We start from the raw sequence: 44,911 nt of genomic DNA on the forward strand, positions 1-44,911 counted from the left end.
TCAATTTATTGAGAAGATTCATTAAAGAATTGCTGGTTTATTCAAAAATAAGTTATCTTATCTTCACTCTGTTTAATTTTCAAGGATCATGTCGATTTAACTCGACTGCTTGTATATCTTATCATTTTCATCTTGCTTTGTCAATAAGATTTTTAATTTTTTTTATTTTCAATCTTTCTTGACAGCTTTTATATAGTATCACAAATATTTTTTAGTGTCAACAACACTTTTTTAAACATAACTAAACATTTGTAATACTTATTTGCCGCTCACCAAGCGACGAATGTTATTGTATCAGCTTTAGTTTCTTCAAATCTAGCCCCAATACCACTTCAACCTAAATTAAGTTGCTTTTTCTTTACTTTTCTTTATATTTCTTTATATTTTATATAGCGGTACGCCAGGACTAGTTTCTTATACTTTAGTTGTATTTCACCATATGAAGCAAGTTTAATATTGAAGTATTTAAATAATACACCAAAATGCCAATATCTTTTACAAAAATGAAACAGTGGCACTTTCATTACTCTAATTGCCTCAACTATAAACCTTACCCTACATTGTGTCGTTAAGGTTTTTCTCCTTAATATACTCTGCATAACTTATAATAGCTTTTCTTTCAATCTCAGTATATTCAGTAAGATCTAGAACAAACTCTTTTTCTAGCATTTTGTTCTTATTCTTTTGAAAGCTTTTAGTAATAAAATATGTGGAAATAGTACTTGTAAGAATACCTAAAAAACCAATTCCTGAAAACATTAGTAAGCAAGCAATAACCCTTCCAATTACAGTGGTTGGACTGATGTCCCCATACCCAACTGTAGTCACCGTAACAAAACTCCACCATAGAGCATCCCCAAAGCTATCAATAGACTGGCTAATACCTTTTTCTGCAAAGTATATCCCCACCGAACCTATCAGAGTTATCAAAATTGTAGCACATAATGAATAGATGAACCCATTAGTAAACAGGATGTCCTTTAGGTTATCAAATACTCTTAAGAAATAGGCAATAACTTTCAATAATTTAAAAATACTTCCTGATGGAGATGCTGTAAATAAATCAAAGGGAATAACTGCAATTAGATCAAAAATATTATATTTCCAATAATTTTTCTTTTCTTTAGATAACAAAAAACGAACAACTGAATCCGCTAGGAAGATAAAATAGATAACTTTATCAATAATATTTAGGTAATATCGTTGAGTTGTATCAATAGAATTGGTAAACTGAAGTAACACTACTACCATTGCTATAATAGCCATAATACCAGCACTTATATCATATGCTAACTCTATGTTTTTATTATTTGTAAATTCTAAATGCTTTATTTTTAACGCCCCCTTTTCGAGCATAAACCTTGCAAAAAGAAATTATGTATGTTGGACAAAGTCAATAATGAACAAATGCTTCCTATTAGCGCTAAAAACATATCCCACTGCGTATCCCACACATCCCCTTGTGTTCCTAAAAAAGCTTCTGCAGCAGTACCTGTAGCTTTTGCTACCCACCATTCTAATAATTCATAAGAAGCACTGATTGCTAAGCAAACAGATATAATTAAAAAGTTTAGCAGTTTTCCTTGTCTTAGGGGTGATTTACGTAATAGTATTTCTCTAATAATGATTGCAGGTATAAACCCCTGTACAAAATGGCCCAACCGATCATAGTAATTTCTAGAAAGGTGAAAAGTATCTCTTAACCAATTGAAGATAGGCATCTCTGCATAGGTGTAATGTCCACCAATAATTAAGATAATAGAATGTATCAATATGAGAATATAAGCTAGGTTGGTTAACCTAAACCTATTGTATGTTAGTAGTATTGTCACTAAACCTATAATTGCAGGGAGTACTTCTAAAAACCAAGTGAACAAGTCCTTAGGGTTAATTATTGACCAAACAAATACTGCAATAAAAATAAATAGCATTAGCATATGAAGCTTATCTACTTCATTTTTAGCTCCATCTAATTTCATTGTAATTCTCCTTACTATCATTAATTCTATTTCACATTCTATTATACTGCTTATAAATGGAGAGCATGTATATATTTCACAAACTAATTATACATACTCTCTCAAAGCTTTTACTCTTCTCTAACTAAATATAAAAGATTGTCCTCTACATTGTACATAAGTGGAGCTACTAAAACTTTAGGATATTTCATCCTTAGACGTACTGCTTCACTTAGTAAAAAATCAACTTCATCATCAATCTCAAACATAGGAGCAAAATTCATAAAATGTTCTTCTGCTCTCTTTTCATCCCATCCTGCATTTTCTACTAGACCGTTAACAAACTTATTTTTTTTGGACATCAAATTTACCATTCCACAGTTATTATGTCCTATCAACGCTATTGCCTTAACTCCACCAACTGAAACAGCATAAGATACTTTAAATTCACTAAAACGTAAGTTTCCACCACCAGTACGAAGAATATAAGCAAAATTACTTGGTATATTTAACTGTTTGCGGTTATCCATGCACATTCCTATTAATAATTCTGCAGAAGAATACTGACCATCTAACTGTCCTAAGTTGTGACTAAGCAGAAGTTTTTCTACAGGAGTGCCTATGTACTTTGAAAATATATCTTCTCTAGATGTAACCTTTATTAATTCCTTCATAATTTTTTACCAAAGTTAATAGACCTTGGTATACCTCCTTTGAATTTATTTTACATAATATTAGTTATTAATTATAACTTAAGAAAATTCTAAACACAATATTATCTTTTAAAGAATTTCCACTTTGTCTCCTCAGTAATAATTCCTAAGAAAATTATAATAGCCCCTACTATCATTCTTGTTGACATTTCTTCTCCTAAAAAGGATACTGCAAATATTCCTCCGAAGGCAGACTCTAAAGTAAAAATTAGTGCTGTGCTTGTAGATGAGATATACTGTTGAGCTATATTCTGAACTAAAAAGGGTATTACCGTAGTCATGATTACAAGATAAGTGGTTGCTTTTATCATCTTCCCATCTAATTTTATGCTATAAGACTCAAAAATTCCTGTAAGTAGAATAAAAAACACTGCCGTAATAGCAAACTGTATTATAGTTGAGATTATAGGATCAGACTCTTTACTAAAATACTCTATAGTAATCATGTGACAAGCAAAGGATATGGAACAAAGTATAGATATTCCGTCTCCTTTATTAATGCTAAAGCTGTTATCTAATGTAAGCAACCCAATCCCAATAGTCGCCACTGCCGCTCCAGTAAGTTCATATCTATCTAAAGGTCTTTTGTTTATAACCCACGCTAAAAATGGTACTAATATTACGTAAGCTCCAACTATAAAAGATTGCTTTGAAGCAGTTGTATATAATATTCCTATTACTAAAAATAGAAAAGCAAAAAATAAAAAAATCCCAATTATAGAACCTTGGCATATGTCTTTCTTGGTTATCTTCTTAAGTTTTTTAAAAAATATACAGCTCAATATCAATGTTGAAAACCCAAATCTTAAAGTCATCAGTTGAAAAGGCTTTATATCATTTAGCACATCCTTTACAATAGCATAACTTGTGCCCCAAAACATTGCCACTACTGCTAATGTTAAAGAAGCAACAAGTGCTTTTTTATTTTCTATCCTCATTTATATCCCCCTTCGATTTATAATTTGAAAATATGACGGCGTAACTTAGTAAGTATTTTCCTAAGTTACGTCGTCTTTTACTTATACTATAAACCTAGCTTTACTTCCTTCCTTAGCAGGAGTTATCTCCAACCGCACATCTATTCTTTCTTTTAACTCCTGAACATGTGATATGATCCCTACAAGTCTTCCCCCTTTTTGAAGATCTATAAGACACTGAATTGCATTATCTAAGGATTCGTTATCTAGTGTCCCAAAGCCTTCATCTACAAACATAGTATCTAAGCTTATTCCTCCAGCATAGGATTGAACTACATCTGCTAATCCGAGAGCTAAAGCTAGAGATGCTTTGAAGCTCTCTCCTCCAGACAATGTTCTAACATGGCGTGCCTTTCCAGTATAGTTATCAAATATCTCAAGCTCTAGACCTTCCTGCTTCTTTCCTTTCCCCTTTTCTTCCTTTCTGGCTAATATAAATCTTCCTGAACTCATCTTCCTTAGTCTTATGTTAGCAGCACTTATTATCTCATCAAAGTAGGCTGCTAGCACATATCTTTCAAAGGTTATTCTCTCGCTATTAAAACCATTAGCCATACTGGATAGTTCTCCAATAATCCTATACTCTTCTTCCTCTGCTGCTATAGTCTTGCTTATGTCCTCAATTTCCTTAAGAGACTTTTTGTTATTATTTATTCTGGCAAAAATCTTTTTTTCCTGCTCTTCTAACTGTTCCTGGTGGACTTTAATTCCATTTAAAGCCTCTTTCAAGGTCTCAATGACAACTTCCCTTAATTCTCCCGTTTCCTTCTTAGCTTTTTCAAGCATACCCTTTAAAGAATTTAAACTTTTATGATATTCTATTATATCCTTCTCTAAAAGCTTAATTTCTTCTTCAGTCATTCTAAATAAAACATATTGACTGTAATCTTCAAAACCAGAATCCTTAATCTTATTTCCTAACAATATTCTTTGTGTTTTAATTTCTGCAGTTTCTTCCTCTATATTCTTTCCCCTAGCTTCCTTATCTGCCTGTAAAGCAGCGTGTGCATTCTTAGAATCATTATAGTTATCTTGTGCCTTTTTATAAGAGTCTTCCAGCTCCTTTAAGCAGCTTTTGAGCTTATTAACTCTATCCGAAAGCTTAGCATAGGTTCTTATATCCTCAGGAATTTCCTCTTCGATATTCTTAATTAGCTCCTCTTCACCTTTTACCTGACCGTATAGTTCTGTTCGCTCCTTCTCTAAAACATCTGCTTCCTCTTCTAATTTCTTTATATCAGTTTCTAGGGCTTTTATTTTCACTTCTATAGTTTCCTTGTTTTTCACAAGTTCTGCTACTTTATCCTGCTTCTCTTTTAACTTAGTTAACTCTGCTGCAAGGATTTTTCCTTTTTCCGATAAGAAATTAAGTACTTTACTTTCTTCAATGTCTTTTATATTTTCATTTAAGGATTCTTCTATCTTAATTGTTAATTCTGATAAGCTTTCCTTTTGACTCTTTATCCTTTGTTTTAAAGAAATAAGCTCTTCGTACCTTTTTTCTCTATCTTTAACTTTTTCATCATATAATGCCTTCTCTCTTTTCAGTTCTTCTTCTGTAGGGACTCCATCAATATGTTCTGCTGGTGATGGATGTTCTATAGAACCACACACAGGACAAGGCTCTCCTTCTCTTAAACTTTTTGCTAAAAGTCCTGCTTGCCCTCTCCTAAAGTTATCTTCCATGAGCTCATATTTTGCTTTTATCTTTTGAAACTCTATCTCAAATTCATTAAATTCATCACTTTCCTTTTTATGAGAAAGCTGAAGAGTAAAATATTCCTTCCATTTACTATAAATAAACCTCATTTCCTTAATAAGATTCTCATTATTCTCAACTTCCTTATTAAGTTTTACCTCCTCTGCCTTCGCTTCCTGTGCTAGCCTTAGTGCCTCATTGGATTTTTGGAGACTAAATTTTTCACTGCCTATCTTTTCTCTACAGTTCTTTAATCCCTTTTCTTTATCTATAAGCTTTTTCTTAAGCTGTTCTTTTCTTATATTTTTTTCTTCATAACCTCTAACCTTTTCCTCATAATTATTTAAAGTAGTTATACTATCAGCAAGCTTCTTTCTTTCTGTATCCTTAGCCTCCTCTCTTTTCAGAGTTTCTCCCAATGATTTAACCTTCTCTTCTAGTTCTTTTACCTTTTCTTCTATATCCTTATGCTGGATAACTTTCTCTTTAATCTTATTTTCTCTTTCTACTAATAAATCCTCTACTAATTTTACCTCTAGGGCTTTTCTCCCCTTTTCTAAATTGTTTTGCTTTTTGTCATATTCTTCTTTCTTTAATAAAAGTTCATTATATTTATCATTAACTTCTTTCTTATCCTTGAGCTTTTTATTTATTTCTTCTCCTTTAACTATATCCTTTTGAAGCTTTTCCTGTTGTTCTTTTAAACTTTTTATCTCTTCAAAGAGCTTATCTTTCTTCTCTCTGTCCTTTTCTATAAGTTCCTTTGTAACCTGAATTATTTCAATTATATTTAAATTTTCCCCATTTATAAGCTTTAGCAAAGTTTCCTCTTCACTAGCATCAATATGCTTTACATGAGTATCTCTTTGAGTTTTAATACTTTCAATTTTTTTATATAGCTCTTTACTTTGTTTATCTAATTTGGACTGAATAAATGCAAAAGCTTCAGTTCCAAATATTTTTCTAAATATTAGTTCCCTCTCCTTACTTTCCGCATCTAGAAGCTTTCTAAATTCTCCCTGAGGTAGCATTACAATTTGTCTAAACTGATTTTTATTTATTCCTAGTAGTTCACTTATTTTAGCATCAACATTGCTGACTTTGGTTATAACTTCATTGTTGGGCATTACTAATTCTGCATCTGCATTTTTTATTAGGAAGCCTTCTCCTCTTGACTTTTTTCTTTCCTGTTGAGGATAGCGAGTTACCTTATACTCCTTGCCTCTAAGTAAAAATTTCAATTCTACAAAGGTAGAAGTTTCTGGTGAAGCAAAGTCACTTCTTAAACTATCTTTTTCTCTGGTTGTACCTGATGCTTCTCCAAAAAGAGCATAGCTTATACCATCGAAAATAGTAGTCTTTCCAGCTCCCGTAGGACCGGTTATTAAGAATATGCTTTTATCCTTCAGCTTTGTAAAATCGATTATTTCTACTGATGCATAAGGACCAAAGGCACTCATAGTTAACTTAAGTGGTTTCACCTTATTTCCCCTCTTTCTCTACCTCTTCTATAATCTTTTTCATGATATTTAACTTGTCTTCTGTCAGCTCTTTTCCTCCTATAGCTTTATAGAATTCTCCAAAGAGCTGAAGCTTAGCTTTCTCTCTGTATCCTTTGGATGCAGAAGTTCTACTTTCCTCTAGTTGTCCCAGTTCTTCTCTTCTTAATCCCATTATATTTGGATAAACTGCTCTTAATTTAGATATAGGATCTACTAATTCTCCCTCATCTGTAAGAATTGCATACACGTAATCTTCTACATTGCCTTGTTTATAAACTTCTGGATTTATCAGTTCATTTATTGGTCCCTTTATAATTCTCATATCCCTTCTAGGAGTTAATTCCCTTAGTTCTACAAAAACTTCTCCCTTTCCATTAATATTAACTACAGTTACACCTTTTTTGTGATCTCTTTCTGAAAAAGAGTACTTTAGCAAAGAACCGGAGTACCTAATTCTGTCACTTCCAACCTTCTGAGGTCTATGAAGGTGTCCAAGGGCTGTGTAGTTAAAGCAGTTAAAATATTCACCTCTTATTAAATCTGTACCACCAATACTCAGCGGTCTTTCTGACTCACTGGTCTGAAGTCCTGCTTTTTTATGTACATCTTCATTTTCGCTATCTAAAGCCTCGTCTTTCATGAAAGTAACATAGCCATGAGCTATCATTACACTTCTCTCATTTTCACTCATACTTTTCTTAACATTCTCTATAATCTTCTTCATGGAGTCATCATGGGTAGATATCTCTTCTTCCTGAAGAATGTACTTTATCTCTCTTGGATCTCCATAGGGAACTAAGTAGAAATTAACAGGACCTTCTTCATCCTCAATAACCACCTTTCTCACTTCCCTATCAACAACTCCAGCGATATGTAATCCATTTTTGGTTAAAATTTTACTTCCAAAGGATAACCTTTCTGCACTATCATGATTACCTGCTATAGCTAATATAGGCACTTTTAATTCCAGTAGAATTCTGCTGAATACTTTGTCTAAAAGTTTCACAGCTTCCACTGGCGGCATACTTCTATCGTACAAGTCTCCTGCTATAATCAAAGCACTAGGCTTTTCCTCCTGAATAACCTTTATAAGCTGCTCTAAAATAAACTGTTGTTCCTCTATCATACTAAATTCACTTACAATCTTTCCTATATGCCAATCACCGGTATGAATTATTTTCATATGGACATCACCTCAATTAATATAGTTTAAATAATAATGTAATCGTCATTACAATAATATGACTAAAGTTAATTATAAAGAAATTCTTAACAGATACAACAAAGGTCTCTTTTTTGCTAGGATTATTAATAAATAACTTTATATTTTTATTTACTGGAATTAAAGTAGTTAATACCAGTAGGCTAGCTACCGGAGCTATTTTCAATAACACCAATATAACAATATCTGCATACCCAACATAATACAATATTTTAAATAGCTTTAATGCATTCTCTCTTCCAATGTAGTATGGCAGAGTAAATCTTTTAATCTTTATATCCTCTTCCACATCACAAATATTGTTGGCAAGCATTATGTTTGCAATGCCAGTTACTAAAGGAATTGAAACTAAAAATATAAAAAGTATTTCTACTACATTAAGGCTTAGACTTAAAATATTATTTGTATACATTAAAGTAACTAATGCTGAATCATATATATGAATATAAATTGACAAAAATAGAATTATAAATCCCATAAAGAACCCTGAAAACACTTCTCCTAAGGGCATTCGTGAAATCGGAATAGGGCCAAAGGTGTATAGGATTCCTACTATAAAACAGATGACTCCAATTATCAAAAGTATTATATCTGTTTTCAGTGTCAGTAAAACTCCAAATATTACTGCAATAGTAAGCAGTGCGAATATTACAAAGCTAGCTGTTTTTTCCGGTATCCTCGCATTTATGATAATATTTTCACTTTTACAATTCTCTCTGATAAGTTCCTTTTCCTTTTTATAGTCAAAATAATTATTAATAGCTGTTGTTGCCATATCAAAGGTTAAAAGGGATATGAACATTATTATAAAGTTTTCAAACTTAAAGCTATTATAACGGTATAAAGCAAAAAGTGTTCCCAGAACAAAAGGAATTACACTTGCAAGTTTTGTTTGAATTTCAACTAGTTTTAGAAAGCTGCTTAATGTCATTTGTATTCCTCCAGTACAATTAGAATAATATTCTAGAAAACATACCTTTAATTTTAGTTCTTTAAAAGATAGATAAATTAAAACTAAAATAATCGTATTTTCACATACATTATACCCTTTCGTCATTTTTTTGCAAAGTTAAGACCGCTTGTATGACATTTAAAGGTATAACTAAACCTCCATAATTTAGCAAACTCATAACATATCTCTAAACTTTTATTGCCAAATTTATGATACCTCTTTTTATTATAATAAAAAGAGAAAATTGTTCTAAATAGTAATGTGATTAATACTCTAGTAAAAGGAAATTAATATTTTTGGAGAGAAAGATGAGTAGAAAAAAAGTAATAATAATAGGTGCTGGGATTGCTGGACTTTCAGCAGGCTGCTATCTTCAGATGAACGGTTATGAAACAGAAATCTTTGAGCTTCACGGCTCTCCTGGTGGTCTTTGTACTGGTTGGAGGCGACAGGGATATACCTTTGACGGATGCATTCATTGGCTTTGCGGCTCAAGTCCTAAAAATGAACTTCATACCATATGGGAAGAACTTCATGCTATTGATGAGAAAAATATAGTTAACCATGAAATCTTTATTCACACCGAACTAGAAAAAGGAAAAAGTTTTTCAGTTTACACCAACGTGGACAAATTACAGGAAGAAATGTTGAAGAATGCTCCTGAGGACAAAGAACTAATAGAAGAATTTATAGATGCAATTAACCTTTGCAAAAAATTTGATATGCCTGTTCTAAAGCCTCAAAATTTATTTACCTTATTCCACAATATGAAATTTTTGTTTAAGGATTTTCCACTAGTAAAACTTCTAAATAAGTGGATGAAAGTGTCCATAGGAGAATTCCAGAAAAAATTTAAAAGTCCTCTTCTAAATAAAAACTTCTGTAAATTATTTGGTATGTACGAAGAAATGCCAATTCTAGCTCTAGTTTATACCCTGGCGCTTTTTGATATTAATTCTGCTGGCTACCCTATAGGTGGGTCAATAGAATTTATAAAATCTATTAAAAACAGGTATTTAAGCCTAGGCGGCAAAATAAATTACAATTCAAAGGTTGAAAAGATACTTATTTCAAATAATTCTGCTAAGGGGGTTAGGCTAAATAGTGGTAAGGAAGCTTATTCAGATCTTGTAATTTCAGCAGCAGATGGTCACTATACCCTCTATAATATGCTTGATGACAAGTTTATAGATGAAGATATTGAAGGTTACTATAAAAGCTTTAAAACTTTCCCTTCTCTTCTTCAGGTATCTTTAGGTGTTGATAGACTATTTAAGGGAATACCTGATGCAGTTACTTATAATTTTAATTTTAGTGCTCCTATATACATTGATAATAAGAATACCATTAGTAGTCTAGGTCTGGTGATTTATAACTTTGACCCTACCATGGCACCTAAAGGCAAGACCTCTATAACTACTTTTATTGAAGCAGACTATAATTATTGGACTGAGCTAAGAAACTCTGATTTGGAAAAATATAAGGCTGAAAAAGAAAGAATTGCAGAAGAAGTAATTGATAGGATAGATAAACTATTTGGAGAAGTAAAGTCCAAAGTAGAAGTTTATGATGTAGCTACTCCTTATACCTACAAAAACCACACCAATAACTGGAAGGGAAGCTTTGAAGGTTGGATACCTACTATAGATAATCTAGATAAAACTCTTAAAAAGACTCTTCCAGGACTTAAAGATTTTTATATGATAGGTCAATGGGTCCAACCTGGAGGTGGTCTCCCTACTGGCGGTATGCACGGCAGACATATTGCACAGCAAATATGTAAAGAAGATAGACGAAGATTTAAAACATTAAGATAATAAAAATATCGGTGGAGAATTATCTTCCACCGATATTTTTATTTATTATAAATTTGTTAAAATACTTTTTCTCAAACTACTTATTAATATCAAAATCTACATCCATTAAGTCTATTACCTTTGTCTTATGCTTCATCTTATACCCTAGCCATAAAGCCAAGAATAGAGGTAGTCCTATATAGGAAGAAATTACTCCACTCCAATCTATCTTATCTGCTTGGAAGTAGCTAACACCCTGTCCCAAAATAACCACTGTACATAGTACTAATGCTATAATTGGGCCTAATGGGAATAGTTTTGCTGTATATTTTAATTTACCTAAATCACGGCCTTGAGCAACATATGCCTTACGGAAACGATAGTGACATAACGCTATACCTAACCATGCAACAAAGCCAGCAAGTCCTGAAGCTGCCACAAGCCATACATAAACTGTAGTCTCAGCATAAAGTCCTGTTAAGAAGCAAAGGGATGCTACAATTGTAGTTAATATCAATGAGTTTATTGGAACTCCTCTTGAGTTAACTTTTCCAAGCCATGCTGGTGCTTTACCATCCTTAGCCATTGCATACAACATTCTGCTTGAAGCGTACATTCCTGAATTTCCAGCAGATAAAACTGAAGTCAAGATAACTGCATTCATTAGTGATGCTGCTGCTGCGATACCAGCCTTTTGGAATACCATTGTGAAAGGACTTGTATCAACGCCCGCATCTGTGTAAGCTATTAATGCTCCTACAACAAAAATTGTTCCTAAATAAAATATTAAAATTCTCCAGAATATGGTATTTATGGCTTTAGGTATATTCTTCTCAGGATCTTCACTTTCTCCAGCAGCTATACCAACAAGTTCCGTTCCTTGGAATGAAAAACCTGCAATTAAGAATACCATAAATATTGATTTAGCACCTCCAACAAATGGTGCTTCTCCAACAGTAAAGTTTTTAAATCCTACTGCTTCACCACCAACTATTCCAAGAATTGTTGCGACTCCAACTATTAAAAATATAATAACAGTAATTACTTTAATACCAGCAAACCAGTATTCTGACTCTCCATATGCTCTTGCAGATAAAAGATTAAGTCCAACTATTAATACAAGGAATAAAACACTCCAGACCAAAGCTGGCACACCAGGTAACCAGTACTTCATAAGCAGCGCACCTGCCACCATCTCTGCTGCAACGGTAATCGCCCAGTTATACCAATAATTCCATCCCATAGCAAATCCAAAAGCTGGATCAACAAATCTTGAAGCATAAATTCCAAAAGAACCTGAGTCAGGCATGAAAGTTGCCATTTCTCCTAAACTAGTCATTAAGAAGTAAACCATAGCTCCTATACAAATATACGCCACCATAGCGCCCCCTGGACCAGCCTGGTTAATTGTAGCACCTAATGCTAAAAATATACCTGTTCCAATGGCTCCTCCCATGGCAATCATGTTAAGATGTCTTGCCTTTAAACTTCTTTTAAGTTCTTGTGAACCTATATTGTTTTGTTCTGCAACATTTTGCATTTTTCTTCCCCCTTATCGGTTTTATTTTTTCCGATAAGTGAATTAACTAAGATAAGCAATAAAAAATACCCCGAGCATTCACTCAGGGTATAAAAATGTGCATTTCTATGCAACACCTATTAATTCCACATTGAATGATAGCTCACCACAATTTACCTTGTGACAGTCTTGCATATGTTATATGCAAACCCAGCTATACAGCAGTAAAGCATATGCTGTATGCTTCGGCAAAGTTCCCTTTCAAACTGCTTCATCGTGCTTACCTCTACAGTTTTACTCTTAAACTCTGCGCCTCTACCTCAGTTATTCACTTATTATACTAATTATTATACATGAGAACTTATAATTAGTAAACAACTTTTTTATGTTTTTCAACTTCCAATAGTCTACATTTTTCCCTATTGATACTCAAACATTATATTACAGCTTATTTCCGCTAGTTGAGCTTCATATTCACATTCCTCATATAAAGCTTCTGCATCACCATATCCATTAAGAATATTCTCAAAATATAATATTATAACTTTTTTTATGTACTCAGCGTAGTGATATTCCTTCGACTCCTCACCTTTTTCTATAGCTTCAAAATAAAGATTTTTAAATCTCTTTGCCATCTTGCCCATCTCATCGGCTTTGTCATTGTTAAATGCTTGCTCTACTACTTCCTTCGCTTTACTTAATCTGTCTACCATCTTCCAATATCCTCCTATTTAAAATAAATTTATACTTCAAATGTATTTACATTTTGTCCATAGTGTATTAATATTATATCTGGTTTGTCCATAAAAGTTAATGTTTGCATTTACTTTTATATTACTATTAGATTATACTTTATATATGGAATTTAGGCCAACATACTCCAGTATAGGAGCCATATTATAAGTTTAAAATACTATTATCTCACTAATAAAGGAGTGCTACAAATGAAGACATTTCAAGCTCTTATTAATGAAACTTTACAAGTTACAGATTTAGAAGAATTAGAAGCAGCAGCAGATTTATTTCAATTTGGTATCGAAAAAGGTCATTATAATAAAAGGCAGGCAGATGAATTTAATAATACCTATTGGAAGATGAAAAATATATGTTTAGCTTATGAAGTAGGCAAGGAAATAAAAGCTAATAAATTAGATATTATTACTATTGTAACTAATGCTCCATCTGAAATAAAAGACAATAAAAATGAACTTGTTAACTATGTAAATGGCCGTATAAAAGCCCTTAAGGGTAAAATTAAAGGAATCAAATAATTTTTCTGTTGTTGTTCCTTGAAAAAGAGTGGCTAACCTGCTAAATTTAGTAGGTTAACCACTCTTTTTTAAGTACATGGCCTTTGTGTCTTATATAAACTCCACCTTTTGTTTCTTCAATTACATTTCACTTTGTAACACTACAGCAAAAAAAAGCATATAAGATAATATACCCCAAGTTTATAATTGTGGAGTGATTATAATTGAATGAGGAAATGGAATACTTTAATTATCTAAATTCCTTAAAAAGAAAGGAAATTAAAAATAAATTTAGTTTTCTTGGAGAAGGGATAAGCAGAAGAGTCTATGATTTAAATAATGGACTAGTTTTAAAATTAGCAAAAGGCAGGGAAGGACATTATCAAAATCAAGTTGAGCATTTCGTTTATACTCATGCAGATTTAAACCAAAAAAAGTATTTATGTCCGATTTTATTCTTTACACCAAGAATGATAGTAATGAAAAAGGCTGAACCGTTGACAAGCAAAATTAAAGCTAAATACTTAAACCTAAAAACAATTAGACCGGAAGAGTCTGCTTTTGAAGACATTAATAATTTAGCTAAGAGATTTTTGCTGTTATATGAAGATATCGTGTCTCCAACTTCCTGGGGCAGCCTAAACGAAAAAAATGTTTTGATAGATTATGGTTGTACCTGCGAAGAAGGCGATAAATATTATCATCTAATATTTCGAATAAATAGATTGACGGATTTAGGACTCTAGCCCAAAAGGCTTAGTCCTTTTTTTATAAAATACTGTCTTCTGTTAAAAACTCTTTTATGACCTCATCTGCTCTACAAGCCTTTGTTGTATTCCCCTAACCATACTTGCTGATATTTTTCCTGGAAGTAACTTAGAGAGAATTATTGCTATCTTATTAATATTTCCAGGAATGATGAGTTTTTTATTCCTATTTAATCCCTCATAAGCAATTTTAGCAACCTGCTTTGCATCCATAGCACTTTTTATATCAGCTTTACCGGCTCTATGAGAAAATTCCGTTTTAGTGGCACCTGGACAAACAGTAGATACCTTAATTCCAAAATCTTTTAATTCGTTTGTAATAGCCTCCGAAAAGGATAGAACATAAGCCTTTGTTGCATAATACACTGCAATATACGGCCCCGGCTGGTATGCTCCTGTAGATGCTATATTGAGTATTTTTCCTTTTCTTCTTTCAATCATGCTTCTTGATATTAGTTTAGTTAAAATAGTAAGAGATGTAATGTTTAAATGTATTATTTCAACATCTTTTTGATAATCTGTCTCATGAAATAAACCACAGCTTCCAGCTCCGGCGTTATTCACTAGCACATCAATCTCAATACTGTTATCTATTAGTTCATCATATATCTCTTCTGCAGAGCCTATTATAGATAAATCTTTTCCTATAATTTTAACCTTTGTATGAAAACTTTTGTATAACTGATCAGCAACTAATTTTAATCTTTCCAGGTTTCTAGCTACAAGTACAAGATTATATCCATCCTCTGCAAATAGCTTTGCTAATTCATATCCAATACCAGTTGATGCTCCGGTAATTAGTACTGTCTTTCTTTTATAATTATTATTCAAAGTTATCACTCCAAAATTAAAAATTTAATTCAGTATTTTTATAGCACATAGATTTCTTTAAGTTACACAAGCTATTCTATAAATACATTATAATTTAAATTCACAAATATATACAAAAGGTGGTGACGCTATGATAAATGAAGAACTGCTTAATGTTGTAAAGGTACAGGAAACTTACAGCAAAAATGAAGCAAATGACTTTCTATCAAAAGGATGGAAACTTATAAATGTATATACTAGTACCTTTTCCTTCGAACCAAGTGATCAAGTTAACGTATACGTATTGGGAAAACCTGATGATAGATAGGTTTATATATGAAGAACCGCACCTAATTAGGTACGGTTCTGTTTAAAAGTTATTTCTTTGGTTTAACTAGAAATCTACAGCAATCATCTCCACAGGTTTTGCAAAGGGGTCTTTCGAATTCAGCATTAAATCCCTCATATAATACATCATCTATTTCACAATATATAGAACCAATATTTTCAGCACCTAGTTCTTTCCACATATCATGCATTGGGCAGTAAGTTATGTCATCAGGATTTTCTGGATCTCTTTCCCAAGATATGCCTGGCATATCTCTTACTTTCAAATAAGTATCTAGATTTATTGGCAATCCTTTTTCTCTAGCTTCCTCATACATAGACTCTAATCTAGCTTTTCCAAACTTAGTTACGGAAGCTCTTATAGCCTCTTCTCCTTTTTCTTTACCTAACCTGTCAATCATTTCTTCAGCCATAAAGTAATAAAGTTCCGCCATAAGCTTAGCCATTCTTTCTACTGGGTTATCTGTACTTCTTATTTTGCTCATATTTATACCTCCATTTGAAACTATTCTGCTTTTTTGCCTACCTCTTCCATACGAACTTTTCCAGCTTCCACAGCATTCATTACAGTTCCCCTAAAACCACCCTGTTCCAAGGCTCTAACTCCTGCAATAGTAGCCCCTCCTGGAGAGCACACCTTATCCTTTAATAGTCCTGGATGATCTCCAGAATCTAATACCATTTTAGCCGCTCCCATTACAGTCTGAGCCGCTAAAGTTTGAGCCATTTCACGGGTAAGACCCATTTCAACACCACCATCAGCCATAGCTTCAATAAACATGTATACATAAGCTGGTCCACATCCGCTTACAGATGTAATTGGATCAATTAAGTTTTCTGGTACTAGGTAAGCTACTCCTAATGCCTTAAATATCTGTAATGCAAGATCTCCATGTTGTTTTTTTGCATTTTTTCCAAGAGCCAAACCTGATGCCCCTACGTTAACAAGCATTGGCGTATTAGGAATAACCCTAACAACAGGGATATCTTTAAGGTAAGTCTCCATAGCAGCAGTCCTTGCTCCTCCAACTATAGAAATTACCACTTGTTCTTCTCTCCATGGACAATCCTTGATACTTTCTAAGACTTCCTTAAGTACTTGAGGTTTTATTGCCAGTATAATAACATCACAATTTTTCACCAAATCAATATATCCTTGTTCTCTATTACTAGTTCCATGAGTAATGTTCAATTGTTCTTTTAAATACTTTATCCTTGAATCTAAAATATCCATCACGTATATTTCTTCGGCACTACATAATCCTGAATTTATCATTCCTTTAATGATAGCCTCTCCCATTTGTCCGCCACCAATAAAACCAACCTTTTTACCCAACCTTTCCATGCTTATGTACCTCCTTAATAATCAATTCTAAAAGCTATTATATAATATATTTAGAATTTTGTATAATTATTTTTCTAGTTATACAACGCTCCAATTTCTTAAATATTTTAGTACTGCAATAATTATATTCATATGGAATAATTTTAATTATTATGCTTACAATAATTTATACATGCAATATTTTATAATAATCATATTTCAAACATCATTTTTAAAAACTACTACAAAGAAGGTGAATTAATGAAAAAATTGTTATATATTACAGTTAACTCAAAACCTGAGGAAATATCTACTAGTAAAAAAGTAGGAAGAGAATTTGTTATCCGTTTCTTATCTAAGAATCCCGAATATCGCATGGAGGAACTTGATCTTTATAATGAAGATATTCCTGAGATAAACCACAGAATATTTACCGGTAGAGGAGAGCCTGTATCAGGTAATGCTTATGATTCCTTATTAACAGGAGAGAAAAAATCAGTGAAAAGAATTATTGAGCTATGCGACCAATTTTTAAGTGCAGATACCTATGTAATTGCTGCACCAATGTGGAGCTCAAGCTTTCCTGCAAGACTTAAGAGATATGTAGATTGCATAATAATTAATAATAAAACAATAAAGATATATGAGCATAATGTAAAAGGTCTCCTAGACGATAAAGAAAGAGCTATGATTTACATCCAGTCTTCTGGAGGAGTTTATCCAAAGCTTTTCAATGGAATACTTAACCATGGAGTAGATTATTTTCAAGATATATTCAAATTTTTAGGTGTCAGCAATTTTGAAAAAATACTTGTACAAGGAGTGGATGACCCTTCTGTTGGCAAAGATAAAGCAATTGCAAAAGCCTACAAAGATATAGATAGCATAGTAAAGAAACTGTCTCAAAGTTCTTTACTTCATATATAAATAAAAAGCGCCAAGCCTTTGCGAAGCTACTGAAAAACCTCTGCTTTTCAATAGCCTCGCCTTTGCCTGACGTTTTTTGTTTATCTGTATAGCAGACTATTACCCTTTTACGCTACACCCTTGTGTCAATGTGATTACCTAAGTTAGGACTAGCTGCTTTTTCTAACATTTCTGTCATAGCTGCAGCAGTTTCTTTACCTGAATTCATCGCAAGCTTCATTACTGAAAGACTAGCCTGTTCCATAACTTTACTTTGATTCATAACTACTGATAATCCTGCAATATCCATGTTAACACTTCCCTTCTTTTCACAAAATATCATGCATATATAATTTATTATCGTGCTTTGGCAAACTTTCTTAAACTTTCTAAAGTTTATGCATTAGTAAGCTGTCAGCTTCTCTGATATATTCGGTTAATACTTTTGCAGATTGGGCAAGCTGTTTTAATTCTTCATTATCTAAGTTTATAATCCCAATCTCACTAACTCCCTTCTTATGAAGAAAAGATGGTAAACTTAAAAATACCTTTTTTATATCATACTCTCCAGTTAACAGTGTGGAAATAGGAAGCATATCTTCTGAAAAACCAAGAATATTTTCTATAATTTTTACAACGGAACTAGATATTGCATAGCAGCTGTGTTCATTTCCAAGTCTTATATTCCACCCTGCCCTTTTGGTTTCTTCTAAAATCTCTTCTCTGCCTTTATAATCTAAAATAAGCTTTCTTGTGCTCAGGTATTGCTGTAAATCTATTCCTAAATACCTTGTTCGGCTCCATACCGGCACCATAGAATCTCCATGTTCCCCAATGATTTCTGCCTGGATTTTTGATGCCTTAATTCCAAATCTTTCACTTAGTATATACTTGAATCTTAATGTATCTAAAAGTGTACCAGAACCTATTATTCTTGAATGTGGAAATCCTGAAAGTTTATATGCAACATAAGCCATGATATCCACAGGATTTGTCACTACTATGATAACTGACTCAGGGCTATACTTAACTAATTTAGGGATAATATCTTTATACATATTTATATTATTCTCTAGCACGTCCATTCTTGTGCCATCCTTCTTTGGAAGCGCTCCCCCAGCTATAATAACAATATCTGAATTAAAAGAGTCCTCAAAATCCCCACTCCTAATATCTGTTTCTGTTGTACAAGTCCTGCAATGAGCTAGGTCTAAAGCCTTTACTCTAGCCCTTCCTTCAGTTCTATTTATCAAGATTATTTCCCTGGCAAGCCCTTTTAACATAAGTGTATAAGCAACTGTAGAACCAATAGTACCTGCCCCAATAATTGTGATTTTATTTCCCTCCCTAATCATAGTTTCCCCTCCAAAATTCTTAATTAGACAAACATCCTTGAAACTCAGGTTTCTTATAAAAATTTCTTTAATAGTTAATATCCATATAAATTAATTATAATACATCTTCCTTAAAAATCCAAAAAGACACTAGATATTTAATCTTAGTGCCTTTTTCTATCTTCTGTTTCTAATTTAGTAATTTTTTTATATTTTGTTTGACTTTATAATATTTTCTATATCATTAAGCATTAAATTAGCAGATCTTACTCCTCCAGAAGTATTCCATATCGCATCATCTACAAGATATACTTTTCCACTTTTAGCCACCCCCAAATTCTGGAACATAGGGTCTTGTATCCATTCTTTCTCTCTTGCAGCTCCTTCACCATTTCCAGTTTCGTATGTATAGTAAAACATTACATCTCCATCTGCTTCTTTTAATCTTTCTTTTCCAATTTCTATAGTAAATTCATCGCTTCTCTGATTTTCTGGTCTAGCAAAACCTATTTGTTTAAATATATTTCCTGCAAAGGTATCTCCTAAGTAAACTCTAGTCTTTCCTGGCATAAATCTTACTAAAGACACTTCTGTTTTAAGCTTCTCTCCTGCAAGCTTTGCAATGTCTTTAGCCCTATTATCGAATTTCCCAATTATCTCTTTTCCTTCATTCTCTTTGTTCAGTACTTTTGCATAGAATTCAAAATTAGTTTTCCACTCTCCTCTAAGAGTATCTGAATATACTGTTGGTGCTATTTGAGATAATTGATTATAGATTTTCTCATGTCTCATTTTATTTCCAATAATTAAATCTGGCTTTAATGCTGCCACTGCTTCTATATTAATCTGACTTTCAAAACCTAAGTTTTGAACTCCTTCCATATCCTTCTCAATGTGCTTGTACCAAGGCTTTCCTGTCCATGATTGAGCTGCTCCAATAGGTTTTACCCCTAATTCAAGCAATGCCTCTGTCCCTTCATTAGTAAGTATTACTATTCTTTTAGGCTCATCTATAATTTCTGTTTTTCCCATAGCATGTTCTATAACCCTTGATGCTTTATCAGATGTTTCCTGTGGTTTTTCTGAGCTTTTACTTCCTGCACAAGCAGTAAGTGAAAAAGCTATAACTAAAACACCTAATGACTTTGAAAATTTTTTAAACTTCATGCTAACACTCCTCTACATTTTTTTTACATTTTAGATATTAACATAGGATTTTTTAAATGCAAGTGACTTTCATTTATATTTGATAATGATTTTCATTGACAGCTATTTTTTATTGAACTATACTTGAAATAGGTCTGTTAACATAATATTGGTAACAAAGGAGTGTGTCACTATTTGAAGAATATAAATGGAATAATAAACTTAAGAGATAATAAACAGAAAATACTACTACTTGTCATACTAGTATTTTTCCTAATGCTTAGTTTTTTCGCTAGTATTTTACTGGGTTATACGAAAACATCCCTTAGTGATTTAGTAAATACATATTTGAACTATTCAAACAGTACAGAGCATATAGTCATAAAAACCTCTAGAATTCCAAGAGCACTTACTGCCCTCTTTGTCGGAGCTAGTTTAAGTGTTTCAGGCTTACTGATGCAAACACTTACTAAAAATCCTATGGCATCACCTGGACTACTTGGTGTTAATTCTGGTGCGGCTTTCCTTATGGTCTTTATCTATAGCTTTTTCCCAACACTTTCTCAAGGCTATACAATACTTTTTTCTTTCACTGGAGCTGCCGTTTCCGTAGTTCTTGTGTATGCCTTAGCAGGTGGACTGAGAGGTTCTATTCAAACTTTTGATCTAACTCTTGCTGGTGCTGCAATATCTGCCTTTTTTATGTCATTTACCCAAATGATACTGTATAAAGACCAGAAGACTATGGAGGAGATTATATATTGGTTAACAGGCTCTGTTGAAGGAAGAAGTGTAGATAGTTTAATGAAAGTAGTACCCTATATAATTATCGCTTTAATCTTTTCTTTTATTATATCAGGGAAATTAAATATATTTTCACTTGGAGAGGAAACTGCCAAGGGCCTTGGTATTAATACAGAGTTCTTAAAATTACAAATAATACTATTGGTAGTAGTACTAGCTGGTTCTTCAGTTGCCGTAGCTGGTCCAATAGGACTTGTAGGATTAATTGTTCCTCACATTACTCGTTCTTTTATTGGTTCTGAATTTAAATGGACAATTCCCTACAGCATAGTCTTAGGTTCTATATTTTTATTGTTAGCTGACATTGGTTCTCGTTTCCTAATTTATCCCAAGGAAGTTCCTGTTGGGGCATTAACAGCTATCATAGGTGCTCCATTTTTCATCTATATAGCTAGAAAGGTGGAAAATAACTAATGAAGAAATTTTTAATACTTCGAAAGAATAAATTTTCTTTTATATATGAAAAAAGAAATCTTTTAATGTTACTACTTACACTAGTTATTTCTATATTAGGGTTGCTTTTTAGTTTAAGTATAGGCCAAAGTAATATACCTATAATAGATGTAATAAAAACCTTATTAGCAAATGAAGCTAATGGAAATTCATTTATAATAAACACTATAAGACTTCCTAGAACATTATCTGCATTTTTAGTAGGAGCCTCTTTAGCACTTTCTGGTGCTATTCTGCAGGGAATTGTAAAGAATCCTTTAGCTGAGCCAAATATTATGGGTATAGTAGATAGTGGTTCTGTTGGTGCACTACTTTTCCTTACTTTATTTACAGATCCTAAAAATAACTCCTTAACAACTAGCATATTCTATATGCCTGTATTTGCTTTTGTCGGAGCATTTATAGCAGTATTCTTAGTTTATTTTCTATCATTTAAAAGGGGAGTTACACCTTATAGATTGATACTAATAGGTATAGGAATAGCTGGTGCTGCAAAAGCCATAACTTCTATATTACTTATCAATGGACCAGTAGTATTTATTAAAGAAGCAAGTATTTGGGTTACTGGTTCTGTATATGGTACCAATTGGACTCACGTTAAGCTTTTGTCTATTTGGTTTTTAGTTCTTTTCCTAACTACTCTAATATATATTAGAGAGTTAAACATTCAAAACTTAGAGGATAACATTTCTAAAGGACTTGGAAGCTCTTTAGAAAAAAACCGATTTATTCTTATGATTTTAAGTGCAGCTTTAGCCAGTGGTGCAGTAGCTGTAGGTGGAGGAATTAGTTTTGTAGGCTTGGTAGCACCGCATATATCTAGAAAATTAACTAATTCGTCCTTTGGAAATATAGTACCCCTTTCCATATTAATAGGTGGAATAATAGTAATGCTGTCTGACCTAGTTGCTAGAACCTTATTCTTCCCTTTAGATTTACCTGTTGGAATATTTACAGCTGGGATAGGTGCACCATTCTTTATCTACCTACTAGTTAAAAATCAAAAGCTTTTAAAAGGAGGAAATTAAATGAGTTTATTTGCTAGCAATTTAACCTTAGGTTATGGTGAAAATATAATTCTGAAAGATATTAATGTTACTATACCAAAGAATAAAATATCGATATTAGTAGGAAGTAACGGCTGTGGAAAGTCTACATTGCTGAAAACTATGTCTAGACTTCTAAAACCTATAAGTGGTACGGTCTTTTTAGAAGACTTTAATATATTTGAAAAATCTACAAAAGAAATTGCAAAAAAATTAGCTATACTTACTCAGTCACCTACGGCTCCTTCCGATTTAACTGTATTTAATATAGTAAAACAAGGGAGATACCCCTATCAAAATTGGTTTAGTCAATGGAGTAAAGAAGATGAAGATATTTTAAATTACGCACTAGAAAAAACTGGTTTACTAGATATTAAACATAAAAAGCTTTCTGATCTTTCTGGCGGACAAAAACAAAGAGTTTGGATTGCTATGACACTAGCTCAACAGACAGATATTATTTTATTAGACGAACCTACTAATCATTTAGATATAAAGTATAAAATTGAAGTGCTAGACTTATTAAAAAACTTAAATAAAACGGAAAAAAGAACTATTATAATTGTTCTGCATGATATTAACTTAGCTTGTAGATATGCAGATCACGTTATCGCAGTAAAAGATGGAAAAATATATGGAGAAGGTAACCCCAATATAATTATAACTGAAAAACTAATAAAGGATGTATTTGATATAAATTCTAAAATAATTCAGTGTCCTTTATTTAGAACTCCAATGTGTATAACTTACCAGTCTCTAAGCAAAACTGTTTAATATTCATATTTAAACTCATTAATAAAACTAAGATAAAAAAGTGTATTGTAAAGGTAGCTAGTTTCATAAAAATTTCTACTCCTTTACAATACACTTTTATTTTTTAATTTACTTATTAATATTCTTGTTTAAAATATAAACTAAATCTCTTACAATTATGCTGTTTTTGAGCCTTTCCATTCCGCAACATAATCCTCTAATATACGGTTAAGAACTTGTCCAATACGAGAATAAGATTCGTCATTTAGATTTGCAAGTGATATTCTTATAGACCATTCAGGGCCATCAAATCCACTTCCGCTTAATAGTACAATAGAAGACTCTTCTGCTAATCGTAAAAGAACATCTAATGGTTTATAATTATCTTGTAAATACTTAACAAACTCATTATTGTAGTTGCGACTAGCCCATTCTAATAAATCAAATTGTGTATAGTAAGCAGCATCAAAAGGATCTGCCTGTAAATCAAGCCCCAATCCATCAAACAATAATCTTTGACGGCGGCGACAGATGTCTTTTGTTAACTGTTTATAATTATTTTCTCTATCAAGGATTGCAAATAGTGAAAAGAATGCCATTTGCACCTGTTGCGGTGTTGATAAGCCTGCAGTATGATTAAGTGCTACTTGACGACTATCTGCTACAATTCTATCGATAAAAGGAATGTTATCTGGATCAGTGGAAATCCCTGAGTAACGAATCCTTGCTCTTTCTTTCCTATCCTTATCTTGTTCTTTTAATAACTTGTCAAATACGTTATCTTCATGAAGTGCAATAGTTCCAAGACGCCAGCCTGTTACTCCAAAATACTTTGAGTAAGAATAAACCCCAATAGTGTTATATGGTAGATCAGCCATTAAAGAACGGAAATTATCTACAAAAGTACCATATACATCATCTGAAATAATCATTAAATTAGGATTACAATTTTCAACAATATTCTTTAAATGGTTAATGGTTTCTGGTTTCATTGCAACGGAAGCTGGATTGCTTGGGTTAACTATAAAAAGCGCCTTTATAGTTGGGTCACATAATTTTTCAATTTCCTCTTCAGGGTACTGCCATGTACGTGTTCCATCTGACTTTGTTTCATCAGCTAAAATTTTGACAACTTCAAAATTATAACGTGGCAGATGAGGAATTTCTAAATAAGGTGTAAAAATTGGCGCCATTAATGCAATCTTATCTCCTTTTGACAGTATATTATTTGCGATTAAGGAATCAAAAATATAACACATTCCTGCAGTAGCACCTTCTACAGCAAATATATTAAACTTTCCTTCAAGAGGCTCGTTGTAGCATAACTCTTGGATGAGGTAATCCTGAACTACACTCTCAACATGTTTTAGCATTCTATCTGGTTGAGGATAATTATCTCCAATAATACCATCTGCTAACTCATATATCCAATCATCCGCCTTAAATCCCTTCACTGTTACACCATAGTTTATTATTTTTCTTAATAGTTCAATCCCCGGAGCATTTCCGTTATTTTTTACAAACTCTAAAAATCGACTAGCAATTCCATCTTTTTTTGGCATTCCTGCTAAATCACCATCTGCCCATACTCTGCGACTCTCTTCAATAGCAAAGTGACCAAAAGTGAAAAAAGCTTCTCTTGGAGTTGCTGCAATCCAATTAGGATTCCCTCTACCTGCATCTAACAATGAATGTGTTCCACTTTTCTTTGATTCTTCTGCAAGACTAATCAATTTATCCTTAAGCTCAAAGGGGCTAATCTTACCATATACTCTTTCAATTTCTTCTCTTTGAATACTAAAATTACTCATTCTTACATCCTCCTATTTCCTATCTACTGCTATGATTTTCTATGAAAGTTAATTTAATAAACTTACATAGTTTTACTCCTATTATTTAATTAAGTATTTTTTATATCATTTATTATGTTTTCTTTTTCAATTGAAGAAAGAATTATAAAGGTTTCTGTATTACCAAAGGTTTGTATCTTTCCGATAAGTTTTTCTAAGGCTGCAATGTCATCAAGTCTGGCTTTTAAAATTTTGCAATAGGGACCTGTAACTTGATAGCATTCAATTATAGAATTTTCTCCTTTTACAAATTCCATAAACTTTTCAGACCCTTGAACGCTAGTTCCTACATTTATAAGCACATTGATTTTTTTCCCTAGTTTATCATAGTCTACAACTGCTTTATAACCAGTTATAATATTTTCCTCCTCAAGCCTCTTTACTCGTTCTGCTACTGCAGGTGCACTGAGAGCTACCCTTTGTGCGAGCTCCTTCATAGGTATTCTTCCGTCTTCCAGAAGTATCTCAACAATTTTGTAGTCTGTAGAATCCATAAACATTCCTCCTAGAAAAACCATCTTTTCTCTTATTATAAAATGAAATGAATAAATAATTCCTATTTTAATAGACTATATTTGCAAGCCCCTTTAAGGTAAAACTATTTAAATTCATCTGTCATTTTTAAATTGTTTTTATTTTAGCACAGCACAATCACTATGTACATGTATAAAGTAATGCTATTTCATGTTTTTGTGTTATTAAATTAGTTGTTTGTGAAAAAAACTTAACTTAATAACAAATAAACTTATTTAAACCTAACTAAATATAGTCATTAAATAAGTAAATTTCAGTAAATAAAAGCACTTTTAATATTGTTCAAATTAAACAATATTAAAAGTGCTTATTTCTAACTAGTAAATAAGTATTAACTTTATAATTCTTAAGATACTTAAATATAAAATGGGTATTTGTTAACTAATATAAGTTACAATTTATTTATGCACTGAATAATAGGATTAATGGCTTTCTTATCCGTCCAATCAACAGGATTATTGTAACATTCTAGCAACCCTTTAACATCCTCATCAAGTTGCTCTTCCTTTAGCCTCTTAAGTTTCATCTTAAGTGCATTCATCATCATCTTATCAACAAAATCTAATTTATTATAATTAAAGGCTCCTCTTAAGTAAAAGAAAGTTATATTTTCTTTTATCTCTTCTTTAAAATTTTTAGATAATACCTGGTTTAGTTCGGACTCCCTACCAGGTGAGCAACCTACAGCAAATATTATAACTTTTTTATCCATTAGTTCTTTAAAATTATCAGTAATTATTTTAACTCCGCTAACGCCAACTGCATGCATAAAGCCCCCAAATACTATAATGTCATACTTTTTCAGATCCTCAACTTTTATTCTCGAAGCTTCAAATAGATCCGCTCCAATCTCACTAGCTATCCATTCGGCATATCTTTTTGTACTTCCATATTTAGATTTGTAAATAACAACAGACTTTGTCATACTTTACTCCACATCCTTATGGCATATATTTATAACCATATTATACCATAATCCTCAGCAGTTAAGCAGCCTTTTCTAACGCTTCACTTAAATCCTTACACATATTTTCTTCTCCAATTTTATGAATAAACCCAGCTTTCTCTAGTACAGAATAAGGCTGCTCCTGTACTCCAAGAAGTATTAATTCAGTGTTATGCTCTATACAACTTCCATATAGGCCTTCTAACTCATGGAAGGCTGTAGCATCCATAGCCGGTACATTGTTCATCTTTAAAATTATAACCTTTATATCATCTTCTATTTCATCCACTGCTTGTTTAAACTTATCTGCCGCTCCGAAGAAAAAAGGTCCATTTATCTCATACATTAAAGTATCATTTGGAATACCCTTTTCCCTTTTATAAAGCTGTGAAGATAAATTTTCAACATTGGTAGTATCAGCCATTCTCTTCATAAATAGTAAACTAGATAAAACCACACTAACCTCTATAGCCATAACTAAGTCAATAAGTACAGTTAGTGCAAAGGTAGTTAACAATATGAACATATCACTTTTAGTTGTACCAAGAAGCTCCTTAAATTCTCTCCACTGACTCATATTATATGCTACTACCATCAGTATTGCAGCTAAGGTGCATAATGGAATCAGTTTTGCATAAGGCATAAACAATAACATAATTAGCAGTAATACTACTGCATGTACCATTCCAGATATAGGCGTAGTTCCACCATTTTTAATGTTAGCTGCAGTTCTTGCTATCGCTCCAGTAGCAGGAATACCTCCAAATATACCTGAAGCTATGTTAGCCAGTCCCTGTGCAATAAGCTCTGTATTTGAACGATGTTTCTCTCCTGTCATGCCATCAGCCACTACTGCGGACAGAAGTGACTCTACCCCTCCAAGAAAAGCAATAGTAAGGGCTGGATGAATTAGCTCCTTTACAACTTCAAGCTTTAATGCTGGTATATGAGCCCCTGGAAAAGCAGATGAAAGCTCTCCATACTTGCTTCCGATGGTATCAACGTTTAATTTAAAAAAATAGGCTAAAACAGTGGCAATTATTAAGGCTACCAAAGACCCAGGAATTGTTTTATTTATTCTTGGCCATAAAACTATAATCAATAAAGAAACAATACCTAAAGCAACACTTGTCCAGTTAATGTTATTGATATTTGAAATATATATCTGCCATTTTCCTATAAATTCACTTGGCACATTATCAATGTTTAATCCTAAAAAATCTTTAACTTGGGTTGAAAATATGACTAGGGCAATACCACTAGTAAAACCTGTTATTATTGGATATGGTATAAACTTCATCATCTTTCCTAGACGCAAAATACCCATTAGCACTAATATAATTCCTGCTAATATAGTTGATATTATAAGACCATCTAGTCCATACTTAGTCAATATTCCATATACAATAACCATAAAAGCACCTGTAGGGCCTCCTATTTGCACAGAACTACCACCTAAAAATGAAATTATAAAACCAGCTATTATGGCCGTGTGTAGTCCTTTTTCCGGAGATACTCCTGATGCAATAGCTAGTGCAATTGATAATGGCAATGCTATGACTGCCACTATAATTCCAGCAGTAATATCGCTGCAAAAAAGGTTGAAATTGTAATTTTTTATGCATGAAAAAAACTTAGGTCTAAATGTGGACAATTTAAAATACCTACCCTTCCTTATATATTTACTAAATAAGTTGTATTTAAAACAACATATTCCATAATATCAAATTATCCCGTCGAAGTGAAAGGTTTAATAGGTTAAAATACCGCCTTATAAGTGGATATAAGCTTATATTTTTTACATATTCTTTAATATGCTTAAAACTATTCCTTTTTTGTATATAACCTGACTTTAATTATACTTACTTGCTTAATTGTAAATAACTTGATTTTTTCTCTCTTATTGTTCATTGATATAACCTTATAATATTCATACTTATTAAAAACAACAGCTGTAGTGTTAATCATACACATAACTACACTGCTATTACGTAAATAATAGTATGAATAAATACAAAAAAACTGTTAACAACCTAAGTTATTAACAGTCTCTATTTTGTGCATTATCATGAAGCAATTTAATAATATTACGTAAATCTACTGCAGATATTTGTCCTGGTGCAGAAACTTTTTTAGCTGCTCCAAAAGTTAATGCAGATCCAAATAACCCTCCAGATACTCTACTTATAATCCCTTTTCCATCCATTGATATTGTAATAATAGGCCTATCAGCATACTTCTCATTCATAATGCGAGTTGCATCTAAAAGTGTAATCACATCCTCAGAGCAAGTAGGCATAACTGCTATTTTAGGAATATCTGCTCCTAATTCTTGGGCCTTACATAATCTTGATATGATTTCTTTCTTCGCTGGTGTCTTGTTAAAATCGTGGTTTGATATAATAACTGCTATACCATTTCCATGAGCTATGTTAACCAATTCTTTTATAACTTTTTCTTCATTAAATAATTCAACATCAATGACTTCAACAAGTTTTGTTTCAGCAATTGCTCTATTTAATTGAAAATAAGCTTCTACAGCAAGTTCTTTCTGTCCACCTTCTTTAGAACTCCGGAAGGTAAAGATTATAGGCTTGTCAGTTAAAATTCTTCTAATTGTTTCTAATGCTTCTTTGACTCTATCTATTTCTGTAACATCATCAAAGAAGTCTACCCGCCATTCAACAACATCAAAATCCAGATTTCTTAAAAAATTAGCCTCTTCTGCCAATTCTAACAGCGTTTTTCCTATCATTGGTACACAAATTTTAGGTAAACCTTCACCTATTGTGACACTTTTAATATTAACTACTTTCTTCATAAGTATTTCTGATCCTTTCCTTAATTATTTTACCCAAACTATAAAAATTGAGTTACATCAATATTATATTTTTTTATCTTGTTATATAAAGTATTTCTTGTTATATTTAATACCTGGGAGCAATGAGTTATATTGGCTCTATATTTTTTTAGTACTTTTATCAAATGCTGCTTCTCAACGTAATCTAAGTTTAGATATTCAGTCTTTAACTCTATAAAAGGTTCCATATCACAGCACTCTTCCCTAAAATAGTGAGTTGGTATAGATTCTGTATTTATGACTAATTCAATGACATTTTCCAGTTCCCTAATGTTTCCTGGCCAATCATGACTTAACATATTATTTATATATTGCTCAGGTATTTTTATATCCGGCTTATTAAGTCTTTTACCTATACTCTTAAAAAAGTGCTTTGCAAGGAGTAAAATATCTGATTTCCTTTGCCTAAGAGGCGGCAAATATATTGGTAAAACATTTAACCTATAGTATAAATCTTTTCTAAAGTTGCCCTTTTCTACTTCTTTTTTTAAATCTCTATTTGTAGCTGCTATAATTCTAATGTCTACAGAAATAGGCTTAGAGCTTCCTATTCTAGTTATGGTACCTTCTTGCACTACCCTTAACAACCTAGTTTGCATTTCTATAGGCATTTCTCCAATCTCATCTAGAAATATAGTTCCTCCGTCAGCCATCTCGAAATTTCCTATATTTCCTCCCTTCTTAGCACCAGTAAAAGCCCCATCTTCATAGCCAAAAAGTTCTGCCTCTATAAGCTGCTTAGGTATTGCCCCACAGTTTAATGCTACAAAAGGTCCATCGATTCTACTACTGTAATTATGAATTGATTGAGCAAATACTTCCTTGCCAGTACCGCTTTCCCCCATTATTAGGATTGTAGACTTACTATCTGAAATCTTTTTTGCGTATTCTACTATTTTTAAAAAATTCTCATCTTCCCCAATTATCTTATCAAAAGTATAAAAAGCTCTACAGTTTTGTGCTGCCTTCTTACTTTTTACCGAGTTTTTTCCTATCTCTTCAAATGTGTATACTATTTCAATTACATCCTCTTCTGAATTATATATAGGAATAGCTGTTAGATTACATTTAAAACTATTTCTTAATGCGTATATATTAACCTCTTGCGACACACTTTCACCTATATATATACTTTTTCTAATTTCCTCCCAATCTTCAATTAGCTCACTCATTTCTGAGGTTTTTAACTTATTTTCTCTACTGCCAAACATATGCAGGCCCTTTTTATTACACATCTTAATTTTTCCATCTACATCTGACAGTATTAATGCTACAGGAATTTGATCAAATATAGTTTTTATATGTTTGTTTGTTACATCCTGTAGCCTATTGCTTTGCTTTGTCATCATTATATCTTCTATGGCTGCAGCTGCTGCCATCACCATACCTAAAGTATGGGATTGTATATGTTTTGCGTATCCAGTAAGATCTAGTACTCCAATAATCTTTTTGTTTTCATCTCTTATAGGGGCAGCGCAGCACCCCCATTTATGATACGCCTTAACAAAATGATCTTTTCCTAAAATTTTAATTGGAGTTTTATCTCTTATAACCATACTCATAGCATTAGTTCCCATATCCTTTTCGTCCATAAATGCTCCTGGAACCATCTTCATAGCAAAGGCCTCTGACAGTATTTTTTCGTTTCCTATAGAATTTAAAATACATCCCTCGCCATCAGTAAGAAGCGCAAAAAACTCGTGTTCTTTAGTTACTTCCGTAAGCATTTCCATATAGGATGCAGAAGTTACAATCAATTCTCTATTTATAGCAATTTTCTTTTGTAACTCTACTTCATTTAGTATTTTCCTACTATATACTTGGTCTACATTAATGCCCCACTTTTTACATCTTTCATGTGAATTTTTAATACTAAGTCTGAAAATTTTTTCATCAATCACTTTACTCCGCCCCTTTATAAAGTGAATCTTTAAATATGAGATAAAGTGTAGTTTACAGTACTTATACTAGTTGTTGATTGGTTAACTATTATTTTATTTATACACCCATAGTCCTGTTTTATTTTAAAAATATTCTCTAAAGAGATTCCTAAAATATCACTTAGAATAATCCTATTAACCCCTGCATGAGCAACAATCACTGTACTTTCCTTTGTGTCTAGCACTATACCTTTGAATATATTTAATACTCTATCTTTAAAAACACCAAAGCTTTCCCCACCATCTGGTGTAAAATCTTTTATATACTTTCCTCGATTTTCAAATTCTTTTGGATACTTATTTTTTATTTCTTCAAAAGTTCTGTTTTCCCACTTACCCATATTTATTTCTCTTAACTCTTTTAATTCTACTTTTTCTATATTTCTACCTTCTGAAATAATTTCTGCAGTTTTCCTCGTTCTACTTAAATCACTACAATATATTTTTTCTATATAAATTTCACTAAAAAACTTTTTTAATTTCTTTCCTTGATTAACTCCTTCCTCATTTAATAGTATATCTGAAAAACCTATGTATCTTTTTTTATCATCAGTATCTATTTTTCCATGTCTGACTAAGTAAATAATTTTATTCATATGAGATAATTTCCTCTATACAATTAATTTTTTCTGCAATTTTCTCTGCATTTTTAAGTCTCTGCTCTATCCTTTTTATAATTTCTGTATCACGACAGTATTTTTTAAAGGCTTTATTAAATCTTTCTTTAAGTGAGCTGCTTTCAGAGTCCATATTTAATTTATCTGCTAGATATACTATTTCTTTTTCCGTGATTTCCTCTTTCTCATTTACTGAAATGTCCATATGAACTTCTATAATGTCACCAATTTCTCTATATCCTAAACTCCTCATAATTTTACCTGCTGCCTCTGCATGGTTTTTTTCTTGCCTGACGATATCATGGAGCAGTGCAGCTGCTCTAATTTTATTTATATTTAAATTCTTACCTTTCCTATTTAATGTCTGAGCTATATTTACAGCAGTTGCTGCTACAGCTTCTCCATGGCTTACTATTTTTTCAGGAACACTGTATTTCCTTAATATTGCACTACATTCCTCTTCATTTGGTGTGTCATAAAAAGTAAAATAATTTAGTAAATTATTATAATCTTCTAAAGTATCCATATCTAACAATATTCCATTATCTATTACTTCAATAGTTGATGAGTCTTTTTCGTATAAGCTTAGCACCTCTCTTAAGCCACCGCTGCTAATGTTTTTTATTATGTTATTCTTATACTTAGTAGATATTAAAGGGGGATGTCCTTTTTTCCCCTTAAATTGTGGATAAATAATACCCTTTTCTCCTTTTAAAAATTCTTCTTTAAGCAATTCCAAAGTCTTTATTTTTATTAGGGGTATATCCACAGGAATTAAAAAAAAACCTTTTGAATCTTTATCAATTTCACTAAGTGCTTTTAAAACAGATGAACTCATTCCTTCTTTATACTTTTCATTTAGTATACACCTTACCGATTCCTTCTTTAATACATTTACTATTTCCTCGGCTCTATGCCCCACTATAACTAAAATGTCCTCTATACCAGCACTAATAAAAGTTCTTATAATCATCTCTACCGCTGTAACCCCTCCAAATTTAAGTAGTGGTTTGAACCCATTCATACGAGAAGATAATCCTGCAGAAAGTATTATAGCTGAATATTTACAACTATCTTTCATTATTTTTTTTCCCTTCTTACTTTTATTAACTCTGCAGCAATACTTACCGCTATCTCTTCAGGAGTCTGGGCAGAAATTGGTAAACCTATTGGAGCATATACTCTAGAAAGGTCCTCATTGTTATATCCCTCTTCTAATAAATTATTGTAAGTAATCTTAATTTTATTTTTACTACCTATCATTCCAATATATTTAGCATTGGTTTTAAGCATCTGAGATAAAACTTCTTTATCATAAGCATGTCCTCTTGTAACTATTATTACATAACTTTGCTTGTCTATTTTTATTTTATCTGATAAATTCTTAAAGGAAGGAATTACAATAACCTCATCCGCTGTTTTAAATCTATCCATATTTGCAAATTCTGCTCTATCATCTAGAACAATAGTTTTAAAATCTACTAGCTTTGTTATATCTGCGAGCTTTTGGGATATATGCCCCGCTCCAAATATATATACAGTTTCAAGATTTAGTACCGGTTCTATAAAATACTCTTTATCGTTAACATCTACAGTATGAATAGTCAGTTCTTTAAATCTTTCCCTAACCTTTTTAAAAACCTCTTGTACAGAATCTTCTTCTTCTCCATAAAAATCTGTTTCAGTACAAATCCACTTATAAGGTTTTCCTTCACCAAAACTATCTTTACTAATTCTACTAATTAAATAAAAGTTAACCCCTCTTTCTTCAAGTTCAAATGCCTTTTTATATATTGCTGTTATAGTACTTCCTTCACCATCTATATATTCAACTAAAACCTTTAAGTTTCCTCCACAAATCATTCCTATAGAAGAAGCTCCTTCATTGGATAAGTTGAAATCTTCAACAACAGAACATTTATTATTTAAAACCATATTAGCTAGTTTTATAGTTAAAGCCTCAAATATTCCTCCACCTACTGTTCCTATGATAGAAAGGTCTCTTTTTATAATCATTTTGGTCCCTTTCTCCCTAGGGGCAGATCCAGATTTATCTAAGATAGTGACCAAAGCAAAGCTTTCTTTTTTATCCAAAAGTTCTATAATATCTTTATATAAAATCATTATCCTTCATACTCCCTTCTATAATCATAAATTCTTCGTTTTAAGGTTCCATTGCCACTTTCCTTTTCTCTATCAGGAAGCAAAATTTTAATCTCTAAAATTCCTTTTTTAATAGATTTACTTATTACAGGTATTTGATTTAGATTTCTTACAATTTCATCTTTTACAACTTCAAAGTTTTCCTTGCTAACATAAGCTGTTATAACAAGTTCACTTTTTTCTTCTATATTATTTTCTCTATAATTATACAATTTTCCTTCCTTTTTATTGTAAATTTGTGATTTAGAGTTATCCATAACACTAACTTCATAATTCATAATTTCTTTTATTTTAATGAGATTTTCATCTATATCTCTCATATTTAAAAAATTACCATCATAAATTTCAACTTTATTTTCTATTCTTCCTAAAATTCTATCCATGGTCCTTAATACTGTACCGCAGTCGCAGGCCTTCGCACTGAATCTTCCTTTATCACCGGTGCGATACCTAATTAGAGGCATTCCTTTTCTTGTAAGAGTTGTGAATACTATTTCACCGTATTCTCCATCCTTTACTTTTCTTCCTGTGGTAGGACTAACTACTTCAAAATATAGATCTGCTTCTCTTAAATGATATCCCTTTAGAGATTCACACTCTACTCCTCCCCCTAATCCCATCTCAGTCATACCATAATGAGTAAAAACCTTGCAATTCCCTGAATCCGTCAATTCCTCTATAAGTACATTAGGAACATAATCTGTACTTAACAATACCTTTTCTATACTATTAGAAAAAACTTCTTTTTCCTTTCTACTTAATGAAAGCACCTGAACAGGTATTCCTACTAGGGAATTTATGTTTTTTAATTTGATAATATTCGATACTTCCTTTACATCTTTTATGGGGCCCTGTATATAGGATTCCACATTTATTCTACTTAAAGCCTTTTTTAATAAATCTCCTACAGAGCCAGATATTTCCCCGGGCAATAGTATGAGCACTCTATCATTACTATTTACAATATCCTTCATGCCTTCTTTAAAAAAATCTATAGTAAGCTCTTGATCTTCCTCTGTAAAAAATATTCTTTTTGATTTTCCTGTAGTTCCAGAGGTGTTAAGAGATACAATTCTACTTATATATTGTTGGGATACACATAAAAATCTAAGAGGATTGTCCTTTATATCTTCTGCTGTAGTAAAGGGGACTTTCTCAAAATCTTCAAAAGAATTAATATCATTTTCATTAATATATCTTAACTGTTCCTTATAAAATCTACTATTATTTTTCACATAGTTTATATTTTCCTTTAGCTTTCTTAACTGATAGTCTTCTATGTCCCTGCTCCCTATTTTCTTAAATATCCAATTTTCAAGAGATGTTTTTTTCACTGTTACTTCCTCCTGCGATATAAATAATTTCCCTTTATATCTGTAAGATTATATGCGCAGAAAGGAATAAGTTTACCTTCTGGATTTACCACATGTATGCAGCAATCCTTTACTCTCTCTAAATCTATATTCCAAACATCTTGAAAGGCCATACCGGAAATGCTAAAGGAATAATTCTTAATACTTTGGATAATATCGTCCCAGTTCATGATTTGTGAGGTACCCATTTTAATATTAGAGTTGACATTGTTTCTTTCGGACCAATTTCTAGCCACAAACTTTTTTGCTTTTTCCGCTCCAGCTTCTGCTTTTTCACTGCTGCAGCAACAATCACTAGAGTGCTTAGTTACTTGAGATAGCTGTCCATTTCCTTTATATATATAGTTACCATGGAAGGAGCAAAAAGAATTTTCACAACCTGGTGGTCTAAAGCTTTCCTCTTGAATTCTTCCCCCAGTCTGCTTTTCTATAGCCCTAATCACCTCTGGTATAGTAACTCTATCCTCATCCTTAGGAATATCCGGAATCCTTCCAAAGTAACTTACTGGTTGAAAATGTACTCCTCTTACTGTTGGCAGATTTTCTAGAGCAAAATCTATAATAGCACCTATGTTGTCTATATTTATTTTAGGAACCAAAGTAGGAACAAGAATCACTCCAATATTATATTTTTTACAACTTTCTATAGCCTTTAGCTTTAAGTTGAGAAGTTTTTTTCCTCTTAACTTTTCATATATGCTGTCATCCATACCGTCAAATTGTAGGAAAATAGAATTAAGACCTGCCTCTTTAAGCTTCTTAAGGTAGTCCTCCTCCTCTGCAATACGGACTCCATTAGTATTTAATTGTATAAAACTAAAGCCTATGGAATGTCCTAGTCTTATTATTTCTGGTAAATCCTCTCTTACTGTAGGCTCTCCCCCTGATATTTGTATATTGCAATTACCACTAGACTTTAAAACAGATCTATAAAGAAACTCTATTTTATCTAGTGTTAATTCACTAAAACTGATGCCAGAATTAGCAAAACAAAAGCTGCAGTTTAAATTACATTTGTCTGTAACCTCTATAAGTGCAGTGCAGGTATGTTGCCTATGTTCTTTGCATAATCCACAATCAAAGGGACATCCTTTTTCTATCTCTGTAAAGGGAGTTTTAGGGTAGGAAGGTATTTTATTTCTAATCCAGCTCTCTATCTTAGGACTATCCCTCCATATAATAGTTTTAAAACTCCCATGATATTCACATTCCTTTTGTAAGTAAACATTCGTTCCCTCTTTTATTTTTTTTGCTTCTATTTTCTTTAGACAAATAGGACATAAACTTTCTGTTTCAGAAATCACTGTAGCTTTATCCATAGTTACTCCCTTTCTCCAAAATCGTATTCATGTTTATATAATATTTCCTGAAGTTTTTCATAGCTTTTTATAAGTATATTGCCGCACTTTATGGGATAACTTACATTGCCCTCACTATCACTTATCACATGGGCTCCAACTATATCCCCGCATTCGATACTCTCGAATTCTTCTTCAAACCATTCCATATATTCGTTAATCATTTCATTAAAGGCTTCACCTTTACTTTCTCTAGCTTCTCCTTTACCTGCATATAAGGATAAAATACATATACCTCCTGTAACAACTCCACAGGTTCTTTTTGAAAAACCTATGCCGCCGCAGAGCCCATTTACTGCTTTTATTAAATCCTTGTTTTCCTTTCCCTCTTCCTCTAAAGCCAGCTTAAGAAGTATTTGTGTGCAGCAAAAACCTTCTGAGGATAGCTTGTAAATATCAAATGCTATATCATTCATCTTATTACCTCCAGATTACTCATATTTATGGAGAACTTTATTATATTAAGTTTTTCTTCCGACTATAATGAAATATCCAACCTTACACCTGCGCAAAATTTCTTCAAATTTAGAGGAGTTTATACTGCATTCAGTACTGTTACGCCAAAATATATTCATAGAACCATACGTAAAAATAATTTTTATCATCAATTGCTTTAATAAATCTGAACAATCTTTGCAGAGGGCTATTTTAAATCCCTGTCTTATAAACTCCTCTTTTAACTCCTCTAAATCATGAAGCCCTCTCATACAGCTATTAAAGGAAAAATCTTTTAATTCGTGAATAAATTGTGGATTCTTGGCATACACATCTGTAGCAATAAAATACCCATCTTTCGCTAAAACTCTATAGGCTTCAGAAATAACTTTATTTCTGTCCTCCATAAGAGATAATGTACACTCTGCAAAAATCCCTTTCATACTGCTTTTTTCAAAGTCTAAAGATTCTCCCCTTCCCTCTACTAAATTAAGTTTTTCATTTCTCTTTTTTCCTATTTCTATTAATTTTCTTGAGGGATCTATACCGACAGCCTCTAATTCATACCTGTCCCATAAATACTCTACAGTAGCTCCCATTCCACAGCCTATATCTAATAGCTTATCTCCCTTTCTAAACTTACAAAATTCTACAGCCTCATCGGTTAAACAAAATCCCCCTGGTCTCAAGGTAGTTCCTAGAGCTTCCCTCATAGCCCTACTTTCATAAGCATTGCAACTGACCATAATTATTTGTCCTCCAGTCCCTTTTCCACTTCCAGCATTTTACCTGCCGCTAACTCTTCTGTTATAAGTACCATACCGCATTTAGGACATTTCATTAGTTCCACTTCAAAGTTTCCTCCAAGATAAGTTACATTTGTTTTTCTAAGCTGTAGATTTATACCACAATTAAAACAAATCCAAGGCACTTGCTCTTCACTTTTAGTATTCATATTTTAGCCCTCCAAAACTTCCATTCTATGACTATAAACATTGTGAACAAGATATTTTTCTTGTTCATATTCATACTCAACCCAATAGGTCACATTTGCCAATCTTTTTCTAGCTAAAAAATGACCATTGTTAGGATTTACAAATTTCTCTACATTACTTTCAGCATTCTTTATAACCTTTTCCACATCCTGTAAAAGAATTAATTTATCTTCCATCTTTTCTTCTATAGACTCTGATAAAATAATATTTGCTGCTATTTCTCCACCATGGTGAATGCTTTCACCGTAAAGCTTTAATAACTCTTCTTTAACCTTAGTCCTATTTAATCTTCTTTCCCATAACTTAGGACCTTTTCTTTCTCCTAACTTTTCTAAGTCCTCACCATAAATTAAATCTAAAATATGAAAAGCTCTCTTTCCTTCTAATGAAAATAAATCTCTGCACATTGAACAATAAACTACATAATCTTCCTCTGCTTCATTTATTCTATCTTTTATGAATTCCTTTGACTGTTCTTTATTAGCATAATAAATAAGACCCCCATAGCCACAGCACTTAGTTTTTTCTCTTGAGAATTTAAGCTCCTTAACAGAATGCCCTAATTTCTTTATGATTTTTCTAACACTATCTTGAAGTGTGCTATCATATCTCGTAGTGCAAGCATCATGTATACTTAAGGTTTTATACTCATGTCTACTATTTTCCTGTGGTATTCCACTCTTATCCATAAACTCCCACAGTGAAACACAATTTATTTCTGGTATATAGGTTCTGAATATATTAGAGCAGGTTGAACAAGCTAGAATTAAAGAAGGCTTACCCATACTCTCCCACTTTTCAATAGTATTTTTAATGCTAGCCTCAAACTCTTTTTTGCGACCTGACCATTCTGCTGGTGCACCACAACAGCCTAGCATAATACCTACTCCATCTTTAATCTTTGTAGTCAAGTAACTATATATTTTAGAAATATACTCTGGGGAGGAGGCACTTAGCTGACATCCTGGAAAGAATAGGTGGCTGCTGCGTTCAAAACCAGGCTGGTGTTTTAATAGAGTAAATTTATCACTATTACTAAATTCCATATCTTTCAAGGCAAAATCATGGGCGGAAGGAGGCATTTTTTCTTTTTCTACCATACTTTGACGGGTTTCTATAATTATATCCCTCATGTTAAGCTTTGAAGGACAAACTTCACCACATAAACCACATAAGCTACAGGAGTTAATCATTTTATTTGCATGGTGATCTCCCAATATAATAGCTTCATTATGATTTATGCTTCTTATATAGCTCTTAGGAGTCATTTTGAATTTTTTTAGGTGTACACATGAATTAACACATTCAAGGCATTGACATCTAATGCATCTCTTTGCCTCTAAAACTGCTTCCTGTTCACTGTATTCACCTTTATCACTTCTGTTTATAGGCAATATTTTTTCAATATTCTCCGTGTTTAAAGTAAGAGGAGTAGTATAGGAACCTTCATTTTCCCTTGATGCAGTCATAGATATTTTTTGAATATACCTGTCTACAGATACAGCTGCTCTTCTTCCTGTAGATATAGAATATATAACTGAATCATTTTTGTTTACTAAAGTTCCTCCTGCAAATACCCCTGGTATTTTAGTCTGAAATGTGGAATCACTAATCTCCAAATCTTGATGCCATTCTCCTGTATCTATGCAGACCGCATCATAGTCCTTTGATATTTTTTGGAGTTCTTCTTCTCCTACTTTACTATTAAACCTTATGGATATTTTTCCTTTTTTGATATGCTCAAGCTCTTCCTTAAGAAGCTCTGGTGGTAATTGAAAATTCCACATCCTTCCACCTATTTCTGCTTTTTCTTCAAATATAGTCACAGCATAGCCTTTCTTATCTAAATCTAAGGCAACAGTAAGACCACTTATTCCTCCACCTACTACTGCAACAGTCTTACCATTTTTAGGTATGGGAAATTCTTTTTTTGGAGTTCCATAACCGTGCTTTATTACTGCTTTTTCAAGTGCACCTATAGATATAGCACCGCCCAAATCTTTTCTGATACAAACCTCTTCACAGGGATGATCACAGATGTTGCATATAATTCTTGGAATAGGTACTCTTTTTGCTAAGGTTTTATAGGCCTTTTTAAGATTTCCTTCGCTTACTTCTGCAATAAAGGTCTTTATATCCACATGTATAGGGCACTGTGCTATACATGGAGATGGTTTATCTGTTATACATAGCTTCTCTTTACTCAACAATTTTTCTAAATCCATTTTCCACCTCTTTATGATGAGATATTATTTATTATGGAACTTAGAGAGTGAGAATAGAATTCTCACTCTCTAGTACTGAAATAATATAGTTACTTAATTATGAACTATAATTTTATGCTATTTTTTAAGTGCTGCTAAAACCTTTTCTGGTAAAGCTGGTAACTCAGTAATTTGTACTCCACAGGCATCATAAATTGCATTAATTATAGAAGCATGAGGTGCTGATAATGGCATTTCACCTGCACCTGAAGCACCATATGGACCGTTTGGTCTCTTAGTTTCTTGATAAATTATTTCTATATTGTCAGGTACATCCTTGATTTGTGGAATTCCACATCCGGTAAGTGTAGTGTGTTTCTTCAAGTCTTCAAAGTCTTCGCTTAAGGCTAATCCAATACCTTGAACTAATCCACCATACATTTGACCATCAACTACAAGCTTGTTAACTATAGTTCCTAGATCTGCTATTAAAGTAAGCTTATCTATATTAGTCTTTCCTGTAGTAGTATCTACTTCTACCTCTGACATAAGAACACCATACATATAAGTTGGGAATGGGTTTCCTTGACCATCTTTTGGATCTGGAGCATTACAAGGTGCTGTCCATGATCCAGCATATTTTAAATCTTTACCTGCAGCTACCATTTCATCATAAGTCATGTAAGTGCCATCAGCTTTTTTCATAGCTGCTAGTAGATTCTCACAAGCAACTCTAGTAGCATTACCAGTTACAACGTTAGAACGGCTTCCACCTGCAGGACCGCTATTAGGAGTTTTCTCCATATCATTCATAACTAATTTTATTTTCTCTGGAGCTATTCCTATTGGTTTTAAAGTTTCATGAGCTATAGTTAAAGTTCCCATGTCAGCTCCTTGACCATGGTCTTCCCAAGAGTTTCCTACAGTAACTCCTGCTTTAGTTAACTCTGCCCATGCATGTGAAGTATCTGGACCATCAAGACCACAACCATAGATTAATAAGGAAGTTCCTACTCCATATTTTTTATCTCCGCCCTTAGCATTCTTCTCTGCAGCATTTTGCTTAGCTGTCTTATATAGTGGACGTAATTTTTCAATCATACTTGGTAAGCAGATTACGTCTGGATCACAGCCAGTAGGAGTTTTATCGCCCTCTCTGTAAACATTCATATATCTCAATTCAAGAGGATCTACCCCCATCTTCTTAGCTAGTTTATCAACTAAAACTTCTGAAGCAAATAAACTCTGTGGTGAACCATATCCCCTGAATGCTGAACCCCAAGCATGGTTTGTAGCGACTGTTCTTCCGTTTCCTCTTATATTTGGAATGTTATATCCTGCACCCATAAATTGTGAACCTCTAGTAGTTACAAGGTCACCAAATTCACAATATGGACCGTGGTCAACGGACCAGTCAGTTTCTAATGCATTGAATTTTCCGCTCTTGTCAGCACCTAACTTAAGATGCATAAAGAAAGGAGATCTCTTTCCAGTATAAGTTATTTGTTGATACATATTGAATTCCAAGAATACTGGTCTCTTTGTTACTAATGCTGCTACCCCAAGAAGACCTTCCATAGTTGGACTAAATTTATATCCGAAAGTACCACCTGTAGGATTTTGAACTATTATTACGTCCTCTAGAGGAACTCCTATACCATCTGCTACCATAAGCGCATGGAAATGAAGTGCTACACTCTTTGAATGTATAACTAATTTCCCATCTTCGTTAAAATAAGCAAATCCAACATCTGGTTCTAGTGGAAGGTGTGGTTGTCTTCCTACATATGAATCATCTTCAACTACATATTCTAATGAATCCATTAAAGGTTTTGTATCTTCACCTTTTATAGTAGAACATTCAAAATAAATATTTGGTGTTCCAGGATGAATTTCTATAGCATCTTCAGCCATAGCTGCTGGAGCACTCATGTACGCTGGTAATTCTTCTAATTCCACTTTAACTTTTGCTGCTGCTGCTTCTGCTTGACATGGTGTATCAGCAAGAACCATAGCTATAGCATCACCAAATTGGAATACCTTTTTATCATTTAATATTGGTCTTTCTAGTCCATCTCCTTTATTAGATGGGAAAGCCAATCCATTTATTCTATTAGTTCCCGGTACATCCTTATATGTTAGAACTCTATAAACACCAGGCATTTTTTCTGCTTCTGAAGTATCTATAGATAATATATTTGCATGAGATACTGTTGCTTGTACTAATTTAATGTGTAATGTATTTTCTGGAAGTTTTAATCCTAAATCTGCTCCAAAATCCCAAGTTCCTGTTACTTTTGCTAGTGCAGAAGGACGTATAGCCTTTGAACCTAAAAGACTTTCTCCCTTTGGAAGCTTACTCCATAATTCTTCTTTTGTTACTTCTCCACGGATTAACCTTGCTGCTTCCATAACTGCATCAACTAATGGCTTATATCCTGTACATCTACATAGATTTCTATTTTTCTGGAACCAAGCTCTAACATCTTCTCTTGTTGGATTGTTATCACTTTCAAGTAGTGCTTTAGCTGAAACTATAAATCCAGGTGTACAGAAACCGCATTGTGCTGCACCATGTATCATCCAAGCTAGTTGTAATGGATGAAGATGTTTTTGGTCTCCAACTCCTTCTATAGTTATAATTTCTGCTTCATCAGGAACTCTTTTCATTCTAGTTATGCAAGATCTTACAACCTTGCCATTTAAAATTACAGAACAAGCTCCACATTCTCCTTTTCCACAACCTACCTTAGTACCTGTTAAAAGTAATTGTTTTCTTAAAACATCAGATAAAAGCCCCTCTGCTTCTGCAATAACAGTTCTTTGAACCCCATTAATAGTTAAATTCTTTTTTATCATATACCTGTCTCCTTTCAAGGATAAATAAAAATATATTATATTAAAAAATTAATATAATCCCCCTTTTCCAAAGCTGCAGTTTGGATACCTGCACTCTTTGCATTGTAAACACATTCCCCCATGTCCAAGCTTTACAATATCATTCTTAGTTACTTTTTCTCCTGCTAATAGTCTTGGTATTACTAAATCAAAAATCGTTATTTTATTGTACATAACACAACCTGGTAAACCAAGAACAGGAATATCATTTATATAGCTCAGCAAAAACATTGCACCTGGCAAAGTTGGTGCGCCATAAGAGACAATATCTGCACCTGCCTTTTTAATTCCTAGAGGAGTTACGTCATCTGGATCTACAGACATGCCTCCTGTAACAGTTATTAGCTCTACTCCCTCTTCTATAAGAGATTTAATAGACGCGGCAATGTACTCTGAATCATCCTTTGCAAATACCTGTTTTTCTACAGTACATCCTAATTTATCAAACTTACTACGTATTACTGGTCCAAACTTATCTTCAATTCTTTTGTAAAATACTTCGTTTCCAGTTGTAACAATGCCAACCTTCTTGTTTTGTAAAGGTAATACCTGCACTATAGGATAATTATCGCTGCAAATTCTTTCTATACTTTTAATTTTTTCCTCTTTTGTTACTAATGGTATAATTCTAGTTCCTGCAATAACTGTGTTTCCTTCTACTAATTGATTGGTATGCAATGTGGCAAACATTATATCATCAACACTATTTATATCATCCAAAGCCCTATAGTTTACCTTTAACAAACCTGGGTACTTTGATAATAGACTTACTTTTCCTTCCTTAGGCTCAGAAAAAGTTACTCCCTTTCCAGCTGCTGCCTTTGCCATTCTTATTGCGGCATCGTTTTCATGTAAGTCTCCCTCATTAAATTCCATAATAAATATGTGTTCTTTTCCCATATTTAAAAATCTCGGAATCTCCTCCTCAGTTATTATATGTCCTTTTTTAAATGCGACTTTTTTGTGCTCCCCAGGAATTATTTCAGTCATATCATGCCCAAGTACCATTCCCACTGCTTCCTGAACAGGTAGTAACCTCACAACCCACTCCCCCTTTGTAAGTCTATTTAATTTGTAAAATAGTTGTATACATTAAAATATATAGCAAGTCTTATGCCATTAACTGGGATATGCCATTTTATGTAATATTGTTTTTTTATTAACATTGATTGCTAATTTTTTGAGCAAAATACCTTTATTATAACTGTTCATTTTTTAATCACTGTATAATTTTTGAGCATTGAGATTAAGAAGATAGGTTATTCAGTTATTATCTTTCATATTGTTTAAAATCAATGCAGTAAAAAAAACCATGACTTTTCATGGATTAAGTTAATTAAAAACCCCGTACTTTTTAAAAGTACGGGGTAAAACTATATTATTAGCAGACTTCACTTATCTTGTCTGATTGTGATTTATCGTAAACAATAAAAAAGCCTGTAAACATGAATGTTTACAG

At 32.7% G+C, this 44,911-nt stretch carries 40 protein-coding genes and 1 riboswitch; of the genes, 8 read left to right on the forward strand and 32 right to left on the reverse strand.

The window, feature by feature from the left end:
• Nucleotides 1-555: 555 nt before the first annotated feature.
• The 7 genes from N4T77_RS18075 to menA all read right to left on the reverse strand — a co-directional run bounded on the left by N4T77_RS18075 (nucleotide 556) and on the right by menA (nucleotide 9,002).
• Nucleotides 556-1,356, reverse strand: a complete 801-nt coding sequence (locus N4T77_RS18075) for a potassium channel family protein (RefSeq protein ID WP_261673261.1) — start codon at nucleotides 1,354-1,356, stop codon at nucleotides 556-558.
• Nucleotides 1,335-1,979, reverse strand: coding sequence for a DUF2238 domain-containing protein (locus tag N4T77_RS18080; protein WP_261673262.1), 645 nt, complete (start codon nucleotides 1,977-1,979; stop codon nucleotides 1,335-1,337). Before N4T77_RS18080 ends, N4T77_RS18075 begins: the two co-directional genes overlap by 22 nt.
• A 110-nt stretch (nucleotides 1,980-2,089) precedes the next feature.
• On the reverse strand, nucleotides 2,090-2,632 hold the full coding sequence (locus N4T77_RS18085; RefSeq protein ID WP_261673263.1) for a carbonic anhydrase: 543 nt from the start codon (nucleotides 2,630-2,632) through the stop codon (nucleotides 2,090-2,092).
• A 101-nt stretch (nucleotides 2,633-2,733) separates the two neighbouring features.
• The gene (locus N4T77_RS18090) at nucleotides 2,734-3,609 is read right to left on the reverse strand and encodes a DMT family transporter (protein WP_261673264.1); all 876 of its coding nucleotides are present in this window, start codon (nucleotides 3,607-3,609) and stop codon (nucleotides 2,734-2,736) included.
• 81 nt (nucleotides 3,610-3,690) lie between these two features.
• Nucleotides 3,691-6,828 (reverse strand): AAA family ATPase, encoded by a 3,138-nt coding sequence (locus tag N4T77_RS18095; protein ID WP_261673265.1) that lies wholly within the window; start codon nucleotides 6,826-6,828, stop codon nucleotides 3,691-3,693.
• 1 nt (nucleotide 6,829) lies between these two features.
• On the reverse strand, nucleotides 6,830-8,032 hold the full coding sequence (locus N4T77_RS18100; RefSeq protein ID WP_261673266.1) for an exonuclease SbcCD subunit D: 1,203 nt from the start codon (nucleotides 8,030-8,032) through the stop codon (nucleotides 6,830-6,832).
• Nucleotides 8,033-8,048: 16 nt separating this feature from the next.
• Nucleotides 8,049-9,002 (reverse strand): 1,4-dihydroxy-2-naphthoate polyprenyltransferase, encoded by a 954-nt coding sequence (menA, locus tag N4T77_RS18105; RefSeq protein WP_261673267.1) that lies wholly within the window; start codon nucleotides 9,000-9,002, stop codon nucleotides 8,049-8,051.
• 329 nt (nucleotides 9,003-9,331) lie between these two features.
• On the opposite strand from menA, the gene N4T77_RS18110 reads away from it, so the two are divergent.
• Nucleotides 9,332-10,840: an NAD(P)/FAD-dependent oxidoreductase gene (locus N4T77_RS18110; RefSeq protein ID WP_261673268.1), complete on the forward strand. Its 1,509-nt coding sequence runs from the start codon at nucleotides 9,332-9,334 to the stop codon at nucleotides 10,838-10,840.
• A 76-nt stretch (nucleotides 10,841-10,916) separates the two neighbouring features.
• Here N4T77_RS18110 and N4T77_RS18115 read toward each other — a convergent pair whose 3' ends face one another.
• Both N4T77_RS18115 and N4T77_RS18120 read right to left on the reverse strand, forming a co-directional pair.
• Complete coding sequence (locus N4T77_RS18115) at nucleotides 10,917-12,359, reverse strand: amino acid permease (protein WP_261673269.1); 1,443 nt, start codon at nucleotides 12,357-12,359, stop codon at nucleotides 10,917-10,919.
• A 130-nt stretch (nucleotides 12,360-12,489) separates the two neighbouring features.
• A riboswitch (Lysine riboswitch) is annotated at nucleotides 12,490-12,664 on the reverse strand.
• A gap of 93 nt (nucleotides 12,665-12,757) precedes the next feature.
• On the reverse strand, nucleotides 12,758-13,051 hold the full coding sequence (locus N4T77_RS18120) for a hypothetical protein (RefSeq protein WP_261673270.1): 294 nt from the start codon (nucleotides 13,049-13,051) through the stop codon (nucleotides 12,758-12,760).
• Nucleotides 13,052-13,282: 231 nt separating this feature from the next.
• On the opposite strand from N4T77_RS18120, the gene N4T77_RS18125 reads away from it, so the two are divergent.
• Both N4T77_RS18125 and N4T77_RS18130 read left to right on the forward strand, forming a co-directional pair.
• On the forward strand, nucleotides 13,283-13,609 hold the full coding sequence (locus N4T77_RS18125; RefSeq protein WP_261673271.1) for a hypothetical protein: 327 nt from the start codon (nucleotides 13,283-13,285) through the stop codon (nucleotides 13,607-13,609).
• Nucleotides 13,610-13,812: 203 nt separating this feature from the next.
• Nucleotides 13,813-14,334, forward strand: coding sequence for a hypothetical protein (locus N4T77_RS18130; protein WP_261673272.1), 522 nt, complete (start codon nucleotides 13,813-13,815; stop codon nucleotides 14,332-14,334).
• A gap of 54 nt (nucleotides 14,335-14,388) precedes the next feature.
• Here N4T77_RS18130 and N4T77_RS18135 read toward each other — a convergent pair whose 3' ends face one another.
• Nucleotides 14,389-15,192 carry an SDR family oxidoreductase gene (locus N4T77_RS18135; RefSeq protein WP_261673298.1) on the reverse strand — a complete coding sequence of 268 codons (804 nt, stop codon included), beginning with the start codon at nucleotides 15,190-15,192 and terminating at the stop codon, nucleotides 14,389-14,391.
• A gap of 124 nt (nucleotides 15,193-15,316) precedes the next feature.
• Between N4T77_RS18135 and N4T77_RS18140 the strand changes: the two genes are divergently transcribed.
• Nucleotides 15,317-15,493 (forward strand): hypothetical protein, encoded by a 177-nt coding sequence (locus N4T77_RS18140; protein WP_261673273.1) that lies wholly within the window; start codon nucleotides 15,317-15,319, stop codon nucleotides 15,491-15,493.
• A 49-nt stretch (nucleotides 15,494-15,542) separates the two neighbouring features.
• Here the strand turns inward: N4T77_RS18140 and N4T77_RS18145 are convergent, their stop codons facing one another.
• Nucleotides 15,543-15,998 (reverse strand): L-2-amino-thiazoline-4-carboxylic acid hydrolase, encoded by a 456-nt coding sequence (locus N4T77_RS18145; RefSeq protein WP_261673274.1) that lies wholly within the window; start codon nucleotides 15,996-15,998, stop codon nucleotides 15,543-15,545.
• 20 nt (nucleotides 15,999-16,018) lie between these two features.
• Nucleotides 16,019-16,858, reverse strand: a complete 840-nt coding sequence (gene proC / locus N4T77_RS18150) for a pyrroline-5-carboxylate reductase (RefSeq protein WP_261673275.1) — start codon at nucleotides 16,856-16,858, stop codon at nucleotides 16,019-16,021.
• A 240-nt stretch (nucleotides 16,859-17,098) separates the two neighbouring features.
• On the opposite strand from proC, the gene N4T77_RS18155 reads away from it, so the two are divergent.
• The gene (locus tag N4T77_RS18155; RefSeq protein ID WP_261673276.1) at nucleotides 17,099-17,764 is read left to right on the forward strand and encodes an FMN-dependent NADH-azoreductase; all 666 of its coding nucleotides are present in this window, start codon (nucleotides 17,099-17,101) and stop codon (nucleotides 17,762-17,764) included.
• 112 nt (nucleotides 17,765-17,876) lie between these two features.
• Here the strand turns inward: N4T77_RS18155 and N4T77_RS18160 are convergent, their stop codons facing one another.
• The 3 genes from N4T77_RS18160 to N4T77_RS18170 form a co-directional block, all read right to left on the reverse strand.
• A complete protein-coding gene (locus N4T77_RS18160) occupies nucleotides 17,877-18,053 on the reverse strand; it encodes a YjfB family protein (RefSeq protein ID WP_261673277.1) in 177 nt (58 codons plus the stop codon).
• A gap of 79 nt (nucleotides 18,054-18,132) precedes the next feature.
• Nucleotides 18,133-19,098, reverse strand: a complete 966-nt coding sequence (locus N4T77_RS18165; protein ID WP_261673278.1) for a malate dehydrogenase — start codon at nucleotides 19,096-19,098, stop codon at nucleotides 18,133-18,135.
• A gap of 186 nt (nucleotides 19,099-19,284) precedes the next feature.
• Nucleotides 19,285-20,244, reverse strand: coding sequence for an ABC transporter substrate-binding protein (locus N4T77_RS18170; protein WP_261673279.1), 960 nt, complete (start codon nucleotides 20,242-20,244; stop codon nucleotides 19,285-19,287).
• A 174-nt stretch (nucleotides 20,245-20,418) separates the two neighbouring features.
• Between N4T77_RS18170 and N4T77_RS18175 the strand changes: the two genes are divergently transcribed.
• Genes N4T77_RS18175 through N4T77_RS18185 form a run of 3 tightly spaced genes read left to right on the forward strand, consistent with a single transcriptional unit; the run spans nucleotide 20,419 to nucleotide 23,300 of the window.
• Nucleotides 20,419-21,441 carry an iron ABC transporter permease gene (locus N4T77_RS18175; RefSeq protein ID WP_261673280.1) on the forward strand — a complete coding sequence of 341 codons (1,023 nt, stop codon included), beginning with the start codon at nucleotides 20,419-20,421 and terminating at the stop codon, nucleotides 21,439-21,441.
• Nucleotides 21,441-22,508 carry an iron ABC transporter permease gene (locus tag N4T77_RS18180; RefSeq protein ID WP_261673281.1) on the forward strand — a complete coding sequence of 356 codons (1,068 nt, stop codon included), beginning with the start codon at nucleotides 21,441-21,443 and terminating at the stop codon, nucleotides 22,506-22,508. The genes N4T77_RS18175 and N4T77_RS18180 overlap by 1 nt, the downstream gene beginning before the upstream one ends.
• Nucleotides 22,509-23,300 carry an ABC transporter ATP-binding protein gene (locus N4T77_RS18185; RefSeq protein WP_261673282.1) on the forward strand — a complete coding sequence of 264 codons (792 nt, stop codon included), beginning with the start codon at nucleotides 22,509-22,511 and terminating at the stop codon, nucleotides 23,298-23,300.
• 155 nt (nucleotides 23,301-23,455) lie between these two features.
• Here N4T77_RS18185 and aspD read toward each other — a convergent pair whose 3' ends face one another.
• The 17 genes from aspD to N4T77_RS18270 all read right to left on the reverse strand — a co-directional run bounded on the left by aspD (nucleotide 23,456) and on the right by N4T77_RS18270 (nucleotide 44,493).
• The gene (gene aspD / locus N4T77_RS18190) at nucleotides 23,456-25,090 is read right to left on the reverse strand and encodes an aspartate 4-decarboxylase (protein ID WP_261673283.1); all 1,635 of its coding nucleotides are present in this window, start codon (nucleotides 25,088-25,090) and stop codon (nucleotides 23,456-23,458) included.
• An 89-nt stretch (nucleotides 25,091-25,179) separates the two neighbouring features.
• Complete coding sequence (locus tag N4T77_RS18195; protein ID WP_261673284.1) at nucleotides 25,180-25,623, reverse strand: Lrp/AsnC family transcriptional regulator; 444 nt, start codon at nucleotides 25,621-25,623, stop codon at nucleotides 25,180-25,182.
• A gap of 431 nt (nucleotides 25,624-26,054) precedes the next feature.
• Entirely contained in the window at nucleotides 26,055-26,588 is a 534-nt protein-coding gene (locus N4T77_RS18200; RefSeq protein WP_261673285.1) for a flavodoxin domain-containing protein, read from the reverse strand.
• A gap of 61 nt (nucleotides 26,589-26,649) precedes the next feature.
• Complete coding sequence (locus N4T77_RS18205) at nucleotides 26,650-28,263, reverse strand: SulP family inorganic anion transporter (protein WP_261673286.1); 1,614 nt, start codon at nucleotides 28,261-28,263, stop codon at nucleotides 26,650-26,652.
• 387 nt (nucleotides 28,264-28,650) lie between these two features.
• Nucleotides 28,651-29,430, reverse strand: a complete 780-nt coding sequence (aroD, locus tag N4T77_RS18210; protein ID WP_261673287.1) for a type I 3-dehydroquinate dehydratase — start codon at nucleotides 29,428-29,430, stop codon at nucleotides 28,651-28,653.
• A gap of 38 nt (nucleotides 29,431-29,468) precedes the next feature.
• Complete coding sequence (locus N4T77_RS18215; protein ID WP_396125160.1) at nucleotides 29,469-31,370, reverse strand: sigma-54-dependent Fis family transcriptional regulator; 1,902 nt, start codon at nucleotides 31,368-31,370, stop codon at nucleotides 29,469-29,471.
• A gap of 29 nt (nucleotides 31,371-31,399) precedes the next feature.
• A complete protein-coding gene (gene cobC, locus N4T77_RS18220; RefSeq protein WP_261673288.1) occupies nucleotides 31,400-32,005 on the reverse strand; it encodes an alpha-ribazole phosphatase in 606 nt (201 codons plus the stop codon).
• A complete protein-coding gene (locus N4T77_RS18225) occupies nucleotides 31,998-33,107 on the reverse strand; it encodes a DVU_1551 family NTP transferase (RefSeq protein ID WP_261673289.1) in 1,110 nt (369 codons plus the stop codon). Before N4T77_RS18225 ends, cobC begins: the two co-directional genes overlap by 8 nt.
• Entirely contained in the window at nucleotides 33,107-34,150 is a 1,044-nt protein-coding gene (locus N4T77_RS18230; RefSeq protein ID WP_315903181.1) for an XdhC family aldehyde oxidoreductase maturation factor, read from the reverse strand. The genes N4T77_RS18225 and N4T77_RS18230 overlap by 1 nt, the downstream gene beginning before the upstream one ends.
• A complete protein-coding gene (locus N4T77_RS18235) occupies nucleotides 34,150-35,523 on the reverse strand; it encodes a DVU_1553 family AMP-dependent CoA ligase (protein WP_261673290.1) in 1,374 nt (457 codons plus the stop codon). Before N4T77_RS18235 ends, N4T77_RS18230 begins: the two co-directional genes overlap by 1 nt.
• A 2-nt stretch (nucleotides 35,524-35,525) precedes the next feature.
• The gene (gene trsS / locus N4T77_RS18240; RefSeq protein WP_261673291.1) at nucleotides 35,526-36,881 is read right to left on the reverse strand and encodes a radical SAM (seleno)protein TrsS; all 1,356 of its coding nucleotides are present in this window, start codon (nucleotides 36,879-36,881) and stop codon (nucleotides 35,526-35,528) included.
• 2 nt (nucleotides 36,882-36,883) lie between these two features.
• A complete protein-coding gene (locus N4T77_RS18245) occupies nucleotides 36,884-37,336 on the reverse strand; it encodes a DVU_1555 family C-GCAxxG-C-C protein (RefSeq protein ID WP_261673292.1) in 453 nt (150 codons plus the stop codon).
• Between the two features lie 45 nt (nucleotides 37,337-37,381).
• The gene (trsM, locus tag N4T77_RS18250) at nucleotides 37,382-38,101 is read right to left on the reverse strand and encodes a DVU_1556 family methyltransferase (protein ID WP_261673293.1); all 720 of its coding nucleotides are present in this window, start codon (nucleotides 38,099-38,101) and stop codon (nucleotides 37,382-37,384) included.
• Between the two features lie 2 nt (nucleotides 38,102-38,103).
• The gene (locus N4T77_RS18255) at nucleotides 38,104-38,310 is read right to left on the reverse strand and encodes a DVU_1557 family redox protein (protein ID WP_261673294.1); all 207 of its coding nucleotides are present in this window, start codon (nucleotides 38,308-38,310) and stop codon (nucleotides 38,104-38,106) included.
• A gap of 3 nt (nucleotides 38,311-38,313) precedes the next feature.
• Nucleotides 38,314-40,575 carry a pyridine nucleotide-disulfide oxidoreductase/dicluster-binding protein gene (locus N4T77_RS18260; RefSeq protein ID WP_261673295.1) on the reverse strand — a complete coding sequence of 754 codons (2,262 nt, stop codon included), beginning with the start codon at nucleotides 40,573-40,575 and terminating at the stop codon, nucleotides 38,314-38,316.
• Between the two features lie 117 nt (nucleotides 40,576-40,692).
• Entirely contained in the window at nucleotides 40,693-43,413 is a 2,721-nt protein-coding gene (locus tag N4T77_RS18265) for a molybdopterin-dependent aldehyde oxidoreductase (RefSeq protein WP_261673296.1), read from the reverse strand.
• A 48-nt stretch (nucleotides 43,414-43,461) separates the two neighbouring features.
• On the reverse strand, nucleotides 43,462-44,493 hold the full coding sequence (locus N4T77_RS18270; RefSeq protein WP_261673297.1) for a molybdopterin-binding protein: 1,032 nt from the start codon (nucleotides 44,491-44,493) through the stop codon (nucleotides 43,462-43,464).
• Nucleotides 44,494-44,911 lie beyond the last annotated feature (418 nt).

The sequence above is a fragment of the Clostridium sp. CX1 genome (assembly GCF_025398335.1).
GTDB classification, from domain to species: Bacteria; Bacillota; Clostridia; order Clostridiales; family Clostridiaceae; genus Clostridium_AM; species Clostridium_AM tanneri.

Bases quoted from the DNA above. Each gene is read 5' to 3' on its own strand.
- N4T77_RS18075 (WP_261673261.1), bottom strand. From the start codon at position 1,356: ATGCTCGAAAAGGGGGCGTTAAAAATAAAGCATTTAGAATTTACAAAT.
- N4T77_RS18080 (WP_261673262.1), bottom strand. From the start codon at position 1,979: ATGAAATTAGATGGAGCTAAAAATGAAGTAGATAAGCTTCATATGCTA.
- N4T77_RS18085 (WP_261673263.1), bottom strand. From the start codon at position 2,632: ATGAAGGAATTAATAAAGGTTACATCTAGAGAAGATATATTTTCAAAG.
- N4T77_RS18090 (WP_261673264.1), bottom strand. From the start codon at position 3,609: ATGAGGATAGAAAATAAAAAAGCACTTGTTGCTTCTTTAACATTAGCA.
- N4T77_RS18100 (WP_261673266.1), bottom strand. From the start codon at position 8,032: ATGAAAATAATTCATACCGGTGATTGGCATATAGGAAAGATTGTAAGT.
- menA (WP_261673267.1), bottom strand. From the start codon at position 9,002: ATGACATTAAGCAGCTTTCTAAAACTAGTTGAAATTCAAACAAAACTT.
- N4T77_RS18110 (WP_261673268.1), top strand. From the start codon at position 9,332: ATGAGTAGAAAAAAAGTAATAATAATAGGTGCTGGGATTGCTGGACTT.
- N4T77_RS18115 (WP_261673269.1), bottom strand. From the start codon at position 12,359: ATGCAAAATGTTGCAGAACAAAACAATATAGGTTCACAAGAACTTAAA.
- N4T77_RS18120 (WP_261673270.1), bottom strand. From the start codon at position 13,051: ATGGTAGACAGATTAAGTAAAGCGAAGGAAGTAGTAGAGCAAGCATTT.
- N4T77_RS18125 (WP_261673271.1), top strand. From the start codon at position 13,283: ATGAAGACATTTCAAGCTCTTATTAATGAAACTTTACAAGTTACAGAT.
- N4T77_RS18140 (WP_261673273.1), top strand. From the start codon at position 15,317: ATGATAAATGAAGAACTGCTTAATGTTGTAAAGGTACAGGAAACTTAC.
- N4T77_RS18145 (WP_261673274.1), bottom strand. From the start codon at position 15,998: ATGAGCAAAATAAGAAGTACAGATAACCCAGTAGAAAGAATGGCTAAG.
- proC (WP_261673275.1), bottom strand. From the start codon at position 16,858: ATGGAAAGGTTGGGTAAAAAGGTTGGTTTTATTGGTGGCGGACAAATG.
- N4T77_RS18155 (WP_261673276.1), top strand. From the start codon at position 17,099: ATGAAAAAATTGTTATATATTACAGTTAACTCAAAACCTGAGGAAATA.
- N4T77_RS18160 (WP_261673277.1), bottom strand. From the start codon at position 18,053: ATGGATATTGCAGGATTATCAGTAGTTATGAATCAAAGTAAAGTTATG.
- N4T77_RS18165 (WP_261673278.1), bottom strand. From the start codon at position 19,098: ATGATTAGGGAGGGAAATAAAATCACAATTATTGGGGCAGGTACTATT.
- N4T77_RS18170 (WP_261673279.1), bottom strand. From the start codon at position 20,244: ATGAAGTTTAAAAAATTTTCAAAGTCATTAGGTGTTTTAGTTATAGCT.
- N4T77_RS18180 (WP_261673281.1), top strand. From the start codon at position 21,441: ATGAAGAAATTTTTAATACTTCGAAAGAATAAATTTTCTTTTATATAT.
- N4T77_RS18185 (WP_261673282.1), top strand. From the start codon at position 22,509: ATGAGTTTATTTGCTAGCAATTTAACCTTAGGTTATGGTGAAAATATA.
- aspD (WP_261673283.1), bottom strand. From the start codon at position 25,090: ATGAGTAATTTTAGTATTCAAAGAGAAGAAATTGAAAGAGTATATGGT.
- N4T77_RS18195 (WP_261673284.1), bottom strand. From the start codon at position 25,623: ATGGATTCTACAGACTACAAAATTGTTGAGATACTTCTGGAAGACGGA.
- N4T77_RS18200 (WP_261673285.1), bottom strand. From the start codon at position 26,588: ATGACAAAGTCTGTTGTTATTTACAAATCTAAATATGGAAGTACAAAA.
- aroD (WP_261673287.1), bottom strand. From the start codon at position 29,430: ATGAAGAAAGTAGTTAATATTAAAAGTGTCACAATAGGTGAAGGTTTA.
- cobC (WP_261673288.1), bottom strand. From the start codon at position 32,005: ATGAATAAAATTATTTACTTAGTCAGACATGGAAAAATAGATACTGAT.
- N4T77_RS18225 (WP_261673289.1), bottom strand. From the start codon at position 33,107: ATGAAAGATAGTTGTAAATATTCAGCTATAATACTTTCTGCAGGATTA.
- N4T77_RS18230 (WP_315903181.1), bottom strand. From the start codon at position 34,150: ATGATTTTATATAAAGATATTATAGAACTTTTGGATAAAAAAGAAAGC.
- trsS (WP_261673291.1), bottom strand. From the start codon at position 36,881: ATGGATAAAGCTACAGTGATTTCTGAAACAGAAAGTTTATGTCCTATT.
- N4T77_RS18245 (WP_261673292.1), bottom strand. From the start codon at position 37,336: ATGAATGATATAGCATTTGATATTTACAAGCTATCCTCAGAAGGTTTT.
- trsM (WP_261673293.1), bottom strand. From the start codon at position 38,101: ATGGTCAGTTGCAATGCTTATGAAAGTAGGGCTATGAGGGAAGCTCTA.
- N4T77_RS18255 (WP_261673294.1), bottom strand. From the start codon at position 38,310: ATGAATACTAAAAGTGAAGAGCAAGTGCCTTGGATTTGTTTTAATTGT.
- N4T77_RS18260 (WP_261673295.1), bottom strand. From the start codon at position 40,575: ATGGATTTAGAAAAATTGTTGAGTAAAGAGAAGCTATGTATAACAGAT.
- N4T77_RS18265 (WP_261673296.1), bottom strand. From the start codon at position 43,413: ATGATAAAAAAGAATTTAACTATTAATGGGGTTCAAAGAACTGTTATT.